General features: G+C 42.3%; 54 protein-coding genes and 1 pseudogene (1 of these 55 running past the window's edge). 34 read left to right on the plus strand and 21 right to left on the minus strand.

From position 1 onward, the window contains the following. Nucleotides 1-22 precede the first annotated feature (22 nt). On the minus strand, nt 23-1,396 hold the full coding sequence (locus AY606_RS14995; protein ID WP_067870381.1) for a dihydrolipoyl dehydrogenase: 1,374 nt from the start codon (nt 1,394-1,396) through the stop codon (nt 23-25). A gap of 152 nt (nt 1,397-1,548) precedes the next feature. Between AY606_RS14995 and AY606_RS15000 the strand changes: the two genes are divergently transcribed. Continuing rightward, complete coding sequence (locus AY606_RS15000) at nt 1,549-3,561, plus strand: Ig-like domain-containing protein (RefSeq protein ID WP_067870383.1); 2,013 nt, start codon at nt 1,549-1,551, stop codon at nt 3,559-3,561. A gap of 143 nt (nt 3,562-3,704) precedes the next feature. On the opposite strand, the gene AY606_RS15005 is transcribed toward AY606_RS15000, so the two are convergent. Together AY606_RS15005 and AY606_RS15010 are read right to left on the minus strand one after the other, a co-directional pair. Beyond that, nucleotides 3,705-4,130, minus strand: a complete 426-nt coding sequence (locus AY606_RS15005; protein ID WP_067870385.1) for a protein tyrosine phosphatase family protein — start codon at nt 4,128-4,130, stop codon at nt 3,705-3,707. Beyond that, nucleotides 4,123-4,458 (minus strand): protein tyrosine phosphatase family protein, encoded by a 336-nt coding sequence (locus tag AY606_RS15010; protein WP_067870387.1) that lies wholly within the window; start codon nt 4,456-4,458, stop codon nt 4,123-4,125. Before AY606_RS15010 ends, AY606_RS15005 begins: the two co-directional genes overlap by 8 nt. 124 nt (nt 4,459-4,582) lie before the next feature. Here AY606_RS15010 and AY606_RS15015 point away from each other — a divergent pair, with 124 nt between their 5' ends. Genes AY606_RS15015 through AY606_RS15025 form a run of 3 tightly spaced genes read left to right on the plus strand, consistent with a single transcriptional unit; the run spans nt 4,583 to nt 6,341 of the window. After that, nucleotides 4,583-5,479 carry an alpha/beta hydrolase gene (locus tag AY606_RS15015; RefSeq protein ID WP_067870389.1) on the plus strand — a complete coding sequence of 299 codons (897 nt, stop codon included), beginning with the start codon at nt 4,583-4,585 and terminating at the stop codon, nt 5,477-5,479. Further along, nucleotides 5,480-5,917, plus strand: a complete 438-nt coding sequence (gene trxC, locus AY606_RS15020; protein WP_067870391.1) for a thioredoxin TrxC — start codon at nt 5,480-5,482, stop codon at nt 5,915-5,917. Next, a complete protein-coding gene (locus tag AY606_RS15025; protein ID WP_502692136.1) occupies nt 5,898-6,341 on the plus strand; it encodes an acyl-CoA thioesterase in 444 nt (147 codons plus the stop codon). Before trxC ends, AY606_RS15025 begins: the two co-directional genes overlap by 20 nt. Before the next feature lie 150 nt (nt 6,342-6,491). Here AY606_RS15025 and AY606_RS15030 read toward each other — a convergent pair whose 3' ends face one another. Both AY606_RS15030 and AY606_RS15035 read right to left on the minus strand, forming a co-directional pair. Beyond that, complete coding sequence (locus AY606_RS15030) at nt 6,492-6,992, minus strand: DUF4442 domain-containing protein (RefSeq protein ID WP_067870395.1); 501 nt, start codon at nt 6,990-6,992, stop codon at nt 6,492-6,494. A 32-nt stretch (nt 6,993-7,024) separates the two neighbouring features. After that, a complete protein-coding gene (locus AY606_RS15035; RefSeq protein WP_067870397.1) occupies nt 7,025-7,513 on the minus strand; it encodes a YajQ family cyclic di-GMP-binding protein in 489 nt (162 codons plus the stop codon). A gap of 91 nt (nt 7,514-7,604) precedes the next feature. Between AY606_RS15035 and AY606_RS15040 the strand changes: the two genes are divergently transcribed. Continuing rightward, entirely contained in the window at nt 7,605-7,919 is a 315-nt protein-coding gene (locus AY606_RS15040; protein WP_067870399.1) for a rhodanese-like domain-containing protein, read from the plus strand. Nucleotides 7,920-8,012: 93 nt separating this feature from the next. Here AY606_RS15040 and mnmC read toward each other — a convergent pair whose 3' ends face one another. Genes mnmC through AY606_RS15060 form a run of 4 tightly spaced genes read right to left on the minus strand, consistent with a single transcriptional unit; the run spans nt 8,013 to nt 11,448 of the window. Further along, nucleotides 8,013-9,932 carry a bifunctional tRNA (5-methylaminomethyl-2-thiouridine)(34)-methyltransferase MnmC2/FAD-dependent 5-carboxymethylaminomethyl-2-thiouridine(34) oxidoreductase MnmC1 gene (mnmC, locus tag AY606_RS15045; protein WP_067870401.1) on the minus strand — a complete coding sequence of 640 codons (1,920 nt, stop codon included), beginning with the start codon at nt 9,930-9,932 and terminating at the stop codon, nt 8,013-8,015. Between the two features lie 40 nt (nt 9,933-9,972). After that, a complete protein-coding gene (locus tag AY606_RS15050; RefSeq protein WP_067870403.1) occupies nt 9,973-10,500 on the minus strand; it encodes an SH3 domain-containing protein in 528 nt (175 codons plus the stop codon). 4 nt (nt 10,501-10,504) lie between these two features. Further along, nucleotides 10,505-10,807, minus strand: coding sequence for a YciI family protein (locus tag AY606_RS15055; protein ID WP_067870405.1), 303 nt, complete (start codon nt 10,805-10,807; stop codon nt 10,505-10,507). 26 nt (nt 10,808-10,833) lie between these two features. Beyond that, a complete protein-coding gene (locus AY606_RS15060) occupies nt 10,834-11,448 on the minus strand; it encodes an inner membrane-spanning protein YciB (protein ID WP_067870407.1) in 615 nt (204 codons plus the stop codon). A gap of 45 nt (nt 11,449-11,493) precedes the next feature. Here AY606_RS15060 and AY606_RS15065 point away from each other — a divergent pair, with 45 nt between their 5' ends. Beyond that, on the plus strand, nt 11,494-12,345 hold the full coding sequence (locus tag AY606_RS15065) for a PHP domain-containing protein (RefSeq protein ID WP_067870409.1): 852 nt from the start codon (nt 11,494-11,496) through the stop codon (nt 12,343-12,345). An 81-nt stretch (nt 12,346-12,426) separates the two neighbouring features. Here AY606_RS15065 and AY606_RS15070 read toward each other — a convergent pair whose 3' ends face one another. Then, the gene (locus AY606_RS15070; protein ID WP_067870643.1) at nt 12,427-13,338 is read right to left on the minus strand and encodes a bestrophin family protein; all 912 of its coding nucleotides are present in this window, start codon (nt 13,336-13,338) and stop codon (nt 12,427-12,429) included. A gap of 72 nt (nt 13,339-13,410) precedes the next feature. Further along, a complete protein-coding gene (gene radC / locus AY606_RS15075; RefSeq protein WP_067870411.1) occupies nt 13,411-14,103 on the minus strand; it encodes a RadC family protein in 693 nt (230 codons plus the stop codon). Nucleotides 14,104-14,215: 112 nt separating this feature from the next. On the opposite strand from radC, the gene coaBC reads away from it, so the two are divergent. Both coaBC and AY606_RS15085 read left to right on the plus strand, forming a co-directional pair. Further along, entirely contained in the window at nt 14,216-15,481 is a 1,266-nt protein-coding gene (coaBC, locus tag AY606_RS15080) for a bifunctional phosphopantothenoylcysteine decarboxylase/phosphopantothenate--cysteine ligase CoaBC (RefSeq protein WP_067870413.1), read from the plus strand. Nucleotides 15,482-15,656: 175 nt separating this feature from the next. Beyond that, complete coding sequence (locus tag AY606_RS15085; RefSeq protein WP_067870415.1) at nt 15,657-16,034, plus strand: cytochrome b562; 378 nt, start codon at nt 15,657-15,659, stop codon at nt 16,032-16,034. 199 nt (nt 16,035-16,233) lie between these two features. Here the strand turns inward: AY606_RS15085 and dusA are convergent, their stop codons facing one another. The 3 genes from dusA to aspT form a co-directional block, all read right to left on the minus strand. After that, on the minus strand, nt 16,234-17,265 hold the full coding sequence (gene dusA / locus AY606_RS15090) for a tRNA dihydrouridine(20/20a) synthase DusA (protein ID WP_067870417.1): 1,032 nt from the start codon (nt 17,263-17,265) through the stop codon (nt 16,234-16,236). Between the two features lie 836 nt (nt 17,266-18,101). Further along, nucleotides 18,102-19,703, minus strand: coding sequence for a bifunctional aspartate transaminase/aspartate 4-decarboxylase (locus AY606_RS15095; protein WP_067870419.1), 1,602 nt, complete (start codon nt 19,701-19,703; stop codon nt 18,102-18,104). 54 nt (nt 19,704-19,757) lie between these two features. Next, nucleotides 19,758-21,443: an aspartate-alanine antiporter gene (aspT, locus tag AY606_RS15100; RefSeq protein ID WP_067870421.1), complete on the minus strand. Its 1,686-nt coding sequence runs from the start codon at nt 21,441-21,443 to the stop codon at nt 19,758-19,760. A 1,119-nt stretch (nt 21,444-22,562) separates the two neighbouring features. Between aspT and AY606_RS15105 the strand changes: the two genes are divergently transcribed. Continuing rightward, nucleotides 22,563-23,207: a HEPN domain-containing protein gene (locus AY606_RS15105; protein WP_067870423.1), complete on the plus strand. Its 645-nt coding sequence runs from the start codon at nt 22,563-22,565 to the stop codon at nt 23,205-23,207. A 73-nt stretch (nt 23,208-23,280) separates the two neighbouring features. Here the strand turns inward: AY606_RS15105 and AY606_RS15110 are convergent, their stop codons facing one another. Then, nucleotides 23,281-24,471 (minus strand): MFS transporter, encoded by a 1,191-nt coding sequence (locus tag AY606_RS15110; RefSeq protein ID WP_067870425.1) that lies wholly within the window; start codon nt 24,469-24,471, stop codon nt 23,281-23,283. 193 nt (nt 24,472-24,664) lie between these two features. Continuing rightward, nucleotides 24,665-25,591 carry a DMT family transporter gene (locus AY606_RS15115; RefSeq protein WP_067870427.1) on the minus strand — a complete coding sequence of 309 codons (927 nt, stop codon included), beginning with the start codon at nt 25,589-25,591 and terminating at the stop codon, nt 24,665-24,667. 986 nt (nt 25,592-26,577) lie between these two features. Here AY606_RS15115 and AY606_RS15120 point away from each other — a divergent pair. The 5 genes from AY606_RS15120 to AY606_RS15140 all read left to right on the plus strand — a co-directional run bounded on the left by AY606_RS15120 (nt 26,578) and on the right by AY606_RS15140 (nt 31,867). Continuing rightward, the gene (locus tag AY606_RS15120) at nt 26,578-27,705 is read left to right on the plus strand and encodes a Re/Si-specific NAD(P)(+) transhydrogenase subunit alpha (protein WP_067870429.1); all 1,128 of its coding nucleotides are present in this window, start codon (nt 26,578-26,580) and stop codon (nt 27,703-27,705) included. Nucleotides 27,706-27,716: 11 nt separating this feature from the next. Beyond that, nucleotides 27,717-28,043: a proton-translocating transhydrogenase family protein gene (locus tag AY606_RS15125; protein WP_067870431.1), complete on the plus strand. Its 327-nt coding sequence runs from the start codon at nt 27,717-27,719 to the stop codon at nt 28,041-28,043. After that, nucleotides 28,044-29,498: an NAD(P)(+) transhydrogenase (Re/Si-specific) subunit beta gene (locus AY606_RS15130; protein WP_067870433.1), complete on the plus strand. Its 1,455-nt coding sequence runs from the start codon at nt 28,044-28,046 to the stop codon at nt 29,496-29,498. 414 nt (nt 29,499-29,912) lie between these two features. Next, on the plus strand, nt 29,913-31,247 hold the full coding sequence (locus AY606_RS15135; RefSeq protein ID WP_067870435.1) for an ammonium transporter: 1,335 nt from the start codon (nt 29,913-29,915) through the stop codon (nt 31,245-31,247). Nucleotides 31,248-31,258: 11 nt separating this feature from the next. Beyond that, on the plus strand, nt 31,259-31,867 hold the full coding sequence (locus AY606_RS15140) for a hypothetical protein (RefSeq protein ID WP_067870437.1): 609 nt from the start codon (nt 31,259-31,261) through the stop codon (nt 31,865-31,867). A gap of 118 nt (nt 31,868-31,985) precedes the next feature. On the opposite strand, the gene rsfS is transcribed toward AY606_RS15140, so the two are convergent. The 5 genes from rsfS to AY606_RS15165 all read right to left on the minus strand — a co-directional run bounded on the left by rsfS (nt 31,986) and on the right by AY606_RS15165 (nt 37,925). Continuing rightward, entirely contained in the window at nt 31,986-32,384 is a 399-nt protein-coding gene (gene rsfS, locus AY606_RS15145; RefSeq protein ID WP_067870439.1) for a ribosome silencing factor, read from the minus strand. A gap of 77 nt (nt 32,385-32,461) precedes the next feature. Beyond that, nucleotides 32,462-33,256: a hydroxypyruvate isomerase family protein gene (locus tag AY606_RS15150; RefSeq protein ID WP_067870441.1), complete on the minus strand. Its 795-nt coding sequence runs from the start codon at nt 33,254-33,256 to the stop codon at nt 32,462-32,464. 34 nt (nt 33,257-33,290) lie between these two features. Beyond that, a complete protein-coding gene (locus AY606_RS15155) occupies nt 33,291-34,157 on the minus strand; it encodes an NAD(P)-dependent oxidoreductase (protein WP_067870452.1) in 867 nt (288 codons plus the stop codon). A gap of 36 nt (nt 34,158-34,193) precedes the next feature. Next, nucleotides 34,194-34,982, minus strand: a complete 789-nt coding sequence (locus tag AY606_RS15160) for a crotonase/enoyl-CoA hydratase family protein (protein WP_067870470.1) — start codon at nt 34,980-34,982, stop codon at nt 34,194-34,196. 132 nt (nt 34,983-35,114) lie between these two features. Beyond that, the gene (locus AY606_RS15165) at nt 35,115-37,925 is read right to left on the minus strand and encodes a GacS-like sensor histidine kinase (protein WP_067870475.1); all 2,811 of its coding nucleotides are present in this window, start codon (nt 37,923-37,925) and stop codon (nt 35,115-35,117) included. 153 nt (nt 37,926-38,078) lie between these two features. Between AY606_RS15165 and cysM the strand changes: the two genes are divergently transcribed. Beyond that, entirely contained in the window at nt 38,079-38,999 is a 921-nt protein-coding gene (cysM, locus tag AY606_RS15170; RefSeq protein WP_067870486.1) for a cysteine synthase CysM, read from the plus strand. A gap of 22 nt (nt 39,000-39,021) precedes the next feature. Then, nucleotides 39,022-39,843, plus strand: a complete 822-nt coding sequence (locus tag AY606_RS15175) for a 3'-5' exonuclease (protein WP_067870488.1) — start codon at nt 39,022-39,024, stop codon at nt 39,841-39,843. Nucleotides 39,844-39,849: 6 nt separating this feature from the next. Further along, nucleotides 39,850-41,241: a 23S rRNA (uracil(1939)-C(5))-methyltransferase RlmD gene (rlmD, locus tag AY606_RS15180; protein WP_067870490.1), complete on the plus strand. Its 1,392-nt coding sequence runs from the start codon at nt 39,850-39,852 to the stop codon at nt 41,239-41,241. A gap of 29 nt (nt 41,242-41,270) precedes the next feature. Continuing rightward, the gene (locus AY606_RS15185; RefSeq protein WP_067870492.1) at nt 41,271-43,577 is read left to right on the plus strand and encodes a RelA/SpoT family protein; all 2,307 of its coding nucleotides are present in this window, start codon (nt 41,271-41,273) and stop codon (nt 43,575-43,577) included. A gap of 236 nt (nt 43,578-43,813) precedes the next feature. Next, on the plus strand, nt 43,814-44,455 hold the full coding sequence (locus AY606_RS15190) for a beta-ketoacyl synthase chain length factor (protein ID WP_067870495.1): 642 nt from the start codon (nt 43,814-43,816) through the stop codon (nt 44,453-44,455). Continuing rightward, nucleotides 44,449-45,262, plus strand: a pseudogene (locus AY606_RS15195) (lysophospholipid acyltransferase family protein). The gene AY606_RS15190 and the pseudogene AY606_RS15195 overlap by 7 nt, the downstream one beginning before the upstream one ends. Further along, the gene (locus tag AY606_RS15200) at nt 45,246-45,506 is read left to right on the plus strand and encodes a phosphopantetheine-binding protein (RefSeq protein ID WP_067870499.1); all 261 of its coding nucleotides are present in this window, start codon (nt 45,246-45,248) and stop codon (nt 45,504-45,506) included. Before AY606_RS15195 ends, AY606_RS15200 begins: the two are co-directional and overlap by 17 nt. 9 nt (nt 45,507-45,515) lie before the next feature. Then, complete coding sequence (locus tag AY606_RS15205; RefSeq protein ID WP_067870501.1) at nt 45,516-45,764, plus strand: acyl carrier protein; 249 nt, start codon at nt 45,516-45,518, stop codon at nt 45,762-45,764. After that, nucleotides 45,761-46,315 carry a COG4648 family protein gene (locus tag AY606_RS15210; protein WP_067870503.1) on the plus strand — a complete coding sequence of 185 codons (555 nt, stop codon included), beginning with the start codon at nt 45,761-45,763 and terminating at the stop codon, nt 46,313-46,315. Before AY606_RS15205 ends, AY606_RS15210 begins: the two co-directional genes overlap by 4 nt. 12 nt (nt 46,316-46,327) lie before the next feature. Next, nucleotides 46,328-47,998 (plus strand): ApeI family dehydratase, encoded by a 1,671-nt coding sequence (locus AY606_RS15215; protein ID WP_067870505.1) that lies wholly within the window; start codon nt 46,328-46,330, stop codon nt 47,996-47,998. Between the two features lie 13 nt (nt 47,999-48,011). Then, nucleotides 48,012-48,746, plus strand: a complete 735-nt coding sequence (locus tag AY606_RS15220; protein ID WP_067870507.1) for a glycosyltransferase family 2 protein — start codon at nt 48,012-48,014, stop codon at nt 48,744-48,746. A gap of 55 nt (nt 48,747-48,801) precedes the next feature. Next, a complete protein-coding gene (locus AY606_RS15225; RefSeq protein ID WP_067870644.1) occupies nt 48,802-49,680 on the plus strand; it encodes a lysophospholipid acyltransferase family protein in 879 nt (292 codons plus the stop codon). Then, a complete protein-coding gene (locus AY606_RS15230) occupies nt 49,680-51,212 on the plus strand; it encodes an HAL/PAL/TAL family ammonia-lyase (protein ID WP_067870509.1) in 1,533 nt (510 codons plus the stop codon). Before AY606_RS15225 ends, AY606_RS15230 begins: the two co-directional genes overlap by 1 nt. A gap of 19 nt (nt 51,213-51,231) precedes the next feature. Then, complete coding sequence (locus AY606_RS15235; RefSeq protein WP_067870511.1) at nt 51,232-51,651, plus strand: acyl-CoA thioesterase; 420 nt, start codon at nt 51,232-51,234, stop codon at nt 51,649-51,651. Nucleotides 51,652-51,704: 53 nt separating this feature from the next. Next, the gene (locus AY606_RS15240; RefSeq protein ID WP_067870647.1) at nt 51,705-52,304 is read left to right on the plus strand and encodes a LolA family protein; all 600 of its coding nucleotides are present in this window, start codon (nt 51,705-51,707) and stop codon (nt 52,302-52,304) included. Then, a complete protein-coding gene (locus tag AY606_RS15245; RefSeq protein ID WP_067870513.1) occupies nt 52,279-54,603 on the plus strand; it encodes an MMPL family transporter in 2,325 nt (774 codons plus the stop codon). The genes AY606_RS15240 and AY606_RS15245 overlap by 26 nt, the downstream gene beginning before the upstream one ends. Nucleotides 54,604-54,622: 19 nt before the next feature. After that, complete coding sequence (locus AY606_RS15250) at nt 54,623-55,921, plus strand: NAD(P)/FAD-dependent oxidoreductase (RefSeq protein WP_067870515.1); 1,299 nt, start codon at nt 54,623-54,625, stop codon at nt 55,919-55,921. Nucleotide 55,922: 1 nt separating this feature from the next. Next, nucleotides 55,923-56,459 carry a DUF3261 domain-containing protein gene (locus tag AY606_RS15255; RefSeq protein ID WP_502692137.1) on the plus strand — a complete coding sequence of 179 codons (537 nt, stop codon included), beginning with the start codon at nt 55,923-55,925 and terminating at the stop codon, nt 56,457-56,459. Nucleotides 56,460-56,471: 12 nt separating this feature from the next. Next, on the plus strand, nt 56,472-57,671 hold the full coding sequence (locus AY606_RS15260) for a beta-ketoacyl-[acyl-carrier-protein] synthase family protein (protein ID WP_067870520.1): 1,200 nt from the start codon (nt 56,472-56,474) through the stop codon (nt 57,669-57,671). Beyond that, on the plus strand, nt 57,668-57,671 hold the 5' portion of the coding sequence (locus tag AY606_RS15265) for a hotdog family protein (protein ID WP_067870521.1). It continues 434 nt past the right edge of the window; the window shows 4 of its 438 coding nt (coding positions 1-4); its start codon is at nt 57,668-57,670; the stop codon falls past the right edge of the window. The genes AY606_RS15260 and AY606_RS15265 overlap by 4 nt, the downstream gene beginning before the upstream one ends.

Below are 57,671 nucleotides of genomic sequence, written 5' to 3' on the forward strand. Positions count from 1 at the left end.
CAAGAATAAGCATTCCGGATTTTTAGTCGAGCTGCCGTCGGGCATGTTTAAAGGCCGTTCTCAAGCCTTCTTCCAAGGTAGGATGGTAAAATGGTTTCTCCAGGATCTGATCCAGGCTTAGGTCTTCAGAGAGTATCCACGATAATAAATGTGCCATATGTTCAGCAGACTCAACAAAAAGTTCACTTCCTAAAAACTTACGTGTTTTTTTATCAATATAAACTTCTATAGCACCCTTGTTTTTACCTAATACTATTGCTCGACCTTGTTTTTCATATGAAACAAAGCCAGTGATAAACTCGATTTTGGAGTCACTGAGCTGTTTGAAACTCTGTCCCACAATGGCCATTTCTGGTTGACTAAAGACAATACCAAGTGGAGTAAGGGTTTTGATATTTTTAAGTTTAGGAAAGTTGAGGCAATTATGAACTGTAGTTCTCCCTTCGTGAGCAGCTTCATGCTGAATTGGAGAATTGGTATGGGCATCACCAATAATAAAAATTGGATAATTAGCCAATTGTTTAGTATGTAAATCTACAGGCAGTTTTTTTAGATCAGTAAATTTAGAATCGATATTTTCTAGATTTAAACTATTTAAATGGCTGTTACGTCCTGTCGCTACCAATAAATAATCGACAGTGACATCGTTTAGTTTTCCATTTTCTGTGTAACTGATTTTAACTTTGTTGCGAAATTTTTGGACTTGCTCGGGGAGTAGTTCAAACTTGATATTTAATTCTTCACTTAAAATATTTTGAGCAATTTTTTGTAATTTTGCACTGGTTAAAGATCCGACTTTACGACTACGGGCAAAGATAGTGGTTTTGACTCCTAAACGTTGCATGGCTTGTGCAAGTTCAATCGCAATGACTCCACTCCCGATCACTGCTAATGATTTTGGTAAGGTTTCCAGTTCGAAAATCTGATCGGAAGTAATGAGTTTATCCCCCAGTTCATCTTTCCAATCGCTATTAATAGTTGGGGTTGATCCAACAGCGACAATAAAACTTTTAGCTTGATAATGTTGTTGATCAACTTGAACCGTTTTTGAGTCAATGAAATGAGCTTTTCCAGAGATTTTATGGGTATCATCCCAGCTATTAACATCTTCTAATGTGGCTTTGGTAAAATAATCACGCAGCTCTCTTACGTGTTGCATCACTTTAGAAGTGTCTATTTTAGCTGAAACCTTTAAAGCAACTTCTTCAGCATGTTGAATCTCATACATTCTGTTGGCGGTTGAGATAAGTACTTTACTTGGCATACATCCAACACGTGCACAAGTTGTATCCCAAGGGCCGTCATTAATAATAAGAATGTTTTGGGTGTACTTTATTGCTTCTTTATAGGCAGATATTCCTGCAGTACCCGCACCGATGATGATGATGTCGTACATTGTGAAATAGCTCTCTTTTTTATATTTTTTTAGGCTAACACAGTTAAACATTTATCACGCTTTTGTTTACATAAACTACTATATATGATTACATATCAGGCAATATAAATTAAATGACAACACTATTTTTATAGGAATTCTGGGGATTTTTAATGAGTAAAAATGTTGGATTAAAATTATCGACAGTAGCTTTGGCTGTCATGTTAGCAAGTTGTGGTGGTGGGGGGAGTGAAGGATATTATAATCAAGAAGGTTCTTCTAATAATTCTGGGAATAATGGTAATTCAAATGAAACTATTGAATCTAAAAATCCAGTTAATATTGGTGAAATCAGTTTACTAGATGCTAGTAATACTACAACTTATGTTGTAACACCTGATGGTGTAATGGCTTTGGTGCAAGTTACAGATCAAACTGGTAAAGGTATTCCAAATGCACTTGTTCGTTTTCAGGGTGAAAGTATAGTATTAGGTACATCAAATGGTGCAGTTTTAACTGATTCTAATGGTTATGCACGAATTTCACTTAATCCTAGTTCAAACAATCTAACAGGTGCTTATCAACTTTCAGCTACTACTGAATTTAATAATAATTCAGCAATTTCTAAAGTTTTAAACTTTACTATTGCTGACAGACAAACGTCGATTAAGAATTTAAATGTTTCAGCAAATAACATTAATTCCGGTGGGTCGCTAACAGTTACTTTAGATACCTTAGATCCTGTCAATAATAGTATTCAAGATAATGTTGAAATTAACTTTAATGCAAATTGTGGAACATTTGAAAATGCTGTGATCAATTCAGTAAACGGAAAAATTGCGACTAAATATTTTGCAGTTTCTGCAGGGGGAGTGCCCTGTGTAGGTTCAGATGTAATCAAAGCATCAACAAAAGATGGAAAATCAGTTAGTACAATTGGTATAACTGTTAATGCGCTACCACCAAACGCAATAGTCTACTCATCTCAAGAAACATTACTTTATACAAACACAAGTGGGCAGTCGACCTCAGGATATGTTGAATTTACATTAAAATTAGATGATAAAGTTATACCCAACCAAAATGTGGATATTGAAATATTACGTGGTCCTGACGATTTAAATTTTGTAAATAAAGGTAATAGAAACGCAACAACAGTTCCTAGTGATAATAATGGAATTGTTCGTGTATACCTTTATCCCGGTGCAAAACCAGGACCAGTTGAAATTAAAGCATCTTTAGCTAGCGATAGTAGTATTTTTGCTGTATCGCGTGGTTTATCCGTGGGTACTGGCCGTGTTACTCAAAGAGGTTTAAGCCTATCGGTAAGTAAGAATGCCTTAGATAATACAAAAGATGGAGATACTGCAGAAATTGTTGCTCGTATGGTCGATCGTGTTGGTAACCCTGTTCCAGATGGTACAGCAATTACTTTTATAACAGAAGGTGGAAGTATAGATACTCGTTGCTTAACCTCAGCTGGATCGTGTGTTGTTACTTTATCGACTCAAAACCCTCGTCCAGCTGATAATCGTGTTTCTGTATTAGCTTATGTAGAAGGTGAAAAATCATTTATTGATGTTGACGGTACAAATGTATGGAATAAAGCTGTAACTACACTATTACATAACATTGGTAGTTTTTATCGTGATGATGATGAAGATGGAATGTATGACCAAGGTGAGTATAAATATACTCGAGAAGGTGGAAATCAAGCATGTCAGCCAAAATCAGCTATAGATTTTCCAGTACTTCGGTTTCCCAATATTGAAAATACATGTGATGATAAACTCGACGCTGTTATTAGAGAACAGCTTATATTCAGCTTCAGTCCGGATACTGCCAAATTTAGATCAGAGAAAGCGACATTAGACAGTTCTGAGCTTAGTTTTGAAGTATTTGGGAATACTCAATACTCAGTACCTATGCCTTCAGGTAGTACTGTGAAGGTGGAAGCAGATGACACAACTGATAATAATAAGTCATGTTCATCAACATTATGGTTTGGCAATGAAACAGTACCAGCTGTATTTGATCTAATGTCTCCAACGAGTTTTGCTTCTAGTTCTCAAGTATATTATTCTTATCGTATTAAGGATTGTGCTGTTGGTGATAAATTTACTATTACAGTGGTAGCTCCTAATGGGCAGGTGAGTAAAAAACAGGTGGTTGTTACTCAACAATAATCCAATTAAAAAACAGCGCTTCGGCGCTGTTTTTTATTCTTAGATTTTAAATAGCAGTCCCAACACTCACCCCGACCGTAGGTCGAACATTCATCGAGCTACATCCCGCAAAGACAGATGAAATAAGCAGTATAAGAATCATTTTATTCATTGAGCAATCCCAGTTTTTTCGCTTCATTAAATAGTATTGAAGAGCGGGTGCCACTTCGACATATCATTAAAATTGGTTTTGGAAGCTCATTATAATATTTTGAAAACTCTACTATGTCTGTTTCAGAAACTTTAGCACTGGTAATAGGTTGGTAAATAACACTCATATGAGCCTGTTCAGCAATATTACGCAATTGACTTACTGAAACTAGATTCCCTTGCTCCTGATCAGGACGGTTTACGATGACAGATTTAAAACCTTGACCTATCAAGGTCTTAAATTTGTCAATTGTCATTTGACCTGTCACACTTAGCGAAGAATTTAAACTACGGTTTAAATCAGTCGTTTCTGCAAAAAGAACTGTGCTACAAGTCAAACTTAAACTGAGGAAAGCACGATAAATAACGTGCTTAATCATCCAGTAAATCCATTTGCTTTGCGAGTTGATATAAATTATTTGAGCGGTTACCGGTACGGCAAAACATCAATACCGGCTTTGGAAGCTCATTAAAATGATTGGCAAATGCACGTACATCGACTTCAGTAATTTGGCCCGCAACAACAGGTTGGAAAACGTAATCTAAACCCGCATTGCGCGCAGCTTCTTCAATTTGTGCACTGGTAGGTTGTTCAGTACCACCTTCCATATCCGGACGGTTATTAATAATTGATTTAAAGCCTTTCTCAACAACTTGTGCTACTTGTTCCGGGGTGATTTGACCTGCAAAGCCGACATTTTCACTCATTTTGTCACTCCATAATTTGCTAAATAGATATATGCTTTATGATAGCATTAAGCTGAAACTGGAGCTTAATCTGTTGAAATTTTTATAAGCGATTATAACCATAAAATAACGCAATGGAGCGCATATGCATTCCTATACAGTTGAACCACTGTATGTAAATAGTGGGAAAGATGTTATTGCTGCGGATTTTTACCGTCCCAAAACTGAACATAAACCTGCGGTCATTATTATGGCTCATGGGTTGGCAGCCTTACGTCAATTTAAACTGGTTCAGTATGCCAAGCGTTTTGCTCAAGCAGGTTATGCTGTTGTATTGTTTGATTATCGTTATTGGGGTGGGAGCACAGGACGTCCACGCGAGTTGGTGTGGATTCAAGCTCAATTAGAAGACTGGCGAACCATGATTGCACATATTTTAGAGCGAAAATCAGTAGATACGCGGCGTATTGTGCTTTGGGGAACCTCTTTAAGCGGCGGTTATGTTTTAAATTTGGCTGCAGAATTAAAAAATGTTCACGCTGTAATCGCTCAAATCCCCTTCGTTGACGGAGCAGAAAGTGCCAAGCTTTACCCTTTACAACAACTACCGAAAGCATTGAAAATATCCAGTCAGGACTATATGGGTGCAAAAGTCGGCATGGCCCCGAAAACTTTGCCTGTCGTAGACAGAAAGGGTTTATGTTTTTTGCCGACAGCTGATAGTTATGACGGCTATTTGTCCATTGTCAATCCGGATTATTTCTGGAGCGGAGAGATTCCGGCCCGGATCTTTTTCAATTTAATTCGTTATCGTCCTATTCAGGATGTGCGTAAAATTAGTGTTCCTGTTTTATTTATTGCTGCCAAACAAGATAGCCTAGTTCCACTTGAGTCGAGTCGTGAAACGGCAACCAATATTGCACCTTATGTGCAATATCATGAATGGGATATGCAACATTTTGATATCTATCATGGTCAATGGTTTGAAAAAGCGATATCTACCCAATTAGAATTTTTACATCAACATATTGGAGTAAGCTAAATGATTATTGTATGTCCTGCGTGCGGTGCTAGAAATCGAGTACCTGAAGATAAACTAGAGGCAAATCCAAACTGTGGCCAGTGTCAACATGCGCTTATTCCTCTGGCTCCCATTGAATTGAATGAGCACAATTTTAGTAACTTTGTCACCCATAGTGAATTGCCCGTACTGATTGACTTATGGGCTGAATGGTGTGGTCCTTGCAAGATGATGGCACCTCATTTTGAACAGGTGGCAAAACAGAATCCGAGAGTAGTTTTTGCAAAAATTAATACCGAACAATCGCCTCGACTCAGCGGAGCTTTTAATGTGCGTAGTATTCCGACCTTGGTTTTGATGAATAAAGCCAACGAAATTGCTAGAATAAGTGGTGCTTTACGATCTACAGAGCTGCAACAGTGGCTGGATCAACAATTAAATGCCAATACTGGGAGCTAATGTGTCAGATACTCATGTAAAACCTGAAGGAACCCTTTCCCTTCAAACCATTGCAATGCCGGCAGATACCAATTGGAGTGGTGATGTTTTTGGTGGATGGATTGTTTCACAAATGGATTTGGCAGGTGCAATTCATGCAGAACGTTTTAGTAAAGGACGTTGTGCCACGATTTCGATTAATCAGATGACTTTTTTGGTTCCGGTAAAAGTCGGTGATGTGATTAGTTGTTATACCAAAATTTTAAAAGTAGGTAATACCTCTATTCAAATGCAGATTGAAGTCTGGGATAGTCATGACAGTTCACGTGAACCGATCCGTGTGACAGAAGGAGTGTTTACCTTTGTTGCAGTCGATGTGAAAGGTGGAAAGCGTCAAATTCCAGAGGATGTAAAACAAAAATATTTAGCATCGCAGCCTGCGTAATAATGAATAATAAAAAAGCCCAACATGATTGGGCTTTTTTATATGCTGAATTTTTAAAACAACGTCTGTTCTATTTTAAGCTCAGCTGTTTTTACAAAAGAAAAAAACATCATTCGATCGAGCTTTAAGCAAAGCAAATTCAAGATGAGATCATTTCTTTAATTGTGCCTTTGAAACCCACGCCCACAGCATTTCGCATTGAATCGGTTCTTCACCGGATTCATCAGTCACCTTTACTGTAACCAGTGTTTCACCTTTTTCCGTGCTTTGCATCAATTTCTGCTGCTCATCTGTCAGACTGGCAGTGGCAGTCATCGCACCTTTAGAAGGGCGTTTAAAATCGAGTTTGAAACTTTTGATAAGTACAATAGATGAGTCAGGAACATTCATGCCAGTAACAAAACCGGTAGCTGTTTCAGCAATTAATGCCATCGCGCAGGCATGCACCTGACCAATGTGGTTTTGCATGGCTCGGTGGTTTTCAATTTTCACCACCACTTTCGAGTGGCTCACTTCGAGGTAGCGAATATTGGCGCTGCCTACCATCGGCACGACCCGACCAAACGCTTTGCTCCATAGGGTATTGCGAATACCTTTGGGTAATTTAGAGCTTGCTTTAACCAGTTTTGATAAGCGATTGGCTGGAGTCATGAAATTCCTCGAATTTTTATTGCATCAATGCATTAGTCTTTAAAGTTATTAAACTGCAAAGGCACACCAAATTGTTGTTCTTTTAAGAACGCCATAATTTGTTGCAAAGTATCGCGTTTTTTGTCAGTCACACGAATTTTGTCGCCTTGAATAGAAGATTGCGCTTTAATGCCGCTTTCTTTAATGGCTTTATTTATTTTTTTTGCAGTATCAGAGTCAAGACCATCTTTAAGCTTAATCACTTGAATGACATTTTTACCTGAAGCGGTCATTTTTTGTGGATCAAGCGCTTGAATATCTACTTTACGTTTAAAGAAATGGTTTTCCAGCATGCTGTACACTTGTTCGCATTGGAAATCACTTTCAGCAGTGATTTTGATTTCTTTATTTTTTTCGCTCAAATCAATAGAAACGTCTTGGCCACGGAAGTCAAAACGGGTCGCAATCTCTTTTTGCGTGTTTTGAACGGCATGATTTACTTCAAAAATTTCTAATTCAGAGACAATATCGAAAGAAGGCATGGTTTAGACCTTTACAAAGGGAAAGAATATCTGAGATGCTAGGGGTGTTTTCTTCATTTGCCAAGTGTTGTTTACATCAAAGGAGTGCACAATGATCCGTAAACAAGAAATTACAACATTTGAGTTCCCAGAAAATGCAGTTATCTGGGATGTTCGTGATACAAAAGCCTTTGCTGAAGGTCATGTGAAAGGTGCTGTAAATCAGCCCATAGATGACTTGAATGCAGACTGCTTAACTCAGGTGGAGTCGGATCAGCCCATTTACATTTTATGTGGTGGCGGTAGTAAAGCACCACGTGCTGCTGAAAAGTTAGAGAGCTTAGATGGCTCACGTGAGTATGTTGTATTGATGGGTGGCACTCGTGCTGCACGTGATGCAGGATTGCCTTTAGAACAGGGCGCTTAAAAAAAAGCACCGTAAGGTGCTTTTTTAATGGCTCAAAAATGAATTCAATGAATCCCTCTTTATTTAAAGGGGGATTTTTATTTGACTGGTTTTTTAGAGTGAACTTGGAAGTGGCTTTTGATAATAAGGCTTTTTCGGTTTTACTTTTTTAATAAAGCGTCGCGGATTGAGTTTGTTGACCCAATAGGAAGTCAGCGGGCAGGCTTCGCCTAAAACCTGAGCAGCCAAAACTTCACTACACAGCGGTGCAAATAAAAAGCCTTTCGAGCCTAAAGCGGTAAAGGTATAGATTTCCGCATCGGGCTTAATTTTTCCAAGCAAGGGGAAATAGTCCGGGCTTTGCGTCCTCACAGATGCACGACCCTGCCAAGTTTCAACAGGCGGCAAAGATTGTGCATAATTAGGAAAGACATTGTGGATCAGCGCATAGTTATGCACATGATCTTCAAGCAAGACTTTATCATCCCCCCGATCTGGATGGAATGAAGCCCCTAAGATCAGATGCTGCTGATCCAGTTGCATGCAATAACCACCGTAACTATATGCCTGTTCAGTTGGTAACGGCTCATTCGCATTATTCGCCCAACTGACTTGCCCACGGTTTGGCTTCAATTTGGGAAATTGTTGCGCAAAGTTTTTACTATTTAGCGCTGCACAAATAATCACATGATCAAATTCACCCAAACATTGCTGCTTGCTGTCGATCACTTGAACTTTAGTTGCTGTCTTTAACTCCGCAATTTCCGCTTGCTGAAAGTGAATAGCTGGATGCGCTAAAATTTGATCGCGTAATTGATGCGGTGAAATGGTGCCCGCTTGTAATAATTTTAAGTTTGGAAATTCGGTTTCAAGTTCACTTTGATTTACTTCTGCGGCAAATACCCCTTGAGGATATTGTTCTGCCAGTTCAAGTAAATCATCGTCCTGTTTCAGTGCCAATTGACTGACCTGAATCGGACGAAAAGCTTTGAATTTTTGATAATACGGAATCGCATATTGCCATGCCAATGTCACCAGATGCGCAGCACTTTGCTCAATACGACCTAATCTGGGATTGAGTAAGGCCAGTGGATTGCCAGATGCTCCTGCAAGAGGCGCTGATTGATCGTAAATCGTGATTTGATGACCCCGACCAGCAAAGGCATAGGCACAACTTAAACCGGCTATTCCTGCGCCAATAATGGCAATTTCACGTTGCTTAAATATTAAAGCTGAATTTGTTAATTCGGATTGTTCGGTCTTTGTGACTGTTGAATGAAGAATTTCTTGATCTTGAACTTTTGGAGGATGCCAGATTGCGGTAAGCATTTGACGTTTATGCTTAAAACCGGGTGGCAGAGCAACCGTAATTCCGTGCTCGCTTAAGCCCCGTTTTAAAACACCCGCAACACTAAAGGAGGCAAAAGTCGTTGCATAGTCAGAAAGTCGAACCATATGGCTTAAAACATGTTCTTGCCACAGGTCAGGATTGCAAGAAGGTGCAAAACCATCTAGAAACCATGCATCTACAGCTTTGGTTTTGACCATAATCGGCAAGACCTCATTGGCATCACCGAGCCATAAATCAATGGAAAAACGATCTTCAGGGAAGTTCAGTCTGTGACAGCCGGCAATGGGCAGTGGATATTGCTCGATGAGTTGCTCGGCCAAAGGTTGCAGTTCGGGCCAGACCTTGAGCGCACGAATAAAATCGACTTTCCTAAGTGGAAATTTTTCCACACTCATCAAGTGCAGACGGCTTCGATTATTCGGGCGCAGTTGTTGCCACATTTGCCATAACGCTAAAGCGTTTAACGCTGTACCAAAGCCAGTTTCGCCGACACAAAAATATTCAAAATCTTGCAGCTTTGCCAAACGTATCGCGAGGTTATTGCCATTTAAAAAGACATGTCGGGCTTCGAGTAAACCATTGTCTCTAGAAAAATAGATGTCCCCAAACTGTTTGGAGACAGGAATCTCAATTCCATCCACAGATTGCCAATCAAGATCAGCAGTTTGAATTGCACTCGACAAAATCTAAGCAACCTTTAAAACAAAAATAGAAAGAGATGTTTTACCACTGACGACGACGTTTGGTATAGACATAACTTGCAATCAAGAAACCGAGCAAGACACCGACAGCAATGGTCGCAGCGCCGTATAAAAACATTTGCGCACTACGTTCACTTTGTAAAACTTGAACTTGCACGCCCAGGCTATCATTTTTCAATTGTAGTTCTTGGTTTTGCGATAAGGCATCCAAATTGGCTTTTTCCAATTGTTGTAAACGAGTGGCCTGATCCTTAACCAAGGCTTTAACTTTTGCCTCTTGCAAGACTTTATTTTTCGCAAGTTGTTCTGCGGTTAAAGGTTTCGTTTCTAGAGGTAGACCATAGGCATCTACATCTACGTTCCCAGCAGCAGGAACAGTACCGGGTTTATTTGCAGGCAATGTTTGTGGTTTTTGGGTTTGTGACGGTGGTGTTGCAGTCGTTGCTTGAGTAGCAGGTGCAGGAGCAGTAGGAGCAGGAGCGGTTTCAACCGCCCATGCAGTAGAACAGATCAGAGACAAACCCAATAAGCTTGAAACAACAACGCGCATGATTTTATCCTTGAGGGAAAGCTTTATTAAAAGGTTTCACATCAATATGGCCGTATACGCCTGCTTTTAAGAAAGGCTCTTCTTGTAGCCATGCATCAAGCGCTTCACGTGATTCAAAGTCAACAATAATGGTACTGCCATAGAAACCTGCTTGGGGATTGCTCGGATCTTTTGGCATGGCACCGGCAACAATTAAGCGGCCTTCATCATTTAATTTTTGCAGACGTTCAATATGCTGCGGGCGGATAGCTAGACGTTTTTCTACTGTACCTTCGTTATCTGTACAGCTTACGACGAATAAAGGCATATTCTTTCTCGATCAGTTGACCTGAACTATTCTTCAGGCGACTTAAAATATTTGCGCAAGACAATAAACTGAATAATGATAAAGGAAAACATGACAATCATGTCACCAAATGCAGTGAATTCACCCCAATATTTTCCGTTTGCAAATAAAAAAGCGAAGAAAATATGTAAGCAAGACATGAATATGAACATGGCTGCCCAAGCAAAGTTTAAGTTTTTCCAGCCTTTTTCGGTTAAATCGAAAATTGGACCAAATAAACGCTGAATCAGCGGTTTCTTATCTTTCATAAAATATGGCGAAAGTAAGAATGCGCCTGCGAAGATAATATTTAACAGCACCGCTTTTAAACGGATATAAAAATCATCGCTGAGCATTAAGGTGACGCCACCAAAAATCACCGTCATAAACAATACAATCCATTGTTGTTTGTCTAAACGGAATTTTTGTATAATAAACAAAGCCCCATATACCACCAGCATGGAAATAATCAGGCCAGATGTTGCAACCAAAATATTATTATTATCTATACCTCCTGCAGAACCAATCAATTGAAGCAGGGGATGCTCATTATCTTTAGGATCAACGGTTTTATATAAATAAAAGAAAATAATGAGTGGCACAAAGTCTAAAAGTGCTTTCATGTTAGAGTATCTAAATCTGATCAAATAAATGACGTAGTATAAGTGATGCAAGGCGTAGATTTACATACACACAGTAATATTTCTGATGGAACTTTGTCTCCAGAACAACTTGTGCATGCAGCCGTTGAAAAAGGTATTCATACCCTTGCGCTGACTGACCACGATACTATGGATGGCTTAAGATTAGCTGAAAAAGTTGCATTAGATTTACCCTTGAAGATTATTTCAGGTGTGGAAATTTCCAGTCAATGGTCAAGACCGGCAACTCAAAAAAGTTACGGGGTACATATTGTTGCCTTGAATATGCAAAATCCGCAACCTTTGCAGATTTTGCTCGAACAACAAAAAAAGATTCGCGCCATTCGGGCCAAACAAATTTGCGATTTGCTGATTCCCTTGATAGGTCAGGATATTTATGCCGATGTCATTGCCAAAGTAGATGGCATTGCAGACCGTATTACCCGTACCCATATTGCCAAAATCTTAGTCGAAAAAAAGATTGTGAGCCGTCCGCAACAAGCTTTCGATAAATATATTAAAGAAGGCAAAAAAGCCTATGTGAAATTTGACGGGTTGGGTTTGGAAGAAACCATCAAAGTTATTCATGCCAGCCAAGGTTATGCCGTATTGGCACATCCAACTAAATATGATTTATCCGCTACCAATATCCGTTATTTGATTGAGATCTTTGCCAAATTCGGTGGAGACGCCGTGGAGCTTCCTCCTGCAATTGAACCGGCCTCTACACGTCAGATGGTCGATCGTATGATTGCGGAATTTGATTTAAAGGTTTCGGTGGGGAGTGATTTTCATGGCGATCATATGCCGTGGATTCGATTGGGCAATATCCCGCGCCTCAAAGAAGGGCAAGTGGGGATCTGGGAAAGTTTTGTTTAGTTATTCCCTCATCCCAACCTTCTCCCAGAGGGAGAAGGAGTTCCCTCTCCTTATAGGAGAGGGCTAGGGAGAGGTAATAAATTAAAGCAAATTATGATCCTGTGCCTGAATAGGTGGAGGAGTCGGTTTACCCAACGTTCCCAGTAATTCAATCTCGATGGTACGAACCATGGCATCTAGTGGCAAGTCATTACTTTGCGTACCAAACGGTTCTTCAATTTCGGAACTTAAGGCATCTAAGCCTAAAAAAGTATAAGCCAGAATACCGACCATTAAGGGTGTCGCCAAACCTAGGGTCGAACCCAGGCTAAACGGCAACATAAAACAGAAGAAAAACACAGTACGGTTCAGCAAAACCGAATAAGCAAACGGTAAAGGGGTGGTGGCAATCCGGTCGCAACCGGTTTGCACCAAACTTAGTTCAGCCACGTGCTGGTTCATCTGGGTATAAATAATATCGGAAATTTCACCTTCTTTAAGGGCTTGCATCAATTCCCATTGCATCAAACTTAAAGTGTATTGAGGGGCATTGGCCTGTTGGTAAAGCTGGGTTACAGCCTGCTGGCTCATGCCGCTGGTTTCAACCAATGCCAGTGGATTCGCAGTTTGATGACGTAAACGGTCACGCAGTACATTGGCAAACACAATTACGTGCTGAATCACCCGTTCACGGCGACCCTGACTCAGCATACGGCAGTCACGGTCAAAATGCCGCGCATTGGCAATCAGCATGCCCCACAGTTTACGTGCTTCCCACCAACGGTCATAACAGGCGGTATTTTTAAACCCTAGAAAAATGGACAGCACCACCCCAATAAGGGTAAAGCCCACCAAGGGTAACTCTGGAAAATTAAAATACCCGATATGAGATAATCCACCGATGACAGCAGAGATCAGCATGACCACACCTAAAGGCGGCAAAACCTTGGGCAAAATGGTTCCACGCCAAGAAAATAGCAGCCTAAATATACTAGGTTGGTCACGCACAATCATGTTATTAGTATCGTCAATATTTTTATGAATCTTCAATGTTAGCGCGGCTTTTGTCAACATTTGTTACATTTATTATCGGGGCTGAATAAGCCCATGTTCAGCAAAAGAATAACTCCCTTCTGGAGAAACAATACAATGGTCAATCAGCTTGATTTCTAATAAATCACAGGCCATTAAAATACGTTGGGTGAGTTCAATATCAGCCTTCGATGCATGGGGCCGGCCAAAGGGGTGGTTATGCGCAATCACGAGACTACTGGCATGTTGATGAATGGCATGGCGCAGTAATTGATTAATTGAAATTTCACATGAGTTTATTGATCCATAGAACATTTTTTTAAAGCTTATTTTTCTTAAATGTCCATCGAGGCAAAGCACTGCAAAAACCTCTTGAGTTTCACCGAGCAATTCAAATTTCAAAAAATCCAAAAGTGTCTTTGAGTTACTTAATTCAATTTTTTCCTGTTTTAAATGTTGGCCGATATAACGCCGTCCCAATTCTTTTACCGCCATCAGCTGAGCATATTTGCTGTCGCCAATACCATGAAACTGGCTTAAATCCTGAAGTGTGGCATCAAAAATCGGATTAAGTCCGCCGAAATGCTGTAATAGCAGCCGGGAAAGTTCAACTGCTGAATGCTGCTTGGAACCGGAACGTAAAAAGATGGCAAGTAGTTCGGCACCTGACAAACTGGATGCGCCCTGTTGAATCAGGCGTTCACGTGGACGTTCCTGTTCTGGCCAATGTTTAATCGATGAATTCATTTTTTAGACTTTTTTATTCTTAGTGAGTGTAATTAGAACGAAAGGCTACCTTGGGTCTGAGTTTATTTAATGCTATTGTGAGCGCCACTGCAACAGCAAAGGTAGCCTGTTTGTGAGCTTCGACCTAAGTGTGATTCCCAATAAAAATATTGTTTTAGCGGTAACAGGCGGCATTGCGGCCTATAAAAGTGCCATTTTGGTTCGTCGATTAAAAGATGCCGGCTTTAATGTCCGGGTAGTCATGACCCATGGTGCGCAAGCATTTATCACTCCGCTAACTTTTCAGGCTTTGTCTGGGAATCCAGTCCATACTGAATTACTCAATCCTGAAGCGGAAGCTGGAATGGGGCATATCGAGCTGGCACGCTGGGCCGACTTATTATTGGTTGCACCGGCAAGTTGCGATACTTTAGCGAAATTTGCTGCCGGTCTAGCGGATGATTTACTCAGTACTTTATATTTGGCAACCAAATCCCCGGTTTGGGTGGCACCGGCGATGAATCAACAAATGTGGGCGGCAAAAGCCACGCAGCGTAATTTAAATACGCTGGTTGAAGATGGTGTGCATGTGATTATGCCGGATGCCGGTTCACAAGCTTGTGGCGATGTTGGTTTGGGCCGTATGCCGGAGCCGGAAGATCTGGCACGACAAGTGACTCAGTATTTCCATAGAGCACAACGTGCCATTGCAGAAAAATTTGGCATGTTGGCTGGTAAACATGTGGTGATTACTGCAGGTCCGACTCGTGAAGCGATGGATCCGGTACGTTATATTTCCAACCACAGTACCGGGAAAATGGGCTTTGCCTTGGCTGCTGCCTGTTATGCAGCCGGTGCCAAAGTCACTCTGATTGCTGGTCCGGTAAGTCTGGATACGCCAAATGGTGTCCGCCGTATTAATGTCACATCTGCGGTTAAAATGCTTGAGATCAGCATGCAAATGCTGAATGAAGGGTGCGATATTTTTATTGCCACAGCAGCAGTTGCGGACTACCGCGTTGCAGAAGTTGCCGAGCATAAAATTAAAAAAACCGGTGATGAGCTAAATATCTCGTTAATTAAAAACCCGGATATTGTGGCGACCATTGCCCAGCAACAAAAGCGTCCATTTATGGTGGGGTTTGCAGCTGAAACCCGCAATGTCGAACAATATGCAGCCGGTAAACTGGTGGCGAAAAAACTCGACATGATTGCCTGTAATGATGTATCACGTGCCGATATTGGTTTTGCCTCTGATGAAAATGCCATGATCGTGTTTTTTGCCGAGCAGTATCACATGCAGAAGCGTGATCTGGAAAAAGCTTCAAAACAGGAAATTGCGCAGCAGCTGGTGGAAGCAATTCATGATGCTTTGCATCATGAAATAGAGCCAGTTTAAAAAAAAGCGGAGTTTATAGACTAAAATGCAGCGAATTCGTTGCATTTTTTATGCACATTAAACTATGTTTAAGGCTTAAAATTCAGATTTCAGCACCCATTAACTAGCGACCAGACCGATTAAATATCGAAAAGAATAATTACAGTTTTTAAATGGAATTTTCTAAGGACATCTAATGATTAAAAAAACCTTAACCCCAATAATGCTTGCATTCGCTTTGTCATTCAGCAGCTTAAGTTTTGCCGGCAAGCTTGAACAGAATATGGATACACTTGCAAAAAACTTTAAAATATTCAACAAGGCAGAGAATCAGAGCGATGCGCTAAAAGCACTGGATCATATGAAAGCTGCAGCCTTAGAGGCAAAACAATTAAAATTAAAAAATCCTGATGCAAACGCTCCGAGCTCAGATGCTTTATATGAGCAACTGCTGGCACAGATTGATAAAACCAGGACATTGGTTCAAGCGGGACAATTAGATCAGGCCAAAGTGGCAGGTAAAAAAATTGCTGCAGTTAAAGATCGTGGGCATGCTGTTTATAATCAGCACTGATTTTATATCCGATCCTATTTCAGCTTGAAGCATGGTGGAAACATAAATTAAGCCTGCAGTTTTTTCACTGCTTGGCATAGCAAGCTGTGTCAGACTTCTTTATTAGTCAGCAGAAGATAAAGAGAGCGGACAAGTCAAATTCAAAAATGCCAGTCCATTTCAAGTGGACTGGCATTGCTGATCATGAGGGGACATGCAATTAATTTGAAGCAATAGATTCCTGGTTTTCTTTCAAATAATCTTCAGTGCGTAGCATCGCTTCCTGAATATTAATTAACGCCGTTTCAACATCTTTTAGGGTCTTGGCATTGCCGCCACTTAACGCCTGACGCCATTTACGAGCACCCGGCAAGTTCTGGAATAAGCCTAAAATATGACGGGTAATAATCGAAAGCGGGGCACCTTGTTCCATGCGTTTGGCAATATAGGGCATCATTTGCGCCATAATGTCAAAACGATCCGGAGCTTCTAAATTCCACAGTTGCCCAAGTTCAGCCAAAAGATAAGGATTGTGATAAGCCTCACGACCAATCATCACGCCATCAACATGTTTTAAATGTGCTTGGGTTTCGGCCAAGCTTTTGATTCCACCGTTAATCTCAATCAGCAGGTTGGGACGATCTTGTTTTAAACGGTAGACATCTTCATAACGCAAAGGCGGAACATCGCGGTTTTCTTTAGGTGATAAACCCTGAAGCAAGGCAATACGGGCATGCACAATAAAGTTGTCACAACCGGTTTTAGCCACCGTATCGACAAAATGCAGCATTTCTTCATAAGACTGCATATCATCAATACCGATACGGTGTTTCACCGTAACCGGAATATCTACTGCATTACGCATTTCAGCAATGCATTCAGCCACCAAGTCAGGCTCTGCCATTAAGCAGGCGCCAATTTTATTGTTTTGCACGCGGTCACTTGGGCAACCGACATTCAGGTTAACTTCATCGTAACCCCAGTCTTGCGCCATCTTGCTACAGGTCGCTAAATCCTTTGGATTTGAACCGCCAAGCTGCAACACGATTGGCTGCTCTTCATGATTAAAGTCCAAATGACGTTTAGCATCGCCATGAATGATGGCACCCGTGGTCACCATTTCGGTATACATAATGATATTCGGATTAAACAGACGTGCAAAGAAACGATAGTCCTTGGTGGTCCAATCCATCATCGGCGCAACACTGATTCGCGGAGATTGAATAGTTTCAATGGTTTTGGTGAGAGTCATTAAAAAAACATGCCTTTGATCATTGTTGTGCAATCTGTGAAAACCTATAAAAAGGTAGAGGAGCCAGTTTGCCTTTAGCGCCAAATTTTACACCATAATGAAAAAATAATTCATGCTATAAATTATCAATGTGATTAGAGCTAGAAAAGAAGTATTGGGAAGCTTTAGATAACGGTCATAAAGTGATTTCAATTCATCGAAAAGGCTTTTCCACTTACTTTGAAAGAGATGCATTTCCTTCAAAAAATGAGAAGAAAACCCTGATGCGTTAACCGCTAGGAAAAGCCACACAGAGCTAATCTGACAAACGCATAGATAAGTATAGTGATGTAGAAATAGGTTATGACCCAAGAATAAAACAGTGACATATGCTAATTTTAATCAAGAAGTCACCCATCATGTGCAATATGATCATAAAAATAAAACCAGTCATTTGACTGAGGATAAGCAGCGAAGCGAAAGGTTGATCCTAACTTGTGCTCCTTCTTTAAGCCGTGCTGTCGCAGTTTCTAAATGAAGAACAACATGCTATTGGAAAATTATTTTTTGATATCAGCCTTATCATAAATTAATTTACTGGTACGGATTATCGGCCATACATATATCAATCTTTGCTAAGTTGCTTGCTGTAGTCAGCAAATGGCTCCATGCAAAACTAAAAGTTTCTCTGGTAATTATTAAGCCCTAAAAAGATCAGTGAGATCTTTTTAGGGTACATGTAAATAATTTACTTTTACTAATTTCTGATTACAATTTCATTTTAGCAAGAGGAATGAGCATTTATTGACTAAAAAATCATATGTTTAGATTAGATCTGAATATATGCCATCCTGATATTATTTTTTCTTTTTACCCTCTTTTTTGTATTCCTCATAAGCTTCCGCAGCCAGATTGCTTAAGGACATTCCTATGGCAGCATATTGATATTCGTTCAGGTTTGCCAATGATGCACGGGCTGATGGATGTTGAACACCAAACCCGGAACCAGGCAGAAGCACCACGCCAGTTTCATCAGCGACTCGGAACAGCAGTTCAGTTGGATTTTTGTTTTTCATGATCCAGTCTGCAAAGTCATCACCATATAAAGTACGTGCAGTATTTTCTAGACTTACCAGAGTGTAGTAATCCACACTATTTGGGTCTTGGGGAACCTCTACTCCTAGTTGCCGATATAGTGCTGCATCCCGTTCACGTACGACTGATTGAACAGCTTTTTTATAGCTTTGACGCGAATCCATCATATTAAACAAGGCAAAAAGGACCATCTGTACCTGCTGAGGTGTGGATAACCCTGCGGTATGATTCAAGGCTACATTTCGACTGTCTGCAACCATCCGGTCAATAAATTTGATACTTGAAGGATCTGTAGTAAGTGATGAATAACGTTCTGCAAGTTCCTTTTTATCCTTGCTGGAAAGTGCTGCAATTTTTTGATCCAGAACATTGTTTTTTGTAAGTGCAATCACGCCAAGACGCCAGCCTGTAGCCCCAAAATATTTCGAGAAGGAGTAGACCAATATAGTATTGTCAGGACATATCGAAAATAATGAAGTGAAATTATCTGCAAATGTTCCATACACATCATCAGTCAAAATAATCAGGTCAGGACGTTTTTTGACAATATCTGCAATGATGGCCAATCCTTCATCATTTATTTTCACTGAAGGTGGATTACTTGGATTGACCAGAAAGAATGCTTTAATAGATGGGTCTTCTAATTTACGTAATTCAGATTCCGGATACTGCCAGTTAAGCTGTGGATCAGCCTGGATCATGACTTCCTCAAGTTGATAATCATTGAGTTTAGGAATTTCAATATAGGGAGTGAAAATAGGTGTACCCAAGGCAATACGGTCACCATTTGAAATGATCTTGTTTTCTTTTAATGAATTAAAGATATAAGCCATTGCAGCAGTACCACCTTCTACTGCAAATAGATCCAGTCCTTCTTTAGGCATACTTTGTACACCCATTTCACGAAGTACATATTCTTTGATAATTTTTTCACTGAATCTGAGCATTCGGTCAGGAACAGGATAATTACACCCTAAAATACCTTCGACCATTTCAAGCAGGAAAGCGTCCGGATCCAGTCCCAGCTGGTCACGTACATAGGAAATTACTTTACCTAAAAAAACGACACCTGGTTTATCGCGATTTCCTAAAATAAACTGCTCAAAGCGCGATTGTAATCCTTGCGAACGTGGAAACCCGCCTAGGCCTTCAGGCATATATGAAAATGAGAATTCTGATTCAGTAGCAGAAAATAAACCGAGTTGAAAAAAGGCACGGCGTGGAACAGTGGCAAGAAAGTTTGGATTGCCACGGCCTGCATTTAGCATCATGCGATCCGTACGGCTTGTTGCTAACGCAATCAGTTCATCTTTAAGTTCAAAGGGACTGAGTTTTGAGTATTTTGAGTAATCAGTGTTTCCCATGAGGAATCTCCAAAATTATTGTAAACCGCATAAAATTGAAACTTGTGGATGTGGTTAAGCCAGACCCACAATGAGTGGACCGAGCAAGGTTAAAAATACATTTGCTAAAGCATATGTAATGGCAAATGGAACTGTTGGAATAGAGTTTCCGGCTTTGTCCAAGACACCACCAAAAGCAGGGTTGGCACTTCGCGAACCAGCTAATGCTCCGGCCATCACTGCGACGTTGTCATAATGGAGTACATAGCGTGCAAAAAGCATTGAGAGAATGAGTGGTACCACTGTTACCACTACTCCAATCAGAAAGAGGGAAAGGCCACTTTGCTTAATAGTCTGAAAAGCTTGTAAACCAGATTGCAGACCAACGGCTGCCACGAAGCCAGCCAGACCTAAATCTTTAAGGATTTGAGATGCAGCCAGAGGCATATTGCCTCGTACTGGATTGCGGCTATGCAGCCAGCCAAACAACAAACCTGATAAAAGTGCTCCGCCACCTGCACCGAGCGTTAACGGCATGTTGCTAATACGAATCACGATTAAACCGATTAACAAACCGACAACTAAGCCTGCTCCGTGGAAAATCCAATCTGTTTTTAAGCTTTGAGAGATCTCTCGTCCAGCCTCTTTGACCATGCGGTCGAGATCATTTTTTGTACCATAGACAGTAATAACATCTCCTTGACGAAGAACAGTATTGTCGTCTAGGGGCTGGGCATCATTATTTCTTTGAATTCCAATTACATAAATGCCATGTTTGAGATAATCTGGGGTATTGGCCTTCACATCTCCAAGGGTACGGTTGATGTATTTAGAGTTTCTGAGAATCACATCCGTGGTAGACATCACTATTTCCATGCCTTCGGAGGATTCCAGTTCGGTCCCGATATATTGAGCAATCGAAACGACACCGGCTCTTCGACCGATCACTAGAATAATGTCATCTGTCTCGAGCTTGGTTTCCGGAGTGGTATCGATAAATTGAGTGTCGCGTTTAAGCCGTTCAATTGTAATATTGGGGATTTTTGACTCAAGCTCTGCAATTGTTTGTCCTGATGCTTGCTGAACTCTATAAATACGTCCAACAATTTCAGGCATAGCAAGTTCTTGCCCAGGCGCCAGTTGAAAAGCACCTTTTAGCTGTTCAGCTTGTGCCTTTAGTGCATCATCACGAATGCCACGGCCCATAAATTTTGGCAGGATATTGACACAGATAATAATGGCACCCAGTGACCCGAAAATATAGGTTACCGCATAACCAATTGCGACATTCGCTTGAAGCTTCTGGATCTCGGCAGCGGGTAAGTCGAGGCGGGAAATTGCATCACCTGCTGTACCAATAATTGCCGACTGGGTCATTCCACCTGATGCCAGACCTGCTGCCATTCCTTTATCAAGTTGGAAAATTTTCGCCATTACCAGAACGGTAGCCAGTCCACAGATTGCCATAAATGCCGCTAATAGAATTTCTTTGAGAGATTTCGGTCCAAGCGATTTGAAGAATTGGGGACCACTTTCGAAACCAACTGCATAAATAAACAGGGCAAAGAGTATGGCCTTAACGCCATTGTCGACAGGTACACCAACAAGACTGAGCACCACAGCGACAAGCAATGAGCCAGCAACACCACCGAACTGGAATTTACCAAATTGAAATTTTCCAATCCAAAAGCCTATTGCTAAAGATAAAAACAATAGAATTTCAGGGCTATGTTTTAATTCACCTTGTATCCATTCAATCATTTTACAGACTCACTGTTGTTATTTAATCTATTTTTGATTTGATATTTATTTTTTACCTTTTCAAATTACTACACTGAATTATAGTTATGCAAATAGGTGGGTTTTTATTTCAACTTATATTAATCAACAGGTTAGATTTTTATATATTTTTTGAAAGTGATTTTTTTATAATAAATTACATTTTAGAACAAAGAGTATATTTTGTTAAATATATGTTTTATTTAATAAAATAATAATTTAAAATAAAATATTTTTTATATATGGTTTGTATTGCATTGTAATTATTATGTTTTTAAAATAGGAGTATGAAAATACAATATTTTATTTTTCAATTATTATTAGCTAATTGTTACTATATATTTAACAGGTTTTTTTGATTGTTATAAGCTCATTAAAGTTATTGAATTTTAATTTGAATATTCATTATATTTATTTGGTTTTAATGAGTGTGGTTAATTATATGTATGAATCTATAATATTTAATTTTCAATTATTTTTTATTTTATTGATGATTGATATTGATTATTAATATTGTAAAGGCCGAGGTTTTTATAGTGAAGAATAGAATAAATTTAAAATCAATTTAGCCTCAGCTTAAGCGAAGATTACTATAATTTAACTGACGCGCTTTTTTAGATGAACCTATTGGTAAGCATCTGAAAAACCTAAATCTCTAAGCCTTATATTTAAGTCAGTAGACAGCGAGACCATGAACTTTAGCAAACACAAAATAGCATTTACCTGTGAATGAAATTTTTTACCTAAGAAACTGAAAATAATAATTAATTTTAAATATGTCACGTGTTGTTGATTTCTTGCTGTCTGATAATCAAGCTCTATTTTTGTAATTCTCTTTTAATAAATTCTTCAAAAGCTACTGCATGGATAGAATTCAGGAAAGCTGAAGCGAGCGATGCCACTATTTTTTGTAATTGGACAACATGGCAAGAAGAAGCTGTCATCCGATCTTAAATGAAAAAAACAAGAGCCAGTCATTAGCTCGCTGCTCAAACCAGTAACATGGGTTAAAAGATAAAATTAGAATTCCCAGTCATTTCTGAATGGTATATTTTGATAGTTAAACACTAGATAAAAACTATAGAAATAAGGAGAATAATTATGTTTTTATTGGAAGAAATCTTTAAAAGTAAAAAAGCAGAACATTCAGATTACTTTAATCTAAGGATTCATCGTGGGCTAAGTTGGTTAAAAAAATCAGTTGAACTCGATAGTGATCTTGATCTTAAATATATGAGTCTTTGGATCGCGTTCAATGCCATTTATGCGCAAGATGTTGCCATCACGCAGGACAAACAATCATTACGAAAGTTCTTATATTTAATCTGCCAAAAAGATCAGGAATCTAAAATTTATAATATTCTTTGGGATAAGTTTAGCCAACCCATCCGGCTGCTATTAGAAAATCCTTATGTGTACCAAGGATTTTGGGATTTTCAAAATCAAAAAATCAGTCAGGTCACCTGGAAAGAAGATTTTGAGCAGGAAAAGAAGAAGGTGCATAGAGCTTTACAAGAAAAAGCGTCGGTGGATATTTTATTCGTGATTTTTAATCGTCTTTACACCCTGCGCAATCAAATGATCCATGGCGGTGTGACTTATAATAGTTCTGTGAATCGTAAACAACTTCAGGATGCCTGTAATATTTTGGCGGCATTTTTACCGGTGTTTATATTAGTCTTGCTGGAAAATGCCCAAACGCTAGATTTAGGCAAACCGTTTTATCCTATGGTGCAAGTTTCTTAATGACCGATTTAAACCAATGAAAAGTTTAATTCACCAGGAATAAAAAACTTTTTTTAATAAGAGATTTTTTTATTCAGAGAGTCGGGACTTTCGCGTGATAACGCATATCCAGTAAAGCAAACAAGGCAGAACAGATCACCAGCCCCAATCCTGCGAGACAGGTCATGCTCCATCCACCATGGTGCCATGTATAAACACCAAGTGCAGAACCACAGGCCCCGCCAATAAAATATACGGTCATATAAAGTGAATTGACCCGGGATTTAGCATCGGGGCGCAAGCGGAAAATCACGTTCTGATTACAGCTATGCGTGATTGCCAAGCCTAGATTAATCAGTCCATAGCCCAGAATATAACTGAGTAAAGACACCGCACCAAAATAAAGAAACAGCCAGCTACCGATCAGTATAGAACAGCCGATCCAGCTTAGTGTTTTGACATGGCCTCGATCGGCCCATTTGCCAATCACCTGAGTCGAAAGCGCACCAAATACCCCGACCAGTGTGACCAGACCGACCACGACATCAGAAAGCTGAAAGGGTTTTTGGGTCAGCAGTAGGGCAATGGTCGAGAACAGCATACTCATGGCGGCAAAAGCACAGGCCCCGGTAAGGGAGCGCAACACAAGCCGTGGTTCCTGCTTTAATAATATCGCCATGGATTTAAAAATTGCTGCATAGCTTATGTTCAGACGTGGCAGACTTGGTAATTTACCTTTCAGATAAAAACTTAGGCCCAGCATGGCGATGCCACTGACCACATAAATCATTTTCCAGTGAAACAGGTCGGAAAGTAATCCGGCAATACTGGTTGAGAGCAGAATGCCGACCAGTAAACCGCTCATTAGAAAACCGACCACTTCTCCGGTTTTTTCCGGTTTGACTGCCATGGTGGCCAATGGAATCAGGATCTGGGCAGCCACAGAAAAAAGTCCCGCAATGATGGTTCCAATCCAGAGCATCGGCAGATTCACCGCACTGGCACAAATAAATAAGCCTAGGGCTGCACCCAGCATAAGATAAGGAATGAGTTTGCTTTTATTCAGCATGTCGCCCAAAGGCACAATAAACAGTAAGCCCAATGCATAGGAGATCTGGGCAAAGGTGACGGTCAGTGCCACTTGAGACTCAGGAACCTGATAATACTGCTGGATCGATGAAATCAAAGGCTGGCTATAATAGTTTGCCCCCGCACATAAACCACAAGCAATAGCCATTAGCCACAGTAAAGATTTATCTTGGCTAATGTCGGGAGAAGTGTTCATAAAAGTCCTTGCTTAATGTCTTAGCGGCAATCAGCGGTTGCTGCATTTCAATTTGTGCAGGGGGGATTATAACAAGAGCGTCAAGTTGCAGGCATGACAATCGGTAAAAAGCAGGCTTTGGATTTATTTATTACTTGGATTTAGCTGCCCTTTTAAAAGTTTTAAAACAGCGTGAATCAGAGCAATAAAAATATTAATGCGAGAATTTATTCTTGGACAGGGTAATCATCATCACCCCGATAATATTCAAGATACATCCGATCCATTGGATGGCATTTAAATGTTCACCCAGAAAAACTGTGGCCAAGATAATGGTCAGGATCGGGCCAATCGAAGCAATCATGGCAGATTGGGAAGCGCCAAGTCGGGCAATACTTTGTGCCATCAGGATCGTGGGTAAAACGGTAACCATAAAGCCTAAAGCAACTCCATACCAGATCACACTGACGGGAAGCTGAGTTAATAAATGCAGGGGGGCAGGAGTGGCAATGAAATAATGGGTTAATGTACCTATGCACGCAATGGACAGGGTTAAACCGGTAAAATTCCAGGAACCAAATTTTTCAATCAGGCGAGGAGTAAGTAATAAATAAGTAGCAAAACTAATCGCACTGGCAAACACCAGACTCGCACCCAACCAGAAATTACCTTCATGCGCTACATTGCTTTGTTCCTGCAACATCACAATAACCGTACCACCATAACTTAAAGCAATGGCAAACAGACTTTTAAAGCTTAAACGTTGTTTATAGATGATGCTGGAAGCCAGAACGGTCAGGGTAGGATATAAAAATAAAATAATCCGTTCTAGAGATGCACTGATATACATCAAACCGACAAAATCCAGCCAGCTTGAAAAATAGTAACCAATCAGGCCTGCAATAATCAGTATGCACCAGTCTTTAGCCCTAATATTTTTATTGTGATGACGGTTAAACCAGCAAAGCAGCAAAAAAAAGGGCAATGCACTGACCATTCTTAAAGCCATCAGAACCGTGCCATCCACCAGTGGGGATAGCGCATAGGTTTGTTTAATAAAAATAGCTTTCGTACTAAACAGAAAAGCGGCACAAATGGCGAATAATGAACCTAATTGTGTAGTTGTTAGACTTAGTTTCATTTTACCTGCTTGAGACTTATTTTTAACGATGAAGGTGGAGTGCAGACATGTGAATTGTAAAGTTTTTAGCGGTCGAGGTGAAATACAAAAATATGATGCTAACGATTCCATTTGGGAATGAATTCTTTTTATGACTTTATTTTATTTCAGCAAACCAGTGCTAAAACCAAGTCTCGATGAGGTAGATGGAAAATTAATTGACCAATATCGGATAAATGCGCTGGATTTGTAGTTAAAATAAACAAATAACGCTAAAAATTAATATTTTCGATCAATAAAAATAAGGATACTCAAAGAAATGTTGAGATTTTGCACTCATGTGGTGCAAAAGACATCCAGTCCGGTAAAAATATGGATAAAACATCATCAAGCGAAATGGTCAGAAAAAAAAATCAATTATTTTTTTGGCTTCATCAGACTGAGGTGGAATAAAGCCAGATTGACAAAAATCACAATTCAAATTGTAAACGTATGAGAGTAGCCGAGATTTAATGGCCTGCTCATTTTTAGAAATTATCTTTAAAAAGCCGTTAATTTTCAGCCAAATTATTTTCTTTAGAATGTCACTTGAGCCAATCTGTTTAAAAGTAGTGCCCAACTAGGCTGTTCTAGCCCTAAATGAGGGCATCTTTAAGTTCGTGTTTTTATTTATGCTCAAAGCTCAACTTGTCAGAATGATCAATTCCAATTTTTTTGAAATTTGCTTGAAAAATCACCATCAGCAATTAAAGGCAAAAAACTAAAAAGTGTCGCGATGATATTTAAGGCCATAAAAGCAAGTTTATTTAAATCGAAACCAATAAATGCAATATCGTATGATTATTTTTATGAATCATCAGTTCAGTATGTGGGTATTTATTAAATAAATATTGGGTGGTAATTTAGTAAAGTTCAATTAGAATCCAGAAATTAAACAAAAATGCATCCAGGGGGAAACATTGCTAAACGCAATGTTTACTTAAGAAAAATTAGCTTGAGGAAGGCTCATGCAGATCGGAATCCCAACCGAAACTGTTGTCGGTGAAAATCGCGTGGCAGCAACGCCAGAAACAGTAAAGAAGTTGATCAGTGCTGGTCATACAGTGGTCATTGAACGTAGAGCAGGTGTGAAAGCCGCTTATATTGACAGTGCATATGAACAAGTCGGTGCCAAAATTACCGATGATGCCTATACCGGCAGTCAGATTATTTTGAAAGTTCGGGCGCCTAAAGCTGAAGAAATTCAGAAGCTTGCTCCAAATAGCGCCGTTATTGCGATGTTTGATCCGTACCGCAATACTGAACTTGACCAATTTGCATCCGCGCAAGTGTCTGCATTTGCTTTAGAGCTTTTACCCCGTACGCTTTCTCGCGCACAGAATATGGACGTGCTGTCTTCGCAAGCCAACTTGGCCGGTTATAAATCGGTGCTATTGGCTGCGGCAGAATACCAGCGCATGTTCCCAATGCTCATGACTGCTGCCGGTACAATTAAACCTGCCCGTGTAGTCATCATGGGGGTAGGTGTGGCCGGTCTACAAGCAATTGCGACTGCGAAACGTTTGGGTGCTGTAGTTGAGGCAACCGATTTACGTCCAACAGCTCGTGATCAGGTTGAGTCTTTAGGCGGTAAATGGTTAGACGTGCCAATGTCGGACGAAGAAAAGCAGAAAGCTGCCGATGCTGCTAAAAACGGTTATGGCTGGATGCCGGGTGAGCAATACATCAAAGACCAAGCAGCGATTGTCGACAAAGCCGTTTCCAATGCAGATATTGTGATTACTACGGCACTGTTACCTGGCCGTGATGCACCACGTTTAATCAAATCTGAAACCGTGGCCAAAATGAAACCAGGTTCAATCATCCTTGATATGGCGGTTGAATCAGGCGGTAACGTTGAAGGTTCTAAGTGCGGTGAAAATGTCATGACCGATAATGGCGTGACCATTTTGGGCATTCCAAATATCCCGGCAACAGTTGCGACAGAAGCTTCAGCACTTTATGCACGTAATGTTTTTAATTTCCTTGAAACTCTTTTTGATCAAGACAAAAACTTTGTCATTAATCCAGAAGAAGAAATTCAAAAAGCGCTACTCGTCGCTCATGGCGGCCAAGTGCTGTTAAAGCGTGGTTAAGGAGAGAGATCATGGTTGAAACGATTACAATTTTCGTCCTTGCCATCTTCGTAGGTTACTACGTGGTTTGGGGCGTAACACCCGCTTTACACACACCGCTTATGGCTGTTACCAATGCACTGTCTTCCATTATTGTGGTCGGTGCAATGATTCAAACTGTGGGCTTGCCGGTGATTGGGGTAGATGCCAATGTGGCTTTCCAAAGCATTAACATTGTGAGTATTTTGGGTGCGATCGCTGTGTTTTTGGCAAGTATCAATATTTTCGGTGGCTTTGCAGTGACTGCACGCATGCTTGAGATGTTTAAGCCGAAGCAAAAGAAAAAAGAGGGTTCATAAATGGAATTTATTCGAGACTATGCGGATTGGTTCTACTTGGTAGGTGCCGTTCTTTTTATCTTAACGCTTCGTGGTTTGTCTGGTCCTAAGACCGCTATTCAAGGTAACCGTTACGGCATGATCGCGATGGCGATTGCTGTGATCACGACATTCTTTGTGGCAGAGCATCCTGTGGTCTGGATGATTGTCGGTGCGATGATCCTGGGTGGTGTGGTCGGTATTGCACGTGCACGTACTGTTCCGATGACGCAAATGCCTGAAACTGTTGCGCTGATGCACTCATTGGTCGGCTTGGCTGCAGTTTTAATTGCGATTGCTGCCATTCTGCATAATAACCAAATGACAGCCTTGTTGGCTCAAAATCAGACTGCTTTAAAGGCGGCTGGTGTTCAGCATGTACACATGAGCAAAGTTCATTTATTTGAATTGTTTGTCGGCTGTTTTGTCGGTGCGATCACCTTTACCGCCTCTGTATTTGCCTATGGCAAGTTGGCTGCGAAGAAATGGGCAAAAACGATTTCAGGTGCATGGGTTAAACCTGTACAAGCGATCATTTTTCTTGCCATGTTAGCATCTGGCTTCGTGTTCTTCTCAACAGGCAATATGCAAGCTTTCTGGGCAATGACAGCTCTGGCGCTTGCGTTCGGTTGGGTCTGGATTGCACCGGTCGGTGGCGGTGATATGCCAGTTGTGGTCTCACTTTTGAACTCGTTCTCAGGTTGGGCGGCAGCAGGTATTGGCTTCACTTTAGAAAACAACATGTTGATCGTTGCAGGTTCACTGGTGGGTTCATCAGGTGCGATTCTGTCTTACATTATGTGTAAAGCAATGAACCGTTCCATCATCAACGTCTTGTTTGGTGGTGCAATGGGCGGTACAGCAATTGCAGCAGCAGACAATGGTGAAAAAGTTCAACGTAACCACCGTTCAGGTTCAGCGGATGATGCAGGCTTCTTGATGTCAAATGCCGACAGCGTGGTGATTGTACCGGGTTATGGTATGGCGCAAGGTCGGGCACAAAATGCAGTGAAAGAGTTGGCGCACATCTTAAAAGAACAAGGCGTAAAAGTACGTTTTGCGATTCACCCGGTGGCAGGTCGTATGCCGGGGCACATGAACGTATTGCTTGCAGAAGCTGATGTTGCCTATGAAGACATCTTGGAAATGGATGAGATCAATACCGATTTCCCTGCAACTGATGTGGTTCTGGTGATTGGTGCAAATGACGTGGTGAATCCTGCGGCAAAAGATGATCCGACTTCACCCATTTATGGTATGCCAATTCTAGAAGCGCATAAAGCACGTACCATCATGGTGATCAAGCGTTCTATGGCCACCGGTTATGCAGGTCTGGACAATGACTTGTTCTATAACGAGAAAACCATGATGATCTTCGGCGATGCCAAGAAAGTGGTAGAAGATATGACCAAAGCAATTAATGGCGGCGGTCACTAAGCTTTATCCATAAATCTCCTCTAAACCCTCCTTTAAAAAGTAGGTGAGCAACACTGTTGCGCAAGAGGATTAAAATAAAAAACCACCTTCGGGTGGTTTTTTATTTTTAGAATAGATGATTTTTAAAGATATAAAGTAAATGAGAACGGGTGAGATACCTTCCTAGAAATCGGTGAGGTTTCCCTCCAATTTGGTGCAGTATTACAGAAAAAGGTGGCTGAAATGCGTCACAAGATGGCAGTTAAATCTCTATCTTTATTGCTGATTTAAATATGAATGGCTAATTGGCTTATTACAAAGAAACTCAAACAGCTTTAAGACATACGTGTTTCTGAATATTTTAAAATAAAAAATATATCCCTTAAATTTGGCATTTCTTTTGCTATTTGATCAATAGGTTTTAGGGGGCTGTTCATGAAAATAATAAAGTATCTGGTGTGGCTATTATCGGTATTTTCATTGCCTGTATTTGCCAATGAATCTGCGACTAATACGGCTAATCTTCAAGAAATACGTTTGTCGCTCGACAGTGTCTGGGTAGTGATGGGCGGAATCTTGGTGTTCTTTATGCAGGCCGGTTTTGCAATGGTGGAAAGTGGCTCTGTGCGCAGTAAAAATACTGTCAATGTACTTATGAAAAATTATATGGATGCTTGTCTGGGGGGATTAGTATTCTGGTTAATCGGTTTTGGCTTGATGTTTGGAGTCAACGCTTCGGGGTGGATCGGCACCAGTCATTTTGCTCCCAATGTCATGGATGATTGGCATTGGAATTTATTGTTTTTCCAAATGATGTTTGCTGCTACCGCAACGACCATTGCCAGTGGAGCCATGGCTGAACGCATTCATTTTATGGCGTATGTGGTCAGTGCAGCAGTGGTGAGTGGCTTGATTTATCCAGTCTTCGGTAGTTGGGCATGGGGCAGTATCTTTGAGGGTTCGGGTTGGTTGAAAGCTTTGGGCTTTATCGACTTTGCCGGTTCAACCGTGGTGCATTCAATCGGTGGTTGGGTGGCATTGGCAGGCATTATTGTATTGGGGCCTCGCTTGGGACGTTTTGGACGTCATGGGCAAAGTCACCATTTGGCAGGGCATAATTTACCTTTAGTTGCTTTAGGTGGTTTTATCCTGTGGCTGGCATGGTTTGGTTTTAATGCGGCATCAACCGTAAATGCCAGTGTCAGTATAGGTCGCATTGCCTTGAATACCCATTTGGCAGCCTGTACGGGTGCGGTGGCTTATATGTTGTATGCCTTCATCCGGGGTAAGGCGATTCTCATGAAGACGACTATTAATGCTTCATTGGGTGGTCTGGTCGGAATTACTGCAGGTTGTGCAACCATGTCTCCGATCTTTGCAGTCGTGACCGGTGCAATTGCAGGTTTGCTGGTGAGTACCTTGCCGACCTTAATGGAAAAATTAAAACTTGATGATGTGGTCGATGCGGTTACTGTGCATGGTTTTTGTGGCGCATGGGGAACGGTTGCTGCAGGACTGTTTTTTGAAACCGATCTGTTTAATTCACACATTATTTCGATTCAGCTTTTAGGGGTAGGCGCCGCATTCGTATGGGGTTTTGGAATAGCCTTCATTGTATTTAAACTGCTGGATAAACTGTTAGGTGGCTTACGTGTGACTACACAACATGAGCAACGTGGTCTGGATTATACCGAACATGCAGAACTGTCTTATCCGGAGTTTCAGCGTGATGTGACTTTTGACACAGATGATATTACCAAACGTCACTAAGGAGTTTAGCCATGCCGAATGAATTACTCAGTGTGAAGCAAAAGAAACAAGCGATTGAACGTGGCTTAAGTCCTTATATGCAAGGTGCGGTACTGGAACGTGTATTACATTATTGGGAACAAGAATATGGGGATAAGCCTTCTTTTGTACTCAATCGCTTCTTGAGTGAAATTTGTAATACCGAGGAATTGCGCTTTTATCGCAAGGATATGCTGAAGCAAGTTTTATGTGAAATGTCGGTTGTTGAAAAACACGTTTTATTAGAGATAAAGCCTCAAACAAAATCGGGAGAATTGATTTCAACTCATCTTTCGGATGCTTTCTCTGACTTGATTGATGGGGTGCTGCTGACAGTTGTAGAGGCTGAGCTTAATGACTTTAATGATGAAGTTAAAAAACAACTGCAAGCGCTGGGCTTAGCCATAGTGACTTCTGCAAAAATCAATGAGACTGCCTTTGTGGGGTTTTTACCACTGGACCGTTATGCTCACGTCATTACGGTGATTTATGAATGTTATTGCGAGTTTTACGGACCAGTGAAAGCAGATCAGGTCTATGCACATGTGAAAACCAACATTAAGGCGAAATATCCTGATGTGGATCTACATCAATTATTATAAATGTTGTTGGATGTAGGGATTGAACTTAAAAGGTAAAGCTTGAGTTTTATATAGGCGCTGAAGCAAAAACAGAAGGTCTAAAATGAAAAAAGCGACCTTATGGTCGCTTTTTCTTACTTTAAGCAGATTCTGGAGTAGCACGCCACAAGCTTTCAAGGTCGTAAAATTTACGCGCTGTTGGAAGCATCACGTGGACAACCACAAAACCGAGATCGATTAAGATCCATTCCGCATCACGTTCACCTTCAACGCCGATCGGGCGGAAACCCGCTTTACGTGCTTCTTCAGCAACGTTATCTGCGAGGGCTTTAATGTGACGGGATGATGTGCCGCTAGCAATGACCATATAGTCTGCTACATTGCTAATAGCGCCAACATTAAGTTCAAGAATATCTTTTGCTTTTACATCTAATAGGGCTTCATGTACAACTTTTAAGCAAGCTTGTACATCTTTAGCTTGAGAATTCATTGTGTAATCGAGAGAATTAGAAGCGCTGGGCGATGGTTCTAAATTCATAAAGGGTTTTATTTCCGGACAATAACTCATCGTGTAATATAGCGGTTTTAATGCCGAATTTCAATTCTGTTCATAATTTAACTTTGCGGATGTTTTACAAAATATTTATCTTTCCATGCAAAAGAATGGTTTGAGTGCGCCTGAGGGCGATATTCTGCCGCTGTGTAGCCCGTATAGGCACTTTGATTAAGCCATTGAAATATTTCTGCAAAATTAATTTGAGCGGTATCGGGTTCATGACGTCCCGGGCAGTCGGCAAATTGAATATGACCAATATCGTGAATATTTTCTTTTAAGGCTTCAAAAATATTTTCTCCCATCATGGCCATGTGATAGCAGTCAAATTGCATTTTTAGCGCTGGGTGTTGCACCGCTTCAAGCATTTCTTGCGCTTGAGCAATGTTCTGAACCAGAAAGCGCGGCATATCTGTGCCGTTAACCATTTCTAATACCGGCTGAATCGGATGTTCGCCCAGCATAGAGCAGGCAAGTTTCAAATTTTTTGCCAAAGTATTTAAGCAAGGTAGTAGATCTGCATCGAGGGGTTGTTTACCTGCCAAAATATTCACACTCGGCACATTGAGTGCTGTGGCATATTGAATGGCTTGTTCTAAACCGCGATGAAATTCAAGTTCCATTCCCGGTACACCGGCAAGACCATTGCCACCTTGCATTAAATCACCTGCAGGCACATTGATCAGGCAAAGAGTTAAGTCATGAATGGTCAGCTGGGTTTGAATTTGTTCAATGCTGAGTTCATAAGGAAACTGAATTTCCACATGCTGAAAACCCTGTGCACGAGCCAGAGCAAAGCGCTCAATCAAAGGCACTTCAGTAAAAATCATCGATAAATTTACAGCCAGCTTAATCATGCCTTTATTCCTTGCGCTTTAGAAAATGGGATGCCTAAGATTCAACCTGTTGAATCACGGTAGCAAGATCTGCTTCACCATAGCCTTTATTTTGATGGGTTTTCAATTGTGATAATGCTTGTTTTGCAACAGGAATATTTAAATTGAATTGTTCAGCAAGCTGCACAGCATTATTTAAGTCTTTGGACAAGGTTTGCACTTTCCATTGCACCGGTTCAAACGTATGCGTCGCCATACGTGGGGTTAAAATCTGAAAAGGTTTCGAGTCGGCAAAACCACCGGCCAGTGCAGGGGCAAGTAAAGTGGTATCTACACCGGCTTTCGCCGCTAAAGCCACCGCTTCGGCAATTAAAGTGCTATTCGCTGCAACAATCAGTTGATTACAAATTTTGGTGGCTTGTCCGGTTCCAGTTTCACCCATACGGGTGACACGTTGGGAAAGCACATTATAAATCAGCGATAAATTCTGGATGGTTTGCAGATCCCCCCCGGCAAAAATCACCAAAGTTCCCTGTTCAGCGCCCGCAGTTCCACCCGAGACAGGGGAATCAATCCACTGGATTTGGCGAGTTTGGGCCTGCTCTGCCAAAGTCTTGGTTTTATCCATAGATAAACTGGAGAAATCCACAAGCACTTGTCCGGCTTGTAAATGGTTCTGAATCTGATCATAGACTGCTTGCACTGCAGCATCATCGGCTAAACAGGTCAAAATAACAGGATATTGCCCAATGTCTTGCAAGTCTAGGGCACTCGCACCCATATCAATCAGCACATCACAGGCCGAGGCGGTTCTATTCCAGACTGCGACTTCAAAACTGGCTTGAATGAGTCGGGTGGCCATGCGGCTGCCCATCAGTCCCATGCCTAAAAATGCAATTTTTGTATTACGATCAAAACTCATGTGTTTTTCTCTGCACGATCCTGTTATCTGGATATTTTACTTATATTGGCGTGGTAAAAACTGAACTTCCGGGTTCTTGTCTTTTTTACGCGCCAATTTACTGTTTTTACCCAACAGTAATTTAAGTTGCCAGATTTTCTCTAGACGTAAAGATTTTGTTGGTGCATGTTGCATGGCATCGAGTACGCGTTTGGCTGCAGTCAATGCATCAGGAGAGCGCTGCAGCATTTCTTTTGCAAGGGCTTGGGCTTTGTGGATTGGCGATTCATCCAGATGCGTCACCAAACCAATTTCTTTGGCATAATTTGCATCGAAAATACGTCCAGTCAAGGTCAACTCTTTGGCAAGATCGACATTGATAATGCCTTTAATGGATCGGCTCAGTCCCATGTCAGGTACCAGTCCCCAGCGGCTTTCCATAATCGACATTTTGGTCTCAGGATGTGCAATGCGAATATCCGCAGCCAGTGCCAATTGCATCCCGGCACCCAGGCAATAACCTTCAATCGCAGCAATCACAGGAACAGGCAGTTCCTGCCAAATCAGGAAAGCTTTTTGGAATAAGCTTTGTCCCGGTTTAATCAGCTCCCAAGCTGCATAAGCGGTATTCTTCGGTGAATTTAAATCGGCAAGGTCAATCCCAGCGCTAAAAACATGGGCTTCACCGGTTAAAATTACACAACGAATCGAGCGGTCTTTTTTAATTTGATTGGCTGCATTGACCAGTTCGCGTAACAAAGCAAAGCTCATAGCATTGCGTTTTTCTGGACGGTTTAAAGAAACGGTGGCAATGCCATTATTTTTTTCGATGCGAAGTAACGCCATGGGGATAGACCTGTAATTTTTTTTCCATTGTTTTGAGCATAACACGGGCATTTCTCTGATACATGCCACGATCCATGACAGCAGAGTCACATCTAAAGATGGACGCTACGATCAAAAGTCGCATAAGACCATTTAAGTATGTTGTTTGTTTAAAATCTGCTGTGATGCCTGTTCAACTTGCTGAACTACAGACTGCAATTCGTCAAAACGTTTTAGGGTTTCTTGAATAAACGTTTCATCGGCTTTACGCCGTTCTTTACGTAAGGAGGAAACAAACTGCTCAAATCCACCGGTTGCTTCTTGCAAGGTCGGTGCACCGACATAGCGGGTTGCACCATGTAAACGATGCAGCACATGTTCCAGTTGTGGGAAATCTTCCATTTCAATCAACAGCTGCATTTCACTCAGTTCTGTGGGGAAACTGTCGACCAGCATTTGAAGTAGATCAATTGCCAGATCTTCTTTATTGGCTGCCAGTTGCAAGCTTTGTTGCCAATCTAAAATATTTGGATCAAGGGCTTCAATCAGGATGGCTTTTTCCACCGTTTTGGCTTTTTTAAAGTTTTCTGAGGTCAGCTGGGTCAAAATTTGAATAATCTGATCCATTTGAATCGGTTTGGTCACATAATCATCCATGCCAACCTGTAACAGTTTTTGTTTTTCATCGGCGAGTGCATGCGCTGTCAAGGCAATAATTGGCAAGCGTTTATGGTTCTCTAAAGTGGATTCTAGGGAACGAATAGCACGTGTAGTATCTACTCCTGACATCACCGGCATCTGGATATCCATAAACACCACATCAAATGCGGGCAGATCTTGTTCTATACGATGTTGAATGATTTCTAATGCTTCTTGACCGCTTAAAGCCTTGGTGGTCTTGACATTGAGTTCACCCAAAAGGGCTTCCAAAACAATCAGATTGGGTAAGTGATCATCGACAGCGAGTACATGCAAACCTTGGCCATTAAATTCTTCATGTACATCGTGATCAAAAATAGGCTGATTGCTTAACAGTTGAATTAAAGCACTGCGACTCAATGGTTGATACAGGGGACGGGCACGATATTCATTCAGCATGTTTGGGTCGAGCGACATTTGATAGCCGTACACTGCGATATTGCCGTGATAACGGTTACGAATTTCTTTCAGCAAGGCTTCGCCATCGCCACTATGATCCACAATGAGCCAGGTGTTTTCATCACTTTCCGAGAACTGATTCAGCTGACTGAATAAATCCAGAATCGAGCTGGTTTCCACATGATGCACATCATAATTTTCCAGATAATGACGCAAAATATTGGCAGTCGCAGGATGGGCTAAATAAGAGACTATCTGCATGTTGTTGAAGTGCGGATGAACAATCTCAATCTCGTCGTTCACCTTAAACATGGCGCTAAACCAGAACGTAGAACCTTTTTCAGTGGGTGCACGTTCCTGGTTGTCTTCAAAACCAATTTGACCTTGCATTAAATGCACCAGCTGTTTGGAAATCGCCAGCCCCAGACCGGTACCGCCAAATTGACGCGTCACCGAAGCATCACCTTGCGAGAAGGATTCAAATAATTTTTTACGGTCTGTACCGCTTAGACCAATGCCGCTGTCTTGCACGCTAAAGTGCAAGATGCATTGCCCAATATCATCGTGTTCCATACGGGCACGGACAATAATTTCACCATCCGGGGTGAATTTAATCGCGTTTGAAATCAGGTTGGTCAGAATTTGCTTGAAGCGTAGCGCATCGCCAATCACTTGTGTTGGAATATTGTCGGCATAATAAAATGCCATATCAATATGCTTTTGAGCCGCGAGCGGGGAGAGCATGTCCATCACATCAAAAATGGCTTCTTCCAGGTCAAACGGTGCGGTTTCCAGTTCCAGTTTGCCGGCATCAATTTTCGAGAAATCCAGTACATCATTAATTAAAGCCAGAAGATGGGCAGATGATTTACGAATGGTTTGCAGATACAGGTTTTGCTCATTGCTCAAGTTGCCCTGACGCAGCAATAAATGAATAAAGCCATCAATACTATTCAGTGGAGTACGCAGTTCATGGCTGATATTGGCCAAAAATACCGATTTGGACTGGTTGGCTGAAATCGCCTGGTCACGCGCTTGGCGATAGGTAATATTTTGAACTTCCAAGGTATCTAAGGTGCGACGTAAATCATCTTCAGTTTGTTCGGTATGTTCTTTGAGTTCTAAAAAACTAGAGTGTAAGCGTTTGACCACATTGGCAATGTCGCGCTGCAATAAACGCAATTCGCCAGTACTGTTAATCACCATGTGCTGATCAAGCGTATCGACAGTGAGGCGTTGCAATTGCATGCGAATTTCATACATCGGTGCAATCCAGCGACGGGAATAGAAATTCAGGCACAATAAAAGCAGCAATAAAGTCAGTAAGCCGGTTGCAATCAGCACCACCATGACGCGATAACGGGCAATTTCCAGCGGTTGGTTATCCAGTTCAATAACCAGTCGTGCAGGCGTTCCAGTATGGTCATTAATTTTTAGTGCATAAATATTATTATTTTGATACAGAATAGGGCCGACAAAAGAGGCTGGAGAGTCAATTTTTGGCCAAGGTTCTTGATCCTGAAAGCCGATACTTAAACGGTTTCTGCCTTTATTATCAATGATCGCTGCGCGAATTAAATATTTCTCGTTCAGCATGATCTGCATGGCATTGCGTGCCTGGTCATACTGCCAGGGATAACTGCTCAATAAGTCGATTGCTGCTTCAGACGTCAGTTGATAGCGGGTCACAATGGCAATCGCCATTTGGCGTTGCTGTGCACGTGATGCATTGGAAGTTTCGGATAAAACCAGTAATGCCCCGACACATGCCAAAATCATAATCGGCACAAAAATCAGGGCAATGAGTTGTCCATAAGCATGATTTAAGTGTAGACGTTTAAATAACTTTTTATTGATATTTGACATGATTAAAGCAGTTTATTTTCTATGCACGGAATATTAGCACGCTTTATTTAAAACTGACTGCGCTTTAAACACTTTCAATAAAAAGCCTGCTAAATGGGTGCAGCGAGGAGGATTTTTTCATACAATAGACCCACCTCGATATAGGTACAAATAATGAGTAATACCGCCCCTGATTTTCAAGCAGACGAATTTTTGTTAGACCACTACGTAGGTAAAACGCCTCTGGTGCGTTTGCAACGTCTAGCAAGTCACACTCAAGCAACAGTATTGGCTAAACTTGAAGGAAATAATCCTGCAGGTTCGGTAAAAGACCGTCCAGCGTATAACATGATTATGCAGGCTGAAAAACGTGGTCAGATCAAACCAGGCGATACGTTAATTGAAGCGACAAGCGGAAATACAGGGATTGCCTTGGCCATGGTTGCCGCGATGCGTGGCTACAAAATAAAACTCATTATGCCTACAGCTTCCAGTCAGGAACGTAAAGATGCGATGCGTGCTTACGGGGCTGAACTGATTGAATGTTCAAGCATGGAAGAAGCGCGCGATATGGCGCTGCAAATGGAAAAAGACGGTAAAGGTCTGGTCCTTAACCAGTTTGGTAACCCGGATAATGTTGAAGCTCATTACCTGACCACCGGTCCTGAAATCTGGCAACAAACAGGCGGTAAAATTACCCATTTCGTCAGTTCTATGGGAACGACGGGTACCATTATGGGAATTTCCAAATACCTGAAAGAACAGAATCCTGATATTCAGATTGTTGGTTTACAACCTGCTGAAGGTTCAAATATTGCCGGTATTCGCCGTTGGCCTGAACAATATTTACCGACTATTTTTGACCCTAAGCGCGTTGACCGCATTATGGACATTCCGCAAATTGAGGCGGAAAAAATGGCCCGTCAGTTGGCGCGCAAAGAAGGCATCAGTGCCGGGACGTCTTCAGGTGGTGCAGTTTGGGCTTCAATACAACTGGCGCAAGAAAACCCGGGTGCCGTGATTGTCTGTATTATCTGTGACCGTGGTGACCGTTATCTTTCTACAGGGTTGTTTTCTGTACAAGATCCTGAATAAATCTGCAATTTTGTGAGTTAAGATGCGCTTACCTGTTTTAGTTTTCGATATAGAAACCCTGACCGATTTAAAATCGGGAGCGCATTTGTATGGTCTGGATTTGCCTGAAGCAGATCTGGAACAGGCGTTGATTAAATTGCGTCGGCAAGAGTCCGGTATGGACTTTCAGCGCATGGCCTTGCATGAGATTGTCTGTATTTCCGGTTTATGGCTGGATGAGCAAGGTGGCATGAAAATGTTCTCGTTTAGCCGGGAACAGAATACTGAAGCGGAAATTTTAAAGAAATTTCTCTCGATTTTTGACAAGCGTCATCCGACTTTGGTCAGCTGGAATGGCTCGCAATTTGATTTGCCGGTGATTCTGTTCCGGGCCATGTATCATGGTTTGTCTGCGCCTGCTTTATTCGATCAGGGCGAAATTAATCAGCAAAAGCGTTATAATAACTACCAAAATCGTTATCACCATCGTCATGTCGACTTAATGGATGTGATTGCGATGTTCAATGGTCGCCAATTTCAGAAGTTGGATGACGTCGCCCATTTACTCGGTTATCCGGGAAAACGTGGTGATGGTGCCTATCATGTGCCTGAATATGTGCGTCAGCAGGAATGGCAAAAACTCACCCGTTATTGCGAAGGTGATGTGCTGAATACCTGGCTGATTTACCTGCGCTGGTCATTGTTAAAAGGTCAGCTTTTACTCAATGATTATCGTGAGGCAGTTCAGGGCACTATTCAATTTTTATCAACTCAACCGCAACATGCAGATTTTTTAACGGTATGGCGTGAAACCTCACAACGTACTGAATTTACCGCTGCAGACTTTTTATCTCCCACACTCTAGGTATTCATGAAACATAGACCCAAGCCACGTCCAGCTCAACAGCCGATTTATACTTTTCAGGTTGAGTCACTTTCACATGAAGGACGGGGGATAGCGCACTATGGAACACATCCGGATCACCCAAGTGACAAGCAAGGCAAAAAAGTATTTATTAGTTATGCCTTGCCGGGCGAGACTGTTAAAGCACAAATCACTCATGTGGCGAAACGTTTGGAAGAAGCGGACAGTATTGAGCTGTTAAGCGCGCCTGCTGCAACCCGTGTTGAGCCGAAATGTCCACACTTTACCGTGTGTGGCGGTTGTAATATGCAGCACATTCAGCAAGATGAACAAATTCGCTTAAAACAAGAGGTTTTAAAATCACATTTAGAACATTTTGCCGGCATTCAACCTGAACAGTGGTTAGAGCCATTACGTTCGCAACGTGAAGACTACCGTCGTAAAGCCCGGATTGGAGTACGCTATATTCCTGCTAAAGACAAACTTGTAGTGGGTTTTCGGGAACGCCAAAGTAATAAGTTGATTTCGATTGATCGCTGTCTGGTGCTGGATCGTGAGTTTGGTTCTATTAGCGCCTTAAGGGAGTTACTCGAAAGTCTAAAGGCCAAAGCTGCCATTGGTCATATAGAATTGGCCATGGGTGATGAAGATATTGCACTGGTGGTTCGTCATACTGAAAAATTATCAGTCGATGATGTCAACCAATTAAAACAGTTTACGTTAAACAAGCAGTGGCAATTGTATTTACAACCTGCAGGTAGCGAAAGTTTACATCGTGTCGATGATCCGGCTGCCTCAATGCGTTTGCATTATGCGTTGGATGAATTTGAGGTGAAATTTGGCTTTAATCCGCTGGATTTTACTCAGGTCAACTCAACGATTAACCCGCAAATGCTGAAGCTGGCATGTGATTTGCTTCAGTTGCAGCAGGGTGAACGAGTACTCGACCTGTTCTGTGGTTTAGGAAACTTTTCTTTACCGCTGGCTCGCTGTGTCGGTGAAACAGGGCAAGTCGTGGCGGTTGAAGGAAGTGACGAAATGGTTCAACGTGGTACAGAAAATGCTAAAAATAATGCGATGAGTCACGTACATTTTTATTCACAAGATTTAACAAAAGATTTTTCGCATCATTCTTGGGCAAAACAGGGATTTGATGCATTATTGATAGATCCTCCACGCTCCGGTGCCGAGGAAATAATGTATTATGTGCCCAAATTTGGTGCAAAAAGAATCGTTTATGTATCATGCAATCCTGCAACATTGGCACGCGATGCCGGGGTGTTGGTGAAACATGGCTATCGATTAAAAAAGGCGGGGGTGATGGATATGTTTACCCATACGGGACATGTCGAATCTATTGCCTTATTCGAAAAAGATAAAGAAATAAACGATTTATAATATGATAAGTAAAGAGGTAGGAGAAGGGTATGGTCACAGTACGTGAACAACTTCCTGGACGTCTCAATGAGTTGTCCGAGGAAGCGACTGTAGAGCATGCCGAACAAGCTCGACAGGATCTGGCGGAATGGCTGGATCGGGTACGTAGCATATTAGATGACGCAGAGCTTAAACAACTCGAAGAAGTTGCCCAGCTAACTTTAAATAAAGAGTTACAAACTACGGTTAATCATCGCTCCAATACCTTTTATACCGGTATTGAGATGGCGGATATTTTGGCGCATTTACATGTGGATGAAGACACTTTGTCCGCAGCAATGCTGTACCGAAGTGTGCGTGAAGGCGTCATGACGCTTGAAGAGGTTCGGGAACATTTTGGCGAGCAAGTGCATAGTCTGGTCCAAGGGACCTTGGCAATGGGTAAGCTTTCTGAACTGATTGAAAAGAACAAACGTCTGGAAGACCATTTTAATAATAATCAAAGAGAGCATTTAAGCGGCATTTATAAAATGCTGATTTCTGTGACCGAAGATGTTCGGGTGGTCTTGATCAAACTTGCAGAGCGTACTTATGCCTTGCGAGAACTGACCCAGGCCTCACGCGAGCGTCAAGAACGTGTTGCGCGAGAAATTCTGACCATCTACTCTCCCTTGGCGCACCGTTTGGGGATTGCGCAACTTAAATGGGAACTTGAAGATTTAGCCTTTCGTTATTTGGCCCCGGAACGCTATAAGGAAATTGCGACCTTACTAAATGAAAAACGTTTAGAGCGCGAGCAATATATTCAGTTTGTCATTGATAAACTGAAAAATGAACTGGCAAGCTATGATATCGAAGCGGATATTACCGGACGGGTGAAACACATTTATTCGATTTATCGAAAAATGAAAAGTAAAAGCCTCAGTTTCGATCAGCTTTACGATATTCGAGCGGTTCGGGTATTGGTAAAAAACGTCCCTGAGTGTTATCACTCGCTGGGGATTGTGCATCAAATCTGGCGTCATATTCCGCACCAGTTTGATGATTATATTACCAATCCTAAAGCCAATGGCTATCGTTCGTTACACACTGCAGTCATTGCAGAGAACAAGTCGCTTGAAGTGCAAATTCGTACCAAAGATATGCATAACGAGGCAGAGCTTGGGGTTTGTTCGCACTTCAATTATAAGGAAGGTGCAAAAAATACCGATCACTCTTTTAACCATCGTTTACATTCCTTGCGTGCAGTACTTGAGCATTATCAAGAACGTAATGATGCCAGCGCACATAAATCAGAAGATGATTCCGAGAGTTTTGAACAGGTTCAGGATTTCGAGGGTTTTGAAAAGATTTATGTATTTAGCCGTGATGGGGATATTAAAGAGTTACCGCGCGGTTCAACCGTCTTGGATTTTGCCTATCATGTGCACACCGAGGTCGGGAACAAGTGTTATGCAGCACGAGTAAACCAGCGCTATGTACCTTTAACCTATACCTTGAAAACTGGTGAACAGGTTGAAATCTTAACCAAGAAAGATCGTGAGCCGAATCGTGACTGGTTGGTGAACTCGCTGGGTTATATCAAGACCTCTCGTGCGCGAGATAAATTGCGCCATTGGTTTAGACAGCAAGATCGCAGTAAAAACCTGGAAGTTGGCCGTGAAATTCTGAATAAGGAACTTGTACGTCTAGCGATTCACCCAAAAAGTATTGATTTAAGTGATTATTGCAATCACTTTAATGTCAAGCTGGGTGAAGATATTTTGATTGGTTTGGTCAATGGCGATATTAGCCTGCATGCCTTGATCAATCAGGTCAACCGCCATATGCACATCGGGCAGGATGAGCCAGAGCTGGTGCTCAAGCCGACATTAAATCCGCGTGCCAGTCATACCTTGTCTGCGCATGGCATTTTAATTGACGGTTTGGACAACGTGGAACTGCATATTGCGCAATGTTGCCAGCCGGTACATGGGGAATCAATTGGTGGATATATCACGTTGAATCGTGGGGTCAGTATTCACAAGGTGGTGTGTTCGGATTATATTCGGATGATTTCTCAAGAACCTGAGCGTGCAGTTGAAGCCGATTGGGAAATGCAGCCAACCCGGGGTCAAAGCGTACAGATTGTGGTGGAAGCCTACGACCGGCGTGGTCTGTTAAAAGACTTAACCCAAGTGATTTTTTCCGATCAAATCAATATTCGTCAGGTGAATACCATTTCTGAATCAGATGGTATTGCTAACATGAAGCTGCTGATTGAAGTGAAAGGCTTGGCACAGTTATCACGTTTGTTGGCACGTTTAGAGCAACAACCGGGGATTATCAGTGCACGTCGTCTGGTGCAAGGCAATTAAGCTAAAGCTTTAAATTATTACCGGAAAACCAGCAACTTTTGTTGCTGGTTTTTTTATGCAAGAAACAAAAGATCAATTCACTTAGCTCTAAAATGTATAAATAAATCAAGGGAGTGGATTTATGTTGTTGAAAATCTACAGGATTTTTTTTATGTAATTTTTGTGACAAATGCTATAATCCGGCGCATAAAATAGCCTCGAGCTAAACAATTTTTAGGGTATGGAATAATTCGGCAATGATTCAACTAAATGTATCACCCCTATATATGAGTCGTGCCGACGAAACCGCGCCTACCCTAGAACAGATTCCTGCCATGCAGCGTAGACGGTTATCCGGAATTGCAAAACTGGCTTTAAATAGTGCAATTCAATCGCTGAATTCAGAACCAGTGGACTACATTGTCTGGGCATCGCAATATGGTGATGAACATAAAACCTTGAAAATTCTGGCCGATGTGCTGCAAGATCAGACTCCATCTCCGACACAGTTTTCAACTTCGGTGCATAATGCGATTGCTGGCTTGTATTCCATTTTATGTCAGGATGCCACGCCGTCCACCAGTTTGGCCGCGTCTTGGAGTGAAGCCCTGATTGAAGCTTATGCCTGGTTAAAAACCATGCCACAACCTCATGATGCACGAGTTTTGGTGGTGTATTATGATGAAGCTTTACCTGAAATCTATCAGGAATTTCAGCCTTTTAGTGGTTTTGCCATGTCGGCAGTCATTAGCCTTGCAACACCAAATCTGCAACTGGATCTCACTGCATTAACCCATCATCGCCATAAATATCTGGATGCGCAAAAATTTTATGATTTTTGGCAGCAATCTGAACAGAGTCTTGAGTATTCTCAAACTCAGGCATGGCAAAAATGTTAAAAGCAGCTCAAATTAAGCAAAAAGCTAATTATTTATGGCGTATTGGCGCAACCGGTTTTAGTTTCGCCAGTTTTGGAATTGGTGGTGTTGCGATTGGGGGCTTGGTTGCGCCTTTGGTCAATCTATCGACGAAGAATCCGAGTTTAAGACAGCAACGCACGCAAAAAGTGATCAAGTATAGTTTCAAGGGCTTTACCGAAATGATGGTCAAGCTTGGAATTATGCGCTATGACATTGAAGGTCTGGAAAAATTACAGCACAGTAGACAAGAACTGGTGATTGCCAACCATCCCACTCTGGTGGATGTGGTGCTGCTGATTGGCCTGATGGAACAGGCCAACTGTGTGGTGAAGCAAGCCCTGTGGTCAAATCCATTTACCAAAGGTCCGGTGCAAAATGCCGGTTATATTTTAAATGCAGCGTCTAAACAGTTTATTGAGGACTGTGTTGCAAAATTAAACACTGATCAAGCGGCATCTTTGCTGATTTTCCCTGAAGGAACACGTACGGCTAAAGGCGAATTATTGAATGAGTTTCAGCGGGGTGCGGCGAATATTGCGATTCGAGCCAATGTGCCGATTCGTCCCGTTCTGATCACCTGTACGCCTTCAACCTTAACCAAGAATGAAAAGTGGTATCACATTCCTTCACGACCATTTCATATTCAGGTGAAGGTTCTGGATGCCATTTACGTCGAAGATCTTTTAGATGATGCCACGGTCAGCCCGAAAAATGTGCGTCAGCTGAATCATCAATTACACCAGTTTTTTAACCAAGAGTTATCTAAAAAATGAGCAATCTTGCTGATGAATTAAAGCAAATGATTATTGATGTTCTGGCCCTTGAGGACATCAGCAGAGATGATATTGAAACCGAAGCACCTTTATTTGGTGATGGCTTGGGTCTAGATTCCATTGATGCCTTGGAACTTGGTTTGGCGCTGAAAAAACGTTACAACATTCACTTGAATGCTGAATCGGCAGAAACCAAGCAACATTTTAAATCCATTCAAAGTCTGGTGGCTTTGGTGGAAGCACAGCAAAAGGCGTAAGAGGTTGTGATGTTAACTCAGGAACAAGTACTTGAAAAATTAAGACAATGGATGGAAGATCTGTTCGAAATTAGTCCTGAAGATGTTCAGCTGGATGCAAATTTAGCCAATGATCTGGATGTGGACAGTATTGATGCGATTGATCTAGTGGTCAAAATTAAAGAATTGACCGGTAAACAGGTCAATCCGGAAGATTTTAAAAATGTCCGTACGGTTCAAGACGTGGTGACTGTGATTCAGAACATGTCTGCTGCATGAACCTGCTCTTCAAAGGGATAGTGGCAATCGGCTTGATTCTCTATCCCTTTTTAGTGGGTTATAGTTTGTCGCATGGGCAATATATCTGGGTCAGCAGCCTGCTGATTGTTTTGGGTCTATTACGCTTGTTCAGCAAGGGCAATGCCTTGCTCTGGCCACTGACCGGATTTGCGATTTTATGTGGCAGTTTGAGTTTGATTTTAAAAGATCATGCCTGGCTGAAACTGTATCCGGTATTCATAAGTGTCGGTGCACTCAGTATTTTTGCCTCGACTTTAATTAAACCGCCTTCCATGATTGAGCGTTTTGCCCGATTGGCAGAGCCGAATTTACCCGAAGCAGGCGTGATCTGGACGCGAAAAGTGACCATCATTTGGTGCATTTTCTTTGTGCTGAATGCCCTGATTGCCTTGGCAACGATATTGTTTGCGCCTATGCAAATCTGGGTGCTATATAACGGTTTTATTTCCTATGTGCTGATGGGAATATTGCTGCTGGGTGAATTTATCTTGCGTAAGCGACAGCAGCGCTTAAATCAACTTCAGGAATAAAAACAGATTATTATGTTGTGTCATTTTCAGAATCATCTCCATTCATTGAACGTGCTGTGTATTCAGCCTGATTTAAGCCCAGTCTCTTTTCAGGATTTCTGGCAGGATGTGATACAACAAAGCCATGCAATTGAGTCACTTTCACAGCAAAGTTGGGCTTTATGGGAACCTGAAAGTTATCAGTTTCTAGTGCTGCTGTTTGCCGCACTGTTGGCCAAAAAACAGGTGCTTTTGCCACCTAATCGGGTTAGTGATTTAGAAAAAGAACTCGCGGAACAGAACATTTATTTCTTGCAACGTCAGTCAGTATCATTAGAACAAAATCAAAATATTGAACTGAATCTGGATGATGCTTTTTTGCATCAGGCGGAAATCTATTTTTACACTTCCGGTTCTACCGGACAGCCAAAGAAAATCCCGCGTACCTTGCGTCAATTGCTCAATGAAGTACAGGGCCTGGATGCCAGTTTTCAATTGCCTGAACAGGCGATTGCCATTGCAACCGTCAGTCATCAGCATATTTATGGTTTGCTGTTTAAGTTGCTCTGGCCATTGGCAAGTGGTCGCTGTTTTTATCAGACGCAGTTGGCTTTCCCTGAAGATGTCGCGGATATCCAAAAAAAAATAGCTGCTTTTAAGATGGATAATTATGTGATTTCCAGTCCCGCCTTGTTAAAGCGTTGGACCAGCGATGTGTTATTGCAAGACTGCCTCACCGTATATTCATCGGGTGGAAAACTGGAGTCCGGTGTACGTCCTTATGTGAGCCGACCGATTACCGAAGTGTTTGGTAGCTCCGAAACTGGCGGGATTGCACATCGACAGCAAGATGATGCCTTGTGGACACCTTTTGCCAATGTCGATATTCAGGCCGGGGAGCAACAGGAACTGCAAATCAGAACCAATCATGCTTTTAGTGAAGACTGGATTTTCACCGGCGATAAAGTTGAAGTGATGGATGCGGTAAATTTCAAAAGTCCATTCCGTTTGCTGGGACGACTAGACCGGATTGTAAAACTGGAAGAGAAACGCCTCAGTCTGGATGCCATTGAACAAAAAATTGTCGAGCTGGATGAAATTATCCAGTGCCATGTGTTGATTGTGGAACGGGAACATCGTCAGATTTTAGCCTGTGTGGCGGTCTTGTCCGAGCAGGCCAGACAACAGCTGCAAAGCAGCAACAAAGCGCAATGTGTAGCAGCAATCAAAGCGCAGTTAACTTCAAAGCTGGAAAGCATTGCCATTCCAAGACAATGGCGATTTTTGACACAATTACCGCAAAATGCCCAATCTAAGCTGAATAAACAATACATGAAATCCTTATTTCAACCTATGTTATTGCCTATTGTGTTGGAGCAACAAAATGAGCCAGATCAGGCGCTCTATCGCCTCGAGTTTTCTCCTGAACTGGAATGCTTTAAAGGGCACTTTCCAGACTATCCAATTTTTCCAGGTGTAGGACAGATTGGGTTTATTCAGCATTTTGCTCGTCAGGCCTGGGCAGAGCTTGAATGGTGTAATGGTTTTGAACAGCTCAAGTTTCAGGATCTGATCCAGCCTTATAGGGTATTACAACTGAAATTGTCGAGAAAACTGCACAAAGTCAGTTTTGTATTAACTCATGCAGAGCAGCCATTGGCATCTGGCCGTTTGTTGTTTAAAACACAAACTGAACAGGCTTAAAAAGGGGATGTATATGCAGCATTGTTTTGTGATTCCAGTTTATAACCATCCTCATCATATTCAGGCTTTGGTAACCCATTTGAACCAGTTTCAAATACCGATTATTTTGGTCAATGATGGCAGTGATGCCGTGTGTACAGCAATTTTACATGACATTCAGGCAAAGCACTCTTGGGTTGAATTGGTTGAGCATAGTCATAATCAGGGCAAAGGTAAGGCAGTGAGCAGCGGTTTACGCCATGCACATGCTCTGGGTTTTAGTCATGCCTTACAGCTCGATTCCGACGCTCAGCATGACTGGCAGGATGTGGCAAAATTCCTGAAAATCTCCCAACAAAACCCGCAAGCAATGGTCATCGGTCAGCCCATTTTCGATGAATCGGTTCCCAAAAAACGCCTTTATGGTCGTTATGCGACCCATATCTGGGTGTGGATTAATAGCCTGTCTTTTGATATTAAAGACAGTATGTGCGGTTTTCGGGTTTATCCGCTGCTTAGTACCATTCAGGTGCTGGATTCTGCAAAATTTCAGCCACGTATGGGGTTTGATAGTGAAATTTTGGTGCGTTTAAAATGGGCAGAGGTACCTTTTATGAATGTGCCAACCAAAGTGGTTTACCCTGAAGATGGCATTTCGCATTTCAAGCTATGGCGTGACAATATTGGTATAAGTCAGGCACATTTGCACTTGTTTGGCGGCATGCTGCTACGTTTGCCTAAATTGCTGTCACAGAAAATAAAAGGTTAACCCGGTGGCTGAGCTGAACACAACGCAATGGAATGACATTAAAGAACGGGGTGGAATGTTTTCACTGAATTTGGTGTTGGCTTTCTATCGCTTAGGTGGTCGCTGGCTGTGCCGTATATTGATGTATTTTATTATTATGTGGTTCTGGATTTTTTCGGTCACTGCTCGTCAGGCCTCACAACTCTATTTAACCAAGTTGCATCACTTTGCAGGAGCGAATTCACCCTTTAAAACTACGCCGGGTTTGAGCCATAGCTATCTGCATTTAATGCAGTTTGGCGAATGTATTCTGGATAAAATTGAAGGCTGGCTGGGAAAAATTCCCGAGCAGCAACTGGTTTTACATGGACATGAGTATCTCCGCGCACATTATAAAAAAGGTGCAGTGATTGTGGTGTCGCATTTTGGCAATATTGAATTGCTGCGGGCAATCAAATCGGATCATCCGCAAAAAATTAATGTCTTGGTCTATCAAAAACATGCCACCAAATTTAACCGCTTTCTCAAAAAACTGAATGATCATGCTGATGTCAATCTGATTTCGGTGGATGAACTGGGGATTGAAACTGCAATGATCCTGCAAGAAAAACTTGATCAGGGTGAGTGGATTATTGTTGCGGCGGATCGCGTTCCGGTGCAATCGGATCGGGTACAGCCGGTTTCATTTTTAGGTGAAGAGGCGAACTGGCCGCAAGGGGCCTGGATTTTAGCCAGTTTGCTAAAAGTGCCTGTACTGGCTGTGTTTTGTTATCGCATTGAAAACTGCTTTGAAGTGCATATTCATTCGATGGCAGAGCAACTGGATTTTCCGCGTAAAAACCGCATGCAAGCGATGCAAAATACTACACGCCAATATGTCAGCTTACTTGAACAGCACTGTATTCGTGCGCCATATCAATGGTTTAATTTCTATAATTTCTGGAACAAAGATTAATGCAAGTGTTAATAGTTGGGGAAACACCACTTTCGATTGAAGATGTGGTGGCTGTTGCACGTCAGGAAGAATCAGTGGCTTTGCCTGCCCGTGCTGAATGGCGTGAATTGATTCAGCGCGGTGCCGATTTTCTGGATCAGCTGTTGCAGGATGAAGGCGTGATTTATGGCGTGACCACCGGCTATGGCGATTCCTGTCTGGTGGAAATTCCCGCGCATCAGGTCAATGAACTGCCTTTGCATTTATCGCGTTTTCATGGCTGTGGTCTCGGTCAGAATCTGGATTTAATCACGGCGCGTGCTGTAGTGGTGACGCGTTTATGTTCGCTGGCACGTGGCTATTCCGGTGTTTCGCATGCCTTGCTGCAACGTCTGGTATGGATGCTGAATGAAAACGTGATTCCGGTGATTCCGTCAGAAGGTTCAGTTGGGGCCAGTGGTGATTTAACTCCCTTATCGTATATTGCAGGGGCTTTGGTCGGTGAACGCGATGTTTACCATCAGGGGCAGATTGTTCCGATCAGTCAGGTCTATGCAGAAAAAAACATGCAGCCCTTGGTGTTACGTCCTAAAGAAGGACTGGCACTGATGAATGGTACTGCTGTCATGACTGCAATCGCCTGTTTAAACTATAAAAAAGCTGAACAGATTAGTTTGGCCAGTACTTGCATTACCGCACTGAGTGTTTTGGCTTTGGAAGGCAATCCGAGTCATTTCGATGAAGTACTGTTTGCACAAAAACCGCATCCGGGCCAGCAAAATATTGCCGCACAATTGCGCAATTGGTTAAACAGTGAAGTACAAACTGAACATCAGAGTTCACGTTTGCAAGACCGATATTCCTTGCGCTGCGCACCGCATATTATTGGCGTATTTGAAGATTCGAAACCCTGGTTACGCCAGTTTATTGAAAATGAACTGAATTCCAGTAATGATAATCCATTAATTGATCCAGTGAATTTACGCGTGTTGCATGGCGGTCATTTCTATGGGGGGCATATTGCCCAAGCCATGGACAGTCTGAAAATCATGATCGCCAATATTGCCGATTTAATGGACCGTCAATTGGCGCAACTGGTGGACTATAAAATGAATAACGGTTTGCCGCGTAATTTGACCGGCGCCACAGCAGAACGTTTACCGCTGAATCACGGTTTTAAAGCCGTACAGATTGGCGTGTCGGCATGGACAGCGGAAGCCTTGAAACAGACCCTTTCGGCGTCCATTTTCTCTCGTTCGACCGAATGTCATAACCAGGACAAGGTCAGTATGGGCACCATTGCCGCACGCGATGCCAGCCGGGTGATTGTGCTGACCGAACAGGTGATTGCCGCGCTGTGCTGTGCCAGTGTTCAGGCCATTCACTTAAAAGGTTTGGATGGCAAGCTGGCCGAAGTGTTGGCTGCATTTAGTGCCTGGGTGTTGCAGAGCTTTGATTACGTGGTGGAAGACCGGCCATTGCAACACGAGTTGCAGCAACTGGTGGATCGTTTGGAAAATTTAGAATTATTAAGCAGTGAAATTGTTCGCTAAAGCTGATGGGATACAGACTATGCATGCCGATGTAATCATTGAAGTACCCTTTCATGATGTAGATGCCATGAACGTGGTCTGGCATGGACATTATTTAAAGTATTTTGAAATTGCGCGTTGTAAGTTACTCGATCAATTTCACTATAACTATACCCAGATGCGTGACTCCGGCTATGCATGGCCTGTGATAGAAAGTCATGTGCGTTATGCGCATGGCATCCTGTTTCAACAGAAAATTCGGGTGCGTGCGATTTTAAAAGAATGGGAAAATCGTCTGAAAATTGAATATCAAATTTTTGATGCGGAAACTGGAAAAAGACTGACCAAAGGCTATACCACCCAAGTGGCGGTACAGATTGAAAACCGTGAAATGTGTTTCCAGTCACCGCAAATTTTATTGCAGCGTTTAAACGCCTGGTCTGAGTTTAAAGCGGAGTAAAGCAGATGACATTGATCAATCTACCACGTGCAGCATGGCGGTTATTCGCAGCCATGCTAGCTCTTATCATGTTGCTGTGGCAACCGGTGCATGCGCAAAATCCGCAGCTCAAACAAATTTTTGCACAGCTTGCCGCGACGCCTACCGTGCGGGCCAATTTTGAACAGCAAAAAAAATTGACTTCAATGAATAAAACCTTTGTTTCCAAAGGCACGGTACTATTTTCCAAATCAGAAGGGGTGATCTGGAAAATTCAAACCCCAGTCAAAGCCGACCTGATTGTAACCCCGCGTAAACTGGTGCAAAAAACCCAGCGCACCTATAGTCAGATTGAAATTGATAAATCACCTTATGGCTCGGTTGCGACCATGTTCTTGCAGCTGATGTCAGGCAATGAAACGGCTTTAGCCAAGAACTTCAATATTGTTTCGGCCAGTTATACCCCGGCGCAGTGGAGTGTGACTTTAACCCCGAAAAGCAGTTTATTTAAAAAATTATTTGTCCGTGTCGATGCCCAAGGACAGCGTTATGTCGATCGTATTGTGCTGCAGGAAAAAGGCAACAATAGCAGTACCATTCGCTTTAGCCAGCAAACGACTCAACCCCAAATTTTAACGGCTGAGGAAAATGCACTTTTCCAACTGGCAAAATAAATTTACGGCGCTGTGGCTGATTGTGCTCAGCGTGATCGCCATCGCGCTGGGTACGGCTTGGCTGAAAAAAGAGATTCACATTCAAACCAATATCTTTGCCTTATTGCCGGAAGCCCACCAGGATCCGCGGCTGGAACGGGCGCAGCAATATGTCAGTCAGCAGCTGAATGACAAGGTGTTTGTGGTGCTCAATGCCAAGGATGATGCAGCTCTAACAAAAGCTACCCGAACCTTTAAACAAAGCGTAGCGGCAACGGATTTATGGCAACCGCTACATGCACAGCTGGACAGTGAAAAGTTTGCCCAAGTGTTATATCAACATCGTGCCGGCTTGATCACCCCCGATGATCAAAAACTGCTTGAAGAAAAAGATTATGCCTCTTTGACCGACCAAGGTTTATTGCAAATCATGAGTCCGGGCATGCCTGTGACTACAGAGCTGTTACAACAAGACCCGCTGTTATTGTTTCCACGTTATGCCATGGGCTTATCAAGTTTACAGGCAAGCCCGGATATAACGCTGGAAGATGGTTTTGCCACGATTCGAGATGAGCAAGGTATTTCCCGTTTATTGCTCTTAGAGCTAAAAAATAGTCCTTACAATATTGATTATCAGGAAAAAACATCAGCATGGATTGAGCAGCTCAATGCAAAGCTGAAACAGATGCAGGTTGAACCGCATTGGACCGGTACTTTGCTGTTTGCCCAATTCGGTACCACCTCGGCGGAAAAAGAAATTTCTACTATTGGGTTAGGTTCTACCCTCGGTATTTTTCTTTTGGTGTTGTTTGGCTTCCGCTCGATTCGTCCAATGCTGACTGAAATGATTGCCGTAGGAACCGGATGTCTGGTGGCATTTGCCCTTACCCATTGGGTGTTTGGGGAAATTCACCTGATGACTCTGGTCTTTGGCGCCAGTCTGGTGGGGGTGTGTGTCGATTTTTCTTTTTACTTTATGGCCATGCAATCGCAGCATCGACATATCAACGGTTTTGCAGTATTAAAGCCATTATTGCCAAGCCTGTTTATGGGTTTGATGACCACTCTGGTTGCCTATATTTTCCTCAGCTTTACCCCATTTCCGGGCTTTAAACAGATTGCAGTATTCTCTATGGTGGGTCTGGCTGCGGCATGGATCACCAGCGTTTTACTGTTACCAAGATTAGCGCCATTAAATGCCGAGCCGGCCATTCGCCGTTTAGGCTTTATTGGCAAAGCACGCTCTTGGGTGCAGGCTAGAAATGGTCTGCGTTATGGCCTGATCGGCTTAATTGCTGTGGTCACGGGGAGTAGCCTAATGTTTCTGCAAAGCAATGATGATATTCGTAACTTACAAAGTATGGATCAAAAACTCAAGCAGGAAGATCAGTACGTCCGTGAACGCTTTATGCAGCAGCAAAGCAGTGAATACTTTGTGGTACATGGCAGCACAACTCAGCAACTGGAACAAAACGAACAGAAACTGTTAGAAAAACTGCAAGTTCTACAGGCACAAAACAAGCTGGATGGTTTTCAGGCTTTAGGTCAATGGCTGCCATCCAAAGCGCAGCAGCAACACAATATTCAGTTATTACAAGCGATTCCAACCGGTGCCTTGCTGGACTATGCCGCAGCATTGCAGCTGAATCCGGCAGAGGTATTGGGCTGGCAAAAACAACTGGCCCAGCAGCCTTTACTCAGTCCTGCTGAAATGAGCCAGCATCCTTTGGCTTTTCTACAAATGAGTCCAACCGAGCGTCTGGTACTGCTGCAAAATGTGCATAATGTTGCCACTTTAGAACAGCTCAATACTCCGCAGGTGCAGCTATTACGTCCAGTCAATCAACTGTCTGAGTTGTTCCAGCAGCACCGTATTCAGGCGCAATGGTTACTGGTTTCGGCTTTAATCTGTTTAATGATTGGACTAGGCATTATTTATGGCTTGAAGTCGATTTTAGCTTTGGTCTTGCCGGTGACGCTGGCCTTGATGACCACCTTTGCGATTCAGGCCTGGCTTGGTGTGGAAATCAATTTATTCAGCATTATGGGGACTTTCCTGATTATTGGAATTGGGGTGGACTATGCCATTTTCTACCGCCACGGACATGATCATCCGCAAGTGGTGGGCATGGCGCTATTCCTTTGTATGATGTCAACTTTATTAGGTTTCGGTTTATTATCCTTTAGCCAGACCTATGCCATTCATTGCTTTGGTTTGACGGTGTTGCTTGGGGTGGTTTTTTCATTTATTTACGCAACCTTGTTTACATCTTCCGATGTCAAACATGGGGTGCTTCAACAATATCAGTCAAAGAACTGAGAGACTAAGGTACAGTGCAATGAGCCCCATGCAACACACAGATGTATTGATTATCGGCGCAGGACCATCGGGGAGTTCAGCAGCCGCATTACTGCGCCAGAAAGGCTATCAGGTCACGATTATTGAAAAACAGCATTTCCCCCGATTTTCCATTGGTGAATCATTGTTGCCGCAATGCATGGTTTTTCTCGAAGAAGCCGGGCTGCTAGATACAGTACGTGAGCATGTGGGCGAGTTTGCCTTTCAGTTTAAAAATGGCGCGGCATTCTTAAGGGGCAAGCAGCGCAGTTTTTATGACTTTACTCAAAAGTTTAGCCAAGGCCCGGGAACCACCTGGCAAGTTCGCCGTGCCTACTTTGACCATTTACTGGCACAGCAAGCTGAAAAATACGGTGCAGAAATTCATTTTGGACATGAAGTGATTGATGTGGATGTTGCCTCAGATCAGCCAATTTTGACGGTAAAAGATGAGCAACAAAATGTCTATCAGATTCAGGCTAAATTTTTACTGGATGCCAGCGGTTTTGGCCGGATCTTACCGAAGTTTTTAGACCTAGAAAGTCCATCCAACTTTCCGGTACGTCGTGCCGTGTTTACCCATATTGAAGATGGCATTTTGGATGCTCCTGATTTTGACCGGGAAAAAATCCTGATTACGGTACATGCCAAAGATCATCGCGCCTGGTACTGGCTGATTCCTTTTGCCGATGGACGTTCATCTTTTGGTGTGGTGGCAGAGCAGGAGTTCTTTGAACAATATGGCTTTGATGGTAGTGTTGATTATGATGTCGAGTCCTTATTGAAACGCATTCTGGCCGATGATGAAAGCCTATCGCAGGTATTACGCAATGCCAAGTTTGATATACCGGTGCGGACACTGGTGGGCTATTCTGCTAATGTAAAACATCTGGCGGATCGTAACTATGCTCTACTGGGCAATGCCGGTGAATTTCTCGATCCCGTATTTTCATCCGGCGTCACCATTGCCTTGAAATCTTCAAGCCTGGCAATTCCTTTGGTGGATCAAGTGCTGCAAGGTCAGACGGTTAACTGGATGGAACAATACGAGAAACCGCTGCGTAAAGGCATTCAGGTATTCCGTGCCTATGTGGAATCCTGGTATAGCGGTGAATTTCAGGATGTGGTGTTCTCAACCCAGCAAGATGAAAATATTCGTCGCATGGTGTCATCCTTACTTGCCGGTTATGCCTGGGATACCACTAATCCGATTCATAAAAATGCCAAAAAACGGTTAAGTACGTTGGCGGAGTATTGCCGTGATCCGCAGCAAACTGAAACCCTCAGTAATGGTGTCTAATATGCAGCTAAAATGGTCAGCAATGTTTATCAGTGCAGTGCTGCTGTGTAGTGGCTGTCAATCCATGCTACCCAAAGCACAGGGGTTGAGCACTACCACTTGGATTGCACAAAACTACCAGCGTCAGGATCAGTTAGAAATCCAATGGAAAGATCAGAGTTTTAGCTTTCTACTGTATCAGCAACAGCAAGGGGCTAAGCTGGAGATGCTGGCGTTGACGCTGACCGGGCAGCAACTGTTCAAGCTCAGTTTTGATGGTCAGAAAGTCCATGTCGAACAGCGTATTGAGCAAATGAAACTGTTGCCATTTGAATTTGTAGTACGCGATATTTTATATGCCACTTATCCGAATTTTGCCCAGTTACAGCAGCAGAATGTCCGGATTGAAAATTCTGCTCAGATACAGTCGGTTTTTATTAACCAACAGCATGTATTAAACATCCAGCATGAAAATGATGTAATCGAATTGGATAATCTGCAAGTGCCTTATCAAATGGTCATCAGTGCCATCAGCGATAGCTTGGAAAACACTGAATAAAGGAGGATGAGCATGGGCGATAAAATTACGACACAACATCCTGCAGTCGGGATTCAGTTCAGTGTGGGGTTATCTGCACTCGGCAATAGCGCTGAACAGATCAAACAGGCGCTGACCACTGCACAAAATACTTTGAGCCTGGTTTCAGGATTTATCCCTGAGAAACAGGTCTGGGTCGGTGCATATCAACACGCCTTAATCGACAGCATTCCAGACTTTTTACAGGATGTAGATTCGCGTAATTTACGTTTTGCTTTAACCGCTTTAAGTTCAATTGAAGCGGATATGAAAGCATATACTGCGCAGTTGGATCGCAAACGTCTGGCGATTATTTTGGGCACTTCGACTTCGGGTATTGCGGACAATGAAAAAGTTCTGAAACAATATTTTGTCAATCAGGCTGAGGTTGAAGTTCAGCATTACAAACAGGAAATGGGTAGTTTAGCCAAAACCTTGCAAATGTATCTGGGCTGGGAAGGGCCAGCTTATACCATTTCCACCGCCTGTTCTTCCAGTGCCAAAGCCATGGCGGCAGGACAGCGCCTGATTAATGCTGACCTCGCTGATGCTGTTTTGGTCGGCGGTGTAGATACCTTGTGTCAGCTGACTCTCAATGGATTTAACAGTCTGGAAAGCCTGTCGAGCGGTCTATGTCAGCCCTGTGGTGCACAGCGTGACGGGATTAATATTGGCGAAGCGGCCGGCCTGTTTCTATTGTCCAAAGACACCGCCCCGGTGATGTTGATGGCAGCGGGTGAATCGATGGATGCCTGGCATATTTCTGCACCGCATCCGGAAGGCAAAGGCGCTGCCGAGGCCATGCAAAAAGCGCTGGATATGGCCGGCGTTACAGCCAGTGATATTGGCTACTTGAATATGCACGGTACGGCAACACCGCAAAATGATGCCATGGAAATTAAAGCCGTTCAGACCGTATTTCAATCCTATGAGGTTCCAGTCAGCAGTACCAAACATAAAACAGGGCATTGTCTGGGTGCAGCAGGCGCGATTGAAGCAGTAATTTGTCAGCAAGTTTTAGCAGATCAGTCATGGTTGCCCTTGCATCAATCGGGTAGCATCGACCCTGAACTGGATGAGCAAAATTATGTGCTGAATGCGCAGTTAGAACAGCCGATTCAGTATGTAATGAGTAATTCATTCGCTTTTGGTGGCAGTAATATCAGTCTGATTTTTGGAACAAAACTGAAATGA

The sequence above is a fragment of the Acinetobacter sp. SFB genome, assembly GCF_001647545.1.
GTDB lineage: Bacteria > Pseudomonadota > Gammaproteobacteria > Pseudomonadales > Moraxellaceae > Acinetobacter.

Excerpts from the sequence above, each read along its gene's own strand:
- AY606_RS15160 (WP_067870470.1), bottom strand. The coding sequence starts at position 34,982 with ATGGCGTTACTTCGCATCGAAAAAAATAATGGCATTGCCACCGTTTCT.
- AY606_RS15030 (WP_067870395.1), bottom strand. The coding sequence starts at position 6,992 with ATGACTCCAGCCAATCGCTTATCAAAACTGGTTAAAGCAAGCTCTAAA.
- AY606_RS15185 (WP_067870492.1), top strand. The coding sequence starts at position 41,271 with ATGGTCACAGTACGTGAACAACTTCCTGGACGTCTCAATGAGTTGTCC.
- AY606_RS15225 (WP_067870644.1), top strand. The coding sequence starts at position 48,802 with ATGTTTTCACTGAATTTGGTGTTGGCTTTCTATCGCTTAGGTGGTCGC.
- AY606_RS15125 (WP_067870431.1), top strand. The coding sequence starts at position 27,717 with ATGGTTGAAACGATTACAATTTTCGTCCTTGCCATCTTCGTAGGTTAC.
- AY606_RS15115 (WP_067870427.1), bottom strand. The coding sequence starts at position 25,591 with ATGAAACTAAGTCTAACAACTACACAATTAGGTTCATTATTCGCCATT.
- AY606_RS15040 (WP_067870399.1), top strand. The coding sequence starts at position 7,605 with ATGATCCGTAAACAAGAAATTACAACATTTGAGTTCCCAGAAAATGCA.
- AY606_RS15250 (WP_067870515.1), top strand. The coding sequence starts at position 54,623 with ATGAGCCCCATGCAACACACAGATGTATTGATTATCGGCGCAGGACCA.
- AY606_RS15220 (WP_067870507.1), top strand. The coding sequence starts at position 48,012 with ATGCAGCATTGTTTTGTGATTCCAGTTTATAACCATCCTCATCATATT.
- AY606_RS15230 (WP_067870509.1), top strand. The coding sequence starts at position 49,680 with ATGCAAGTGTTAATAGTTGGGGAAACACCACTTTCGATTGAAGATGTG.
- AY606_RS15035 (WP_067870397.1), bottom strand. The coding sequence starts at position 7,513 with ATGCCTTCTTTCGATATTGTCTCTGAATTAGAAATTTTTGAAGTAAAT.
- trxC (WP_067870391.1), top strand. The coding sequence starts at position 5,480 with ATGATTATTGTATGTCCTGCGTGCGGTGCTAGAAATCGAGTACCTGAA.
- AY606_RS15235 (WP_067870511.1), top strand. The coding sequence starts at position 51,232 with ATGCATGCCGATGTAATCATTGAAGTACCCTTTCATGATGTAGATGCC.
- rlmD (WP_067870490.1), top strand. The coding sequence starts at position 39,850 with ATGAAACATAGACCCAAGCCACGTCCAGCTCAACAGCCGATTTATACT.
- AY606_RS15240 (WP_067870647.1), top strand. The coding sequence starts at position 51,705 with ATGCTAGCTCTTATCATGTTGCTGTGGCAACCGGTGCATGCGCAAAAT.
- AY606_RS15260 (WP_067870520.1), top strand. The coding sequence starts at position 56,472 with ATGGGCGATAAAATTACGACACAACATCCTGCAGTCGGGATTCAGTTC.
- AY606_RS15155 (WP_067870452.1), bottom strand. The coding sequence starts at position 34,157 with ATGAGTTTTGATCGTAATACAAAAATTGCATTTTTAGGCATGGGACTG.
- AY606_RS15165 (WP_067870475.1), bottom strand. The coding sequence starts at position 37,925 with ATGTCAAATATCAATAAAAAGTTATTTAAACGTCTACACTTAAATCAT.
- AY606_RS15140 (WP_067870437.1), top strand. The coding sequence starts at position 31,259 with ATGCCGAATGAATTACTCAGTGTGAAGCAAAAGAAACAAGCGATTGAA.
- AY606_RS15010 (WP_067870387.1), bottom strand. The coding sequence starts at position 4,458 with ATGAGTGAAAATGTCGGCTTTGCAGGTCAAATCACCCCGGAACAAGTA.
- AY606_RS15130 (WP_067870433.1), top strand. The coding sequence starts at position 28,044 with ATGGAATTTATTCGAGACTATGCGGATTGGTTCTACTTGGTAGGTGCC.
- AY606_RS15110 (WP_067870425.1), bottom strand. The coding sequence starts at position 24,471 with ATGAACACTTCTCCCGACATTAGCCAAGATAAATCTTTACTGTGGCTA.
- AY606_RS15245 (WP_067870513.1), top strand. The coding sequence starts at position 52,279 with ATGCACTTTTCCAACTGGCAAAATAAATTTACGGCGCTGTGGCTGATT.
- AY606_RS15205 (WP_067870501.1), top strand. The coding sequence starts at position 45,516 with ATGTTAACTCAGGAACAAGTACTTGAAAAATTAAGACAATGGATGGAA.
- AY606_RS15135 (WP_067870435.1), top strand. The coding sequence starts at position 29,913 with ATGAAAATAATAAAGTATCTGGTGTGGCTATTATCGGTATTTTCATTG.
- AY606_RS15005 (WP_067870385.1), bottom strand. The coding sequence starts at position 4,130 with ATGATTAAGCACGTTATTTATCGTGCTTTCCTCAGTTTAAGTTTGACT.
- AY606_RS15215 (WP_067870505.1), top strand. The coding sequence starts at position 46,328 with ATGTTGTGTCATTTTCAGAATCATCTCCATTCATTGAACGTGCTGTGT.
- AY606_RS15095 (WP_067870419.1), bottom strand. The coding sequence starts at position 19,703 with ATGGGAAACACTGATTACTCAAAATACTCAAAACTCAGTCCCTTTGAA.
- AY606_RS15070 (WP_067870643.1), bottom strand. The coding sequence starts at position 13,338 with ATGATTGTGCGTGACCAACCTAGTATATTTAGGCTGCTATTTTCTTGG.
- AY606_RS14995 (WP_067870381.1), bottom strand. The coding sequence starts at position 1,396 with ATGTACGACATCATCATCATCGGTGCGGGTACTGCAGGAATATCTGCC.
- AY606_RS15175 (WP_067870488.1), top strand. The coding sequence starts at position 39,022 with ATGCGCTTACCTGTTTTAGTTTTCGATATAGAAACCCTGACCGATTTA.
- rsfS (WP_067870439.1), bottom strand. The coding sequence starts at position 32,384 with ATGAATTTAGAACCATCGCCCAGCGCTTCTAATTCTCTCGATTACACA.
- cysM (WP_067870486.1), top strand. The coding sequence starts at position 38,079 with ATGAGTAATACCGCCCCTGATTTTCAAGCAGACGAATTTTTGTTAGAC.
- AY606_RS15055 (WP_067870405.1), bottom strand. The coding sequence starts at position 10,807 with ATGCCTTTATTCGTCGTAAGCTGTACAGATAACGAAGGTACAGTAGAA.
- AY606_RS15210 (WP_067870503.1), top strand. The coding sequence starts at position 45,761 with ATGAACCTGCTCTTCAAAGGGATAGTGGCAATCGGCTTGATTCTCTAT.
- AY606_RS15190 (WP_067870495.1), top strand. The coding sequence starts at position 43,814 with ATGATTCAACTAAATGTATCACCCCTATATATGAGTCGTGCCGACGAA.
- AY606_RS15085 (WP_067870415.1), top strand. The coding sequence starts at position 15,657 with ATGATTAAAAAAACCTTAACCCCAATAATGCTTGCATTCGCTTTGTCA.
- AY606_RS15060 (WP_067870407.1), bottom strand. The coding sequence starts at position 11,448 with ATGAAAGCACTTTTAGACTTTGTGCCACTCATTATTTTCTTTTATTTA.
- AY606_RS15120 (WP_067870429.1), top strand. The coding sequence starts at position 26,578 with ATGCAGATCGGAATCCCAACCGAAACTGTTGTCGGTGAAAATCGCGTG.
- radC (WP_067870411.1), bottom strand. The coding sequence starts at position 14,103 with ATGAATTCATCGATTAAACATTGGCCAGAACAGGAACGTCCACGTGAA.
- AY606_RS15200 (WP_067870499.1), top strand. The coding sequence starts at position 45,246 with ATGAGCAATCTTGCTGATGAATTAAAGCAAATGATTATTGATGTTCTG.
- AY606_RS15025 (WP_502692136.1), top strand. The coding sequence starts at position 5,898 with ATGCCAATACTGGGAGCTAATGTGTCAGATACTCATGTAAAACCTGAA.
- AY606_RS15050 (WP_067870403.1), bottom strand. The coding sequence starts at position 10,500 with ATGCGCGTTGTTGTTTCAAGCTTATTGGGTTTGTCTCTGATCTGTTCT.
- dusA (WP_067870417.1), bottom strand. The coding sequence starts at position 17,265 with ATGACTCTCACCAAAACCATTGAAACTATTCAATCTCCGCGAATCAGT.
- aspT (WP_067870421.1), bottom strand. The coding sequence starts at position 21,443 with ATGATTGAATGGATACAAGGTGAATTAAAACATAGCCCTGAAATTCTA.
- AY606_RS15255 (WP_502692137.1), top strand. The coding sequence starts at position 55,923 with ATGCAGCTAAAATGGTCAGCAATGTTTATCAGTGCAGTGCTGCTGTGT.
- AY606_RS15150 (WP_067870441.1), bottom strand. The coding sequence starts at position 33,256 with ATGATTAAGCTGGCTGTAAATTTATCGATGATTTTTACTGAAGTGCCT.
- AY606_RS15105 (WP_067870423.1), top strand. The coding sequence starts at position 22,563 with ATGTTTTTATTGGAAGAAATCTTTAAAAGTAAAAAAGCAGAACATTCA.
- AY606_RS15015 (WP_067870389.1), top strand. The coding sequence starts at position 4,583 with ATGCATTCCTATACAGTTGAACCACTGTATGTAAATAGTGGGAAAGAT.
- AY606_RS15065 (WP_067870409.1), top strand. The coding sequence starts at position 11,494 with ATGCAAGGCGTAGATTTACATACACACAGTAATATTTCTGATGGAACT.
- AY606_RS15000 (WP_067870383.1), top strand. The coding sequence starts at position 1,549 with ATGAGTAAAAATGTTGGATTAAAATTATCGACAGTAGCTTTGGCTGTC.